We start from the raw sequence: 57,671 nt of genomic DNA on the forward strand, positions 1-57,671 counted from the left end.
TTTTTGATTTTGTTTATAATTCATGTATGTCCTCCTTGGTTTTAGTTAAGGGTCCGTTTTATCGCTGATTAGCTTTCCGGACACCTCGTATCATACCAAGGGGACTTTTTTTGTACAAACCTCATTTTGCTTTATTACAGGAATGCTTTCTTAACGTATAAAAAAAGAATCGACTCATTATGAGTCGATTCCTTTAAGGTTTAATTAAGATCTTATCTACGGCGATTTCTATTTCGTAGAAACGCAGGTATATCGAGAGTATCGTTTTGATCTGATTGTTGAGAAGAGTTTGCAGAACGATTCGTCTCTTGCTGTCTTGGTTCTTCGCGATTATATTTTGGTTGTGCAGGTTGACTCTGTTGATTACTAACGGTAGGCTTTGGACGTTGCTGCTGTGGTTTTGGATGTCCTTGAACACTATCAAAACCTGTGGCAATCACAGTAACAAGAATTTCATCTTTCAACTCTTCATTAATAACAGATCCGAAAATCATATTTACATCTTCATCTGAAGCTGAAGAAACAATATCTGCCGCTTCGTTTACTTCATAAAGGCTTAAGTTCGAACCTCCAGTAATATTCATTAGAACACCTTTTGCACCATCAATTGATGTTTCAAGAAGCGGACTGGACACAGCCTTTTTTGCAGCTTCTGTCGCTCGATTTTCACCTGTTGCAACACCAATTCCCATTAGTGCTGAACCTTTAGATGTCATAATTGTTTTTACATCAGCAAAGTCAAGGTTGATTAAACCAGGTGTTGCTATTAAATCTGAAATACCTTGCACACCTTGACGTAATACGTTATCGGCTTCTCTAAAAGCTTCCAACATAGGTGTGTTTTTATCAACAATTTCCAATAGTCGATCGTTTGGAATGACAATTAATGTATCTACTTTTTCTTTAAGAGTTTCAATTCCCCCAACTGCATGGGTAGAACGTTTTCGACCTTCAAACGTAAATGGTCGAGTAACGACCCCAACGGTTAATGCTCCAATTTCTTTTGCAATTTCCGCAATGACGGGAGCGGCCCCAGTTCCAGTTCCACCACCCATACCAGCCGTAACAAAGACCATATCTGCTCCATGAAGGGCTTCTTCGATTTGCTCTTTACTTTCTTCTGCTGCTTTTTTCCCGATATCAGGGTTTGCACCTGCACCGAGACCTCGTGTTAATTTAGAACCGATTTGCATCTTCACTTCTGCTCTTGATAGGTTAAGTGCTTGTGCATCGGTATTTACAGCAATAAATTCGACACCCTGTACGTTATTTTCAATCATTCGGTTGACTGCATTACTTCCTCCGCCGCCTACACCGATCACTTTAATTTTTGCCAGTCCATCCATATTCATATCAAACTCTAGCATATGTGATCCTCCTAATCTACGATTTCTATTTTTGAGGGTTATTCAAAGAAGGTCCCAAACCAATCCTTCATACGGTTTTTTACACCTGGCTTGTTTTTATCCTTTTCTACCCTTTGTTCTGTGTTACGTCGTTTTTTAACTGGTTCTTGCTCTTCCGAAGGATGATCCTCGGAGATTGAAGCGGCTACTTCCTTTCCTTGTACCTTCACATTTTTAAAGGTGAATTGGATTAGACCTACGCCTGTTGTGTATTGCGACTCACGCACGCCGATGTAATCCGGCAATGCTACTCGAACATTGTGATCAAGTATTTCTCTAGCCAATTCCAGCACCCCAGGCATAGAGGCAACGCCACCTGTCAAAACAAATCCTCCAGGCAACTCGTGGTATCCATTTCGCCTTAATTCTTCTAGTATAAGGTCGAAAATTTCTGCCATTCGCGGCTCTATAATGTGGGACAATTCATACTGGTTAAATTCTTGTTCATCAGAAGAACCGATCCGCGCTACGTTAAAACTTTCTTCTTCTGAGGCCATATCAATAAAAGCATGTCCATTCTTTACTTTAACATGTTCGGCATCATCTGTCGTAGTACGAAGCCCAATTGAAATATCTTTTGTTACAAAATCTCCACCGATAGGCAAAGCCTTTGTAAAATGGATGGAGCCTTGATCAAATATGGTCAAGGTCGTTGAACCAGCGCCCATATCGACAAGAGCAACTCCTAAGTTCCGTTCATCCCTATTTAATGCGACAGTTCCTGCAGCTAGTGGCTGTAAACAAATATCAGCAACTTCCAGACCCGCACGTTCAACACATCTGAGTACATTATGTAATATCGTTTTCGCCCCAGTAATCAAAATCCCTTCCATTTCAAGACGAACACCGATCATACCCCGTGGATCATTGATTTCACCAAGACCATCAACTATGAACTCTCTAGGTATTACATCTATAATCTCTCTTTCAGGAGGAATTGACATTACTTGAGCTGCATCGATGACACGTGTTATGTCCTCATCACGAATTTCCCTGTCGTCACTTGAAACAGCAACAACTCCATGACATGGCTGAAGCTGTATATGGTTTCCTGTAATTCCTACAATTACAGAATTTATTTGTAGTCCTACCATTCTTTCAGCCTGTTCCACAGCCTTTTTAATAGAACGAACAGTTTCATCAATGTCTACGATAGACCCTTTTTTTATCCCTTCAGATTTAGCATTCCCAACTCCAATAACATTAAAGTTATCATCTGACATTTCACCTATGATTACTTTAATATTGGATGTACCGATGTCTAAGCTAATAAATATCTCGCTGCTGTTCATTCTTTGGCACCTCCTTCAAAATATCAACTATTGGTCGATTTCATTATTGTTTTCTTTTTTATACGTTAAGAAAGTATAAAAGTTTGCGGCATGGATGTAATGTCCAGCTTCAGCGCCCAACCACTTGGATCACTTCAGGCCTCCTGCGGCGGCAAAAGCCTCCTCGTCGGTCTTCCAGTGACCTTCGTGGCTAAGCAGGGCGCTTCCGCTTTTCTTAATACACATACTTCTTTAACAATCTCTTGGAATTGTTCACTTTTTTAAGGAAACAACTTAAGGAAAGTATTCAACACTTACAAGGCATTCCCTTTATTTTTTCAAAGTTTTTTGTGCTAATTCTTCTCTGTTTGTTGTGTGTTTGTTCGTTTTGTCAGTAATACCCTACGAATGACCGCAATATTATTGAACAAACGTACTCCAAACGCGAAGATTGCTGCTAAGTATAAGTCTACACCAAGATGTACACCTAGAAAAGCCAAACCTGCAGCTAGTAAGATATTAAAGAAAAAACCGGAGATAAAAACCTTATCATCAAATGTCTTTTGTAACTGAGCACGTATTCCGCCAAATAGCGTATCGAGTGCTGCCAAGACTGCGATAGATAAATAATTTGAATACTCTTCAGGTACCCGCAGGTCTGACATAAGACCGAGAAGGAGGCCGATCATTAAACCCAACACAGGAAGCCACATGTTATGTTTCCTCCTTCTGTTCCATATATTTCACTCGTATTTGATGCTCATATGGAGGCAACGTCACAATGCTTTCAATCCTAGAACTGAGCCGCAAACCTTCCCGAGCAAACTCTTCACCTGACTGAGACGTCATCATTTCAGCATGTAACTTCTTTGCATCCAAGGTTATCACTTTAATTTCAATCGGGATTCCCGAAAGTGGTTCATCATTAATATATGTTTTATCGTTCACTTCTCGGATTGGTGAGGTGTTGACAATTCTTTCACCATCAATTGAAATTTCCTGTGCCCCATAAGTATTTAATTCATTTATTAATCGACGGATAAGTTCGGGTTGAATTCTAAAAGCAGAATGCCCTACTAAATCTTCGTCATTTAATAAAGGTTCGATAGTCAAAACAATTCCTTGTCCGCTTATCTCAGTAATACCTGCTTCTTTTTTCAATTCTTTTAATGTTTCCTTCAAAGTATCGATTTGTCCCTCTTCACCTGTACCTGAATATTCTTCTATCAATTGTTCATATTTATATATTTCACTATTCAACTCTTGCTGGACTTTCTTAACCTTTTCTACATCCTGCCTTAGTTCCCAAATATCTCGTGTATCTCTAGCCTTCGGTTCTTGGGTTGAGTGAAATTGGATAGCCACCATAAAGCCAATGATAACAGTTGTGATCAAAAAAATTAAACGTTTCCGCATCGGTACTAACTTCATCCTTCCCGCTCAATAAACGGTGGCATTTGAATTGTTGCCTTCTTGTCCATTCGAACCTCTACCCCATCGTTTACAAGTTGGTCGGTTATATTTCCGGATAAATTAAGTGAATTCCAGAAAACATCAGGATCACCTATTGCAGAAATCACAAACGGTGCGGGGTGTTTAACACCATCGACATTTATAACAGGTCCAACGCAATTGATGTTTGAAATATGTGAAATACGCTGACCATTTATTGCAACAGCTTCTGCACCGGTTACGTAAAGTTCATGAATAACCATTCGAACATGCTCTTCGTGGACGATATAATCATTTGTATCTTTTGACTCGGGTATATAGGAACTGTCTTCAAGGGATACAACAATTCCTTTTCCTTCAACTGGTACTTGTCCGACCACTTTTCTTAATTTCTTAACCTCTTCGACCAAATTGAATGTCAACTTTTCTTGCTCAGCAATCTTTTCCTCTTCTTTGTTAACCAGTTGGTGTTTTTCTTGTAATTCATTTAATAATTTCTTGTTTTCTTTTTGTATAGACAGGATTTGTGAACGTAATTGATCTTCTCTTTTCCATTCATCATTCGATTGGACTCGGTCTTCTTGATTTGTATACTGATAAGAAAAGGAGAGCATAAATCCTGTTACGAGTAGAATGAGTGAGTAGATGACATGCTTGCCTCTAATCTTCATGTTGTACTTCTCCTTTTTCTTTCACATAAGGCTCAAACCAGGAGGATTCTGTTAAGTGAATAATACCTTTCTTATCCGTATCGAGTGCTTGTACAATAGCTGGGTAATGCTCCATGTATTCTGTGAAGCCTGGAATTCTAGTTTCTACTTCATATCCGTCATTCATATATAATTTAATTCGCTTAGAATCATTCTCAGTTGGTGAAAAATGAATCTCTGATATCCGAACTCTAATACCTTCTGGCAAACCTTTAAGCTCAGTTGCCATCATTTGCATGGCTTCTTCATTTTTCCAATTGATAAGAATCGGTGCAGTAGTCGGTACAGTAGCGTTAGACGCTGCTGGCATCGTTTCTCCATTTTGAAGCAATGGATAATATTTCCCCTCTCTGACGACGAATGCGACCTTGGTATATTCCGTCACATTAATTCGGATCGTACTGGGGAAATGTCTCTCCACCTCAGCCTGATTCACCTGTACGAGCTTCTCGATATTGGCGGCCACCGCCTGAGGCTCAACGGACCAGATGTTTGTATCTGAATTTATATTACTCTTTTTAATAATTTGATCTTCCGTTACAAGTTCATTCCCTTTTATTACTATGTTTCGAACATGACTTAATGGTGATTGGAAATAGACGATCACCAAAATAAGAATGAAGAAAAATGAAATATAATAAATCATTCTTCTATTCGCTTTCTGTTTTCGTTGTTGTTTTAGTTTCGGGATTCTGTCTTCAAGAGTCGTTACCTTTTCGTTGTCCATAAGGATGCCTCCATTTGATGAGGGCTAATCGATCGTAAATTTTTGCTACTTTCTTAACGTGTAAAAGTGAAATCGATAAAACGGCATAAATTAGATATGCCGTTTTACTTAATTCTACACATCTATTTAATTGTATTATAGCATAATAAATTGCCACATTAATCCATCAATTGTATCTTATTTGGATTTTTTTCTTTCGTCATTAAAGTGTCACATCAATTTATGAAATTTACTAGTGAACGACGAAGTACGACCAACATTCCTATTAGCTCGCTGACTTTTGACGAACATTCCTCTCAAGGACGACCAATCATCTCAACCTCAGTCTCGATGACAACATTGTCCTTCTTGTGAATCGTTGATTTTACAAGATCGATCAGGTCTAGGACATTTTTGGCTGTCGCATTTCCTGTGTTTACAATGAAATTCGCATGCATCTCTGAGATCTGAGCACCACCTATCATTCGGCCTTTTAGGCCCGCATCCTCGATTAATTGTCCTGCATAATTCGGTAGCGGGTTACGGAAAACACTGCCACAGCATGGGTGGTTCCATGGTTGGGTTTCTTTGCGATAATCTTTATTTCTTTGCATCTTTTCTACGATCTTTTCACGATCGCCCTCTTTAAGCTGTAAGACAGCCTCTAAACAAATACCTGGATTTTGCTGAAGAATTGATGTGCGGTAAGAGAAATCCATTTGTTCTACTGACAACCATTTCATCGATCCATCTTCAAATAAAATATGTGCTTTCTTAAGAATTGCAGCGATATCTGATCCATGTGCCCCTGCATTCATATAGACAGCACCACCTACAGAACCTGGTATACCACTTGCAAACTCAAGGCCCGACATTCCTTTTCTGCTCATGATTGTAGATAATTTAACAAGTGAATAGCCGCCACCCACTTTAATTTCATCACTAGATTCTTCAAGGTGATCAAGACCTTTTCCAAGCTTGATTACAATACCTTCAATACCACCATCCGAAACGAGTAGGTTCGACCCTCTACCAATCGCTCTCCACGGTACATCACTTTCTTTAACTATTTGAATCGCTTTCTGTAGTCCTTCTATAGACGAAGGCTCTATAAGTATATCGGCTGGTCCACCAATTTTTAAAGTCGTATGTTTGGATAATGGCTCGTTTTCTAAGACATTCCCTACGTTAACTTCTTTCAATTTTTCAATTAATTCTTTCACGATCAATCCACCACCTTATCAACTCATCATTATAATATGCGATCCTACTTTATTGATATGCAAAAAGAAAACTTGGCAAATTGCCAAGTTGGTAATTTAAGTACGTGTTCAAAGAGGAGGATAAAAAGAGCCGAATTTTATGAAGTTCAACTAAATTCGTCACGTCCTGTGACAACGTTGAACTGACTCACATCGTGTGAGCCCGAGGCGTGAAAATCTCGAGGACCAGAACGACGAGCGGTACTTGCATAAACACTACGAGTTGTACCGAGGAAGCTTACATCCAAGAATACGCTTGTAGACGCAGGTACATATGGAACTTCGACTAACTACTTCACGTCCTGTGAAAACGTCGAAGTCAGCACGTCCGTGTGCAAGTCAGGTGAGATCGAACAACGAAGAAATTCGACAGCTATTTTTACCGGACTTTTTGAACAGCCTCTTTAAGTGTAATAGAAGCAAATAAAATTGTCTACAGTCAGTAACGGGCATACCTGCTTACATTCAGAATCACACCGAGTGCCATTAGCATTAATGTAAGAGAAGAGCCTCCATAGCTCAAAAACGGGAGTGTTATTCCTGTTACCGGCATAAGACCTGTCACGACGCCTATGTTAATCATGACTTGGATTGCGACCATACCGATAATCCCAACAGCTAGTAAGCTACCGAATAAATCAGGTGCGCCTAAAGCAATCCTAATGCCCCTCCACAACAATAGACCGAACAAGAGTAACACGAGTGATCCTCCGATGAAACCTAGTTCCTCAGCAAGAATGGCGAAAATAAAGTCCGTTTGAGGCTCTGGTAAATACCCGTACTTTTGTCTACTGTTTCCTAGACCTAGACCTAATAGACCACCAGGGCCAATCGCATAGAGAGATTGGATTATTTGAAAACCACTTCCAAGTGGATCACTCCAAGGATCAAGAAATGAAGTAATCCTCTTCATGCGATAGGGTGCTGAGATGATTAATATAACAAACCCTATCAAACCGAGAACTCCTAGTCCTACAAAATGGCTGACACGCGCCCCAGCAACATAAATCATTACGACACAGGTACCAACAAGAACGGCTCCAGTGCCAAGGTCTGGCTGTAGCATGATCATCCCGAATGCTAATAATACGACCCCTAGTGATGGGACAAGACCCTTTTTAAAGGAGGTGATTCTTTTCTGATGCAGCGATAAATACCTTGCTAAGAACGCAATCATTGCGAGTTTGGTGAATTCAGAAGGTTGTATGGAAAACGAACCTACACCAATCCAACTCCTAGCCCCGCCTCGGACCATTCCGATACCTGGTATTATGACAGCAATTAAAAGAATAAAACATAAGATTAGCAGGATCTTGGACCAGGTACCCCATGTCCAATAATCAACCTGCATAATTAGAAACATAGCAATAATCCCTAGTGTGGCGAACAGAAGCTGCCTCTTCGCGAAAAAAAATGCATCACCGAAATGGATCTCCGCCGATTGGGCACTCGCACTATAAACCGTTATGATACCAATGGCAAGCAATGTTAACGTTACGATAACCAACACAAAATCTGGCGGTTTTTTAGCTTTAGGCAATAGAGACACCTCTAATCTTTCAGGTTTAACAACGAGTGGTTCCTGCATATTGTACGAATTGTACTGAAGAAGCTAACATCATAGAGTACAGTTGTAGATGCAGGTACACAAGGTCTTAGTTCCTGTTGAACAACCTTTATTACCTAAGTTTATGCACAGCTTCGATAAACATGTCCCCTCTTTCTTCAAAAGAAGGATATTGGTCCCAACTTGCACAGGCTGGGGAGAGTAACACAGTATCACCTATTTGAGCATGCTGAAAAGCAACAGGAACGGCTTTTTCAACATTATCAACATGTTGAATGATCTTTAACCCTGCTTCTTTTGCAATTCGAATTAATTTCGGTGCAGTTTCACCAAAAGTAATCAGTGCTTTTACATGTCCAAGATTGGGAATTAGCTCATCGAACTCATTTCCTCGATCAAGGCCACCAGCTAGTAGAATAATCGGGCTTTGAAACGAAGAAATTGCTTTTTGTGTGGCAAGTATGTTTGTTGCTTTCGAATCGTTGTAGAATTTCACACCGTTAACCGTTTCAGTATATTGCAATCGATGTTTCACACCCGAGAATGTTTTTAACACGTTCTTGATCTGAGCGTTTGTTGCCCCTAATAATTTCGCAGCAGCGACTGATGCTAATATATTTTCAAGGCTATGTTTACCAGGTAACAAAATCTCATCGACCAAAAGGATTGCTTCACCTTGAAACATGACATAGTCATTTTCAATATAGGCTCCATTCAACAAAGTCCTCTTTGTGCTAAACGGAATTTTCTTGCTTTTTACATTTTCAATTAACAAGCGAACATCTTCATCATCTTCGTTATATACACAATAATCATCAGCGGTTTGGTTCATAAATAATTTTGATTTAGCTTGTCCATAAGCCTCGCGAGTCCCATGGTAATCAAGATGGGCATCAAACAAGTTTAAGAATACTGAAACATGAGGCTTAAATGAGTCAATCCCCATCAATTGGAAACTTGATAATTCTGCAACGATAATATCCTTTTTCGTCGTTTGATCGGCAACCTCGGAGAGTACGTTACCGATATTCCCTGCTACAACGGGATTTTTATCCGTTCCCTCGAGCATCATACCGATAAGGGTTGTTGTTGTCGTTTTACCGTTAGAGCCTGTAATTCCAATCAATTCTGCATCCGTAAGAAAGCTTGCCAACTCGACTTCTGTATAAATTGGAATATCCTTTTCTTCGGCAACCTTAATCAATGGATTTGTATAGGGTATGCCGGGATTTTTAACAATAAAATCAATTTGCCTGTCTAATAAAGAAAGCGGATGGCTGCCGCATATAACCTCAATGCCCATCTGTTGTAGTTCATTCGCTTCTGGATTATTCTCAAAATCTTTCATATCATTCACTACAATAGAGGCACCATATTTTAGTAAAAGTTTAGCCGCAGCAAAACCACTTTTTGCAAGGCCTATGACGAGTACTTGTTTTCCGGAAAGTTCATTTCTACGATTCAATTTAGTTCAACACCTCGATATAGATTCCTAACCCAGCGAGCAATAGCCCAACGATCCAAAAAGTTACGACGATTCTCCATTCACTCCAACCAGATAGTTCGTAGTGGTGATGTAAAGGACTCATTTTAAATACCCGTTTTCCTGTCGTTTTAAATGAAACGACTTGAATCATAACAGATAATGTTTCCATAACAAAAACGCCACCAATAACGACTAGGAGAAGTTCCATTTTAGTTAAAATCGCAACAGCCCCGATTGCACCGCCTAAAGCGAGAGAGCCTGTATCACCCATGAAAACCTTAGCAGGATGTGCATTAAAGACTAGAAATCCTAACAAAGCACCGACTACAGCGATACAGAACAAAGCAATATCCAAATCATACATAGATGTTGCTAAGACAGCAAATGCACCAAAGGCTATTGTAGCTGTTCCTGCAAGCAGACCATCAAGTCCATCCGTTAAATTAACCGCGTTCGATGCACCTACAAGCATCACAATGATAAAAATGAAATAGAACCAGCCAAGTTCAATGGTCCAATCCGTTCCTGGAAACGAAAGAGTCGTAGAAATATCTGCTTGCTTCATGCCGAAATAAAAAATAATTGCGATAATAAGTTGACCAAGCAATTTCTGTTTACTCGTTAAGCCAAGGTTACGCTTCATAACTACTTTTATGAAGTCATCAATAAAACCGATAATTCCATAACCAAGTGTTACAAATAATAAAATAGCAGTTTCAATGCTAAACAAGTTAAAATACATGGATAGGATAATTGTTGTTACCATTAGCGCCACAATAATTACAATCCCACCCATGGTTGGTGTTCCTGATTTCTTCTGATGTGATTTTGGCCCTTCGTCACGTATGCTTTGGCCGAATTTTAAACGCTTCAAAAACGGAATAAAGATCGGCGAAAGGATGACAGCTACAAAAAATGACGCCAGAAGGGTGATTAATAATGCATTTTCCATACCTTCTATACCCCTCCATGTTTGTTAGTATCGTTTTATTAGATGAGGATGTTCACACGCACTAGATGAATACTTAGACCGCATTATAAATCAGTTTCCTTCTTTATTTACAATGGCATTACTCGCCACAATCCGGTCATCAAAATCGATTGTATCCTCCCCTATGATCTGGTACGTCTCGTGTCCTTTTCCTGCGATAACAATAATGTCATCTTCAGCAGCCTTTTGGATCACATATTCAATTGCTTCTTTTCGGTCAATAATCGATTCATAGGAATTTCCTGAAATACCGTTTTCCATATCGTAAATGATTTGTTGTGGATCTTCAGTTCGAGGATTATCTGAAGTGAAAATCGCTTGATCAGAATAATCAACCGCAATCTGTGCCATTTGAGGACGTTTGGATCGATCTCTATCCCCTCCACAGCCAACTACAACATAGATTTTACCGATTGCAAATTCTTGAACAGTCTGCAACACATTTTTCAGACTATCAGGTGTATGGGCATAATCAACGATAACGGTGTATGGTTGTCCTTCATGAACCACCTCAAAACGACCTGGAACTCCTTCTAATTGTTCGATCGTTTCAATCATCTTCTGTTCCTCAAGCCCTGATGCAATACCAGCAGCAATCGAAGCTAGCACATTATAAACACTAAACTTACCAATTAACTTCATTTTCACCTGATAGGTGCCTTTAAGCGTTTGTAATTCAAATTCAGTACCTTGGCCTGTTATGTTGATATTGTTTGCACGAATATCACTGGGCTTATCAATGCTATAGGTTAACACTTGAGCAGCTGTCATTTTTTTGAATTTCTCTGAAGCTGGATCATCATGATTTAAGATGGCTAATTTTACACTCTCATTATCATATGTATTGCCTAGTTGGGAAAAAAGAAGACCTTTTGCTTGCAGGTATTCTTCCATAGTTTCGTGATAGTCAAGATGATCTTGACTTAAGTTCGTAAAAACGGCTGTGTTATAATCACAGCCTCTCACTCGTCCCATATGCAAAGCATGTGAGGATACTTCCATTACAGCAGTCTCAACCTTTTCCTCCACCATTCTGGCAAATGCTTTTTGCAAGACTGGCGATTCAGGTGTCGTGTTGGAAACAGGGTATGGTACATTGTTAATCCTCATTTCAATCGTCCCGATAATCCCTGTACGTCTATGCTGATCTTGAAGCATCCTATCAATAATATGAGAAGTTGTAGTCTTACCATTCGTTCCCGTTATCCCAATTAACTGTAACTGGCGGGTTGGACTCTTAAAAAATCGATCCGACAATACAGAAAGAACTCTTCTTGTATCTTTAACAAGAATAACAGGAACAGATGTCTTTATTTCTCTTTCTGCAACAATGGCGACTGCCCCACGCTTAACGACATCGTCAACAAAAAGGTGTCCATCAAACCGTTCACCTTTTACACAAACAAATAGGTTCCCTTCCTCGACCTTTCTAGAATCCATCTCAATACCTGAAATGGATGGGTTAGAATCATTAAATAATTTGTATCCGACAAGCTGACTAATTAAATTGTTTAATTTCATTTTGCTACTTACCTACCTTTATTTAATACTGCATAGCTACTATTTTAATCATCCGAGGCCGATTTGTCACCCATATATAAACGGATTGTTGATCCAGCTTTAAGTTTAACCCCAGGATCAGGAGCTTGCTCGATGACCACATCTCCCGATCCATTTGTTTCTACTTTTAAGTCATAGTGGGCTGAACGGATATCCTTTTTCGTTTCCCCTATAAAATCTGGTACTTTTATTAATGGTTCATCAAGCCATGTCGCTTCTTTTTCAATTTGATCTTTCCTTTTAGGTACATCCATCGCCATTAAACTATCCTCAATGATCGCTCCTACTATTGGTGCCGCTACAACCCCACCAAACTGCAACGTGTTTTTCGGGTTATCAACTGCAACGTACACGACAATCTGCGGATTATCGGCAGGAGCAAATCCGATAAACGAAACAATGTAGTTGTCTTTAAGGTACTTTCCATCAACAGCTTTCTGGGCTGTCCCTGTTTTTCCACCAACTCTATACCCTTCCACGAAAGCACCTTTCCCAGTTCCTTTTGCAACGACTGATTCGAGAGCATGTCGTACTGTCTTTGATGTTTCTTCTGAAATGACCTGACGCCGCATATCAGGACTGGTTCTTGACACTGTTTCACCTGTCCTAGGATCTACCCATTCTTTTGCAACGTATGGTGTATAAAGGTAGCCGCCATTTACTGCAGCTGCCACTGCGGTTACTTGTTGGATTGGTGTAACAGAGACACCTTGACCAAATGCGGTAGTCGCAAGTTCTAAAGGACCAACATTTTTGAGGTTGAAAAGAATACCTGTTCCTTCCCCCTGAAGGTCGATCCCTGTCTTCTTCCCAAACCCGAAATCCTTTATATAAGAAAATAAGCTTTCTTTTCCAAGCCTTTGACCAAGAACAACAAAACCTGGGTTACAGGAGTTTTGAACAACCTCCAAAAACGTCTCACTACCATGACCGCCTTTTTTCCAACACCTTAGCTTTTTACCGGCAACCTCAATATAACCAGGATCATAAAACGTATCTTTTTGTAAATTTACCTTATTTTCTTCAAGTGCTGCAGCAAGCGTAATAATTTTAAATGTTGATCCAGGCTCGTATGTGCTCCACACCGGTTTGTTTTGGTTATATACCTCCTGTGGTACGTCACGGTAGTTCTCTGGATTAAAGTCTGGACGACTAGCCATTCCAAGAACCTCACCAGTATTAGGATCCATTGCGATCGCAATTGCTCCATCTGGATTATATGTGGCGACAGCGTTATCCAGTTCACGTTCTATGATCGACTGCACCTTTGCATCGATCGTCAGTTGTAAATCAAGCCCATCCAAAGGTGGTTCATATTCATCAGAAAGCCCAGGCATACGATTCCCTCTCGTATCAGAAAAGAAAGAGACATGACCTTGTTCACCATTTAATTTATCATCGTATTGGAGTTCAAGACCTGTCAGACCTTGGTTGTCTATACCTACAAATCCTAAGACATGGGATAAATAACTCCCAAACGGATAATGGCGTTTGCTATCCTCTGCGACAAAAACACCTGGCAAGTCATACGACCGGATTTCATTCGCCTTTTCATTACTAATTTTCCGACCACCGGGATAAATATTAACAATAGACTTCTTTTTTGTAATTGATTTGTACACTTCTTTTTCATTCAAATTAAGTGCTGCTGCTAGCTTTTCAGCAGTTTTCGCAGGATTTTTCACCTGTCTAGGAACAACATATACAGTAGGGGCACTAATATTCTTCGCAATAGGAATTCCGTTTCGGTCGAAAATCTCGCCACGCTTAGGTTCAAAAGGAACATTTCGACTCCACGAATCAAGGGCAAGCCCTGTTAGCCAGTCCCCTTTGACGATTTGTACATACCCAAGCCTGCCGGTAATAATAATCAAAAATAATAATCCAGCTACCAACACAAAAATAAGCCGTTTCCGTACAGTCACATTTGAAACGCGCACATGTCCAACCTCCTAAACATGATAAGCTCGTTTCATGTATATGCTTGTACAGAAACAGCTAGAACAATTAGTCTGTCACCTGTTCCTCTTCTTTTTCTTCTTTACCTTTTTCTTTCTTATCTTTCTCTTTGTCATCCTGTTGCGCTTCTGCAATTTCTTGCGGTGATTTTAGCTCCACTACGAGGGAGGATCCTTCTTTAACAACGGCGTTAGGTGCAATACTTTGCAATACGGCATAACCGTTACCAACAAATTCTGGCGTTTTTAGCTTTAATATTCTTGCAACCTGCATGACCTCTGAACGTGACCACCCTGCTAAGTCATGCATTTTTACCTTTCCATCGGTCCTTACAATAACCTTTTCACCCTTTAACACGGTAGTATCCGGAAACGGCGCTTGTGCAACCACGTTATCGCCTTCTCCAAGAACAAGAACATCGAGCCCTTTTTCCTTTAATCCCTTTTGTACTTCTTCTGAAGACTGCCCTTCATAATCAGCTAGTGGAATTCCACTTTGTTCACTTTTTTCCTTTTCGTTTGAATTACTTTCTTCAGGGACAATGTTTAAATATTGCAAACTGTTTTTCATTACAAAGTTAAACACTTGTGAAACTGGTTCAGAACCAGATTCATAACTTTCAAGATCTAAATCAGGTCGATCAACTGCAACATAAACTAATAGTTTCGGATCATCCTTTGGTGCCATCCCTAAGAAGGAAAAGATGTAATTATCCCAACCAGTTAAATAGCCACCTTTTGGATCGGGAATTTGTGCAGTCCCTGTCTTACCCGAAACCTCATATCCTTCAATATTATAAGGCTTACCCGTTCCGTCTGTTACGACAGTACGTAATAAATCTCGTACCTTTTGGGATGTTTCTTTTGAAATCGGATTACCGACCACATCAGGTTCATGGTTTTGAATAACCTTATCATTTTCCGGATTAACAATCTTTTCGATGACATAAGGCTTCATCATTTTCCCTCCGTTGGCAATCGCCGTTGCCGCTTGGATCTGTTGAATCGGTGTGATTGCCGTCCCTTGTCCAAATGCAGTTGTCAGCTTTTCAGTCTCATATTCGAACTGGATCCTTGAGTCAGCTTCGCCCGGTAGATCGATCCCTGTTTTTTGATCAAATTCAAACTTCTTCGTTAAATACTCATACAACTTCCCAAAGCCGAGCTGTTCCTTAGCAATTCTCATAAAAGCTACATTGGAAGATTTACGGACCCCTTCATCATACGTAATCGTACCCCAGCCTTTTCCACCGTTATGGTCATTAATCTTTTCACCATAAGATGTGGTATACGATCCGGATTTATAGGTTGCATCTCCGTTGTATACTCCCTCCTCAATCGCAGCAGCGAGTGTAAATACTTTCATCGTTGAACCAGGCTCGAATCGTGCCCCAATTGCGTAATTGGTGTAATTATCAATATCACGCTCATTCGGATTGAAACTTGGTCGGTTCGACATCGCTAATATTTTGCCTGTCTTAGGATCGGCTACAATTCCAATCATACGTTTCGGATCATATTCTTCATCAACCTTACTCATTGCTTGTTCTAAATACAATTGTATGTTTTCATCAATCGTCAAATGGACATTGTGACCATTTTTTGGTTCGACCATTACTTCGTTCGGGTCTGGAAGTTTATAGCCCTTTCGATCGCTTTGATAGATTAATTTACCGTCTTCTTCACGTAAATATTCATCAAGGGTTCGTTCAAGGCCCATTGCACCTTCTCTTTTGCCATTCTCGTTGTAAGTGGTAAATCCGGTAATATGAGAAGCGAACGTTTGGTTAGGATAGTACCGCTTTGTTTTCCGGATAAAGTCAATTCCTGAAATGTCCAAAGCCTTGATTTTTTTCATTTTTGAATGGCTGATCTTATCTCCACCAGGTCCCAATTCCACTTGATATGCCTCTTTTTTACTCATTAAATCTACGAGTCTACTTTCTGACATATCTAAAAGAGGGGCGAGCTTTGCAGCCGCCTTTTCAGGATCCTTCACACGATCCGTGTGATTTTTGTCCAGTATTGCTATTACCGTGTAGGCAGGAATATCCTCAGCAATGACTTCACCATGACGATCATAGAAGGTTCCTCGCTTTGCATCAAGCGGCTTTTCACGAGTCCATTTTTCCTCCGCTACATCATGAAGGTCGACCCCTTCAGCTTCACCTGTCCACCCAAGGTAGAAGTACCTTCCAGTTACAACAAAAAAGAGCAGGATGAAGATCAAAGATAAGATCACTGCTCCTTTGTTAATATTCGGATTCTTTTTTGTATTCACGGAACCACACCCTACGTTAGTTGTTGATTACTTTCACATTCTTTTCGTTAAATGCCATACCGAGCTTTTCTCTTGCGTATTCCTTTATTCGTTGTGGTGTACTAAGCTCAGACTTTTGTAGTGTAAGGTCACTTACCTGTTTACCATGTTGTTCAATTTTAGTTTCAGTTACCTGAATATCTTTATTAACGGAATAGATTGTCGCATAGTTCGTGATTAAAAAAATCGAAGCTGCCACTAACAGAACTGCAGAAATCGTCCAAATGAACTTCTCTCCTCTTGTAATGGTGGTACGCGTCCGTTTTTCGATCTGCCGTTCTGGTTGAACCTGTTCAGTATAATGGTTCTTTCTTTGTACTTTATGCGCAAGATTACTCAAATCCCTTTCCCCTTTCTACATTTTCTCTGCAATTCTTAGTTTCGATGATCTTGACCTTCTGTTTTGCTCTTGCTCTTCAGAACCAGGTACGATCGGTTTTCTTGTGATCATTTTCAGGTTTGGTTGATATTCCTCAGGAATAGCAGGCATTCCAGGAGGCAGTTCTGGTTCACTGCTCTCGTTTTTAAATATTCGTTTACACAACCGATCCTCCAATGAGTGAAAGGTAATTACGCATATTCTCCCCCCGGGATTCAACAACTCTATTCCATCCCGTAACGCTTCTTCAAATGCATTCAATTCATCATTTACTGCAATTCTGATTGCTTGAAATGTACGTTTAGCAGGATGTCCACCTTTCCTCCGTGCTCGTGCCGGTATTGCAGTTTTTATGATTTCAACTAATTCACCTGTTGTTTCGATTGATTTCTGATCCCGATAGGCTTCAATTTTACGGGCAATTGATTTAGCGAACTTTTCTTCACCATATTTAAAAAGTATTGAAACAAGCTGTTCGTATGGCCACTCGTTTACTACATAATGAGCAGTTAATTCATTCGTCTGGTCCATCCTCATGTCCAGTGGTGCATCCTGGTGGTAACTAAACCCACGTTCAGCTTCATCAAGCTGCGGTGATGAGACTCCCAAGTCAAAAAGGATACCATCTACACCATCGATGCCTACTTCTAATAGTGACTTCTTCAAATGTCTAAAGTTAGACTGAATGATACGAAACTTTCCCTCGTAGTTCTGTAGTTTTCTTTCGGCATATTCTATTGCTTGCAGATCTTGGTCAAATGCATAAACTTGTCCACTACTGATTTGTTTTACAATTTCCTCAGTATGACCTGCTCCACCAAGTGTGCAATCCACATAAATGCCATTCTCTTTAACCTGCAGACCTACAATTGCTTCTTGCTTTAATACCGTTTCATGCTCAAACATTATGTTCCCTCATTTTCTCTAAAACCGCTCCACGCTTTAATGATGCTCAACTAATCATAAAGGTTAAAGATCGAAATCCATTAAACTTTCAGCAATCTCTCCAAATGAATCTTCAGACTGCGAGAAGTAATCTTCCCAAGTTTGCTTGTTCCAGATTTCAATCCTATTGCTAACCCCGATAACCACACAATCCTTGTCTAGCTTTGCGTATTGTCTCAAAGTCGAGGCGACATTCACACGGCCTTGCTTATCTAGTTGACATTCTGCCGCACCGGAAAAGAAGAACCGTGTAAATGCTCTAGCATCTTTCTTTGTAAACGGGAGTGCTTTCAACTTTTCTTCTAGTTGTTTCCATTCATCTAGAGGGTAACCAAAAACACATTGGTCTAATCCTCTTGTCAGTACGAATGTGGAGCCTAATTCTTCACGAAACTTTGAAGGGATGATCATTCTTCCTTTGTCGTCAATGGTATGTAGATGCTCTCCCATGAACATGATCTGGTCCCTCCCCCACAAACTACCCTAAGTCTACCACAACTCCCCACTTTCCACCACATGTTTTAATATTCGTCCAAACACAAAAAAATCCTGCTGTTGAAAGCAGGATTTTTTAAAAAGTTTTATGAAAATGATTGGAATTTTACGTATAGATCACCTTTGGATTTCCATTCCATTCATATTGTAAAGAGGTAAGCTCAGTGATGAAGCTGAATCCATATCGATTTAAATAATAAACGACATTGTACACGCGTTCCTGAGGTTTTCCATCTGGCTTAATGTTTAGCTCAATCTCGTGAAACTTCCTTAATTCATGCTCATACTTTAACTGGATTGACTTTTCTAGCTTTGTTTTGAAAAAATCGAGTTGCTCTTGGAGTATCTGCCCGTTTTTTTCGGCAAGAGGCATTAATCCATTGTCAATATCGATCGTCATGCCACGCAACACCTTATGAGTCTTATCAATTTGTTCCTTTGCATTTGTAAATTCGTTATTAAGATCCCATTCGGTCCTTTGATCTAACCAGATTTGCTTGGCATTAGCTACACCACCATAAATGGTATTTCTCAAATCAAGCTCCTTTTCATTCATCATTTTCTTGATGTGTGGCTCTAATATCGTTAACGACAAACGCGGCATTACCGGGGGCATTTTGAATCCAAACTCATGGAATATCGATTTCAACACACCCCAATAAGCTATTTCGCCTGGACCAGCAACAAAAGCAAGTGTCGGTAGTAGATTTTCTTGCATTAATGGACGAGTTACGACATTATTGCTAAGACGCTCCGGTTGTTCAGTAGCTATAGCGGCTAATTCATTTCTCGTGTACATACATTCATTTTTCTTCCCTCTAAATGCGTCTCCATCACGCTGTAACAATACACGATTTCCATGCACCTCGACAAAGAGATGTGCTTGATTTGACTCCGTCTCAACAGGTACTGAAAACCCTTTTTGCTTTAACATTTTAATCTCTTTTTGAAATGTATCATCTATTTTCTCGTTATCCTCAACCAACTCATTAAAGAAAGTGGACTCGATTTCACGTAACTTATTATGATTGGAGTCGAGCATTACAATCCCTTCTTCTGCAAAAAGAACGAGCATAATATAAGCAAAAAAGTCTGTGATCGTTTCCGTATCTTGTATCGCATCACGAATTAGATCTTTAACTTCCTGTGTATGAACTGTTTCACCTAATGAACGAACAATTTCTTCTGCCCAATGTGAAAGCTTCTCCTTTGGTAATGGAATCCTTGATACCGATCGATTGCCTTCAAGCAAATCCAGTTTTTTCTTATTCGTACGTCCTGTAGCAGGGATATAAATATGATTAATTTCATCAAAATCGTGATCTTCACCCGCAATCCAAAATATGGGTATAACAGGAGTTCCTAAGTTCCGTTCTTGTTCTTTAGCAAGGCGAATCGCTGAGATGCACTTATGTATCGTATACAACGGCCCTGCCAGCAAACCTGCTTGTTGACCTGTGACAACCACGGTTGAATCGGAATCTTTCAATTTATCAATATTTGTACGTGTATGTATTGAAGTGGGAAACTTTTGATGATACGTAATCAAATGTTCATGGAGAGATTCCCTCGGAAAAGAGCGTTCCTGAATTTCCTTCCACCGTTCCTGATAACTCTTTTGTTCAAATGGATTATAATCGAACTGTTCACGAACATCAGGTCTGCCATCCAGATAAGCACTATAAAAGTCGTTATTATGTTGAAAAGGTATCTCTCTAGATTTCATACATTTTTCTTCCTCTCTAAGAATCAACGACATTCCGATTATGAGTATAGCAGATTCACGGGGGCTTCCCAAACGAATATGCTTACGATCAGACCGAAATAATTCTAGTGATTAATCCGTATGCACATAAAAGTAAATAACACATAAAAAACAGTAAGAAATTGAACCGCCATGCTGTTTTTATAATTTTGATCAATTCGATATCCTTATCCTGCTTCCAATAAAGCCATGTAATACAACTGAATATGAGTAACAGCAACACCATAATTGGCCACAGTAAAGAATGGTTCCAGATCGTATGGGCTATCGACAGTACTGAGGCTATTAGAAAAAAGGTCGTTATATCTGATGCGAAATGAAATGACTTTTTCTTTTTATGTGTCAGTTTCTTCATCGATCCGTATATAATAAACCAAACCAGCAGCGGAGCAGTAACGAGCGTTGCTAAAGAACCTGCGAGAATATCGACCACCATTTAGTCCTCCCCGTTCAATTATGGTCTTCCATCCCTTTAATCGCTTGATAAATAAATTGATTATAAGGTATTGGTATTCCTTTTTGTTCAGCCACCATTAACACATATCCTGTAATCGCATCGATTTCCGTTCTATGACCGTTTTCAATATCACGGAGCATCGAAGACTTATTACTTGAAGTATTCTCACAAACGTTGATCAATTCTTTCCACGAGGTTTCGATTTCACTTACATCCATCACCCTACACGTTTCCTGAAATAAACGTTCCATCATTTGTAGCCAATTCGATTGTTCGAGCAGGTCGCCATTTTTCACTCTAAGTAATGCAGTTAAGGGGTTGATTACAGTATTAATCATTAATTTCTTACATAGCATATTGTACCAATCCGCTTCTTGTTGAAATGGAAATACATCGATGGAAAGCTTATCCCAATTCAGACCTGATCGACCATCTAAATAAGGTGCCACTTTCGTTCGACCAACCCCTGTATGAAGAACCTCAGTATCCGATTCTCTTAACGCACCGTGCTCCACTGAACCAAGATATACAGAAAACATCGTCAAATCGGAAATCCACCTTGTATGTAACATCCCATTTTGCAGTAATAATAGCGATCGTGAATGGTTAAAGCCATTTGCGAGGATTGGTAACACGAGTTCAAGATCATATGACTTAACTGCAACGATAACCAAATCATAGGATTCTTGAGGTGACGTATCGAGAATTCTCACTTTCGGATGAGTCGTAAACTCAGTCTTCAATGAATGTACAACTAAACCAGACTGTTGTAGATTGGTTTGCTGTTCCTTCCTTCTAACATATAATGTAACCTCGTGTCTGTTCTTTTGAAGATAGGCAGCAAAGAGTAGGCCTACCGAGCCCCCACCAATAATTGCTACTCGCATTCAGGTTCCCAACTTTCGTACTAGTATTTTTCTTAATAGTAGCACAATGATGAAAATGTATAAATCATTCAATTACCATTTAAGCCATGTTTTTTACAAGTTAAAGAGCATGAAAAAAGTGCCAGACAGCCTGACGTGCAACATTTAATCCTAAATGTTACATGAAAAGCGGAGTCTGGCACTTCACTAACTCTTAACCAATCCTATAGTATTCCCCTAAACATTATACAATAACTAGACTGGATATACTGGATGCTTACGCTCACTGAATACCATTTCCTTAGATTCATATCCAGCATATCTATCAATCAACTCATCTCGCAATTGATCAGCGGAGACGATATCATCTACGATCATTTCTGAAGCGAGCTTGTAAATATCGATATGTTCTTTATATTCTTTATGCTTTTCTTGTACATATTGAATTCGTTCTTTCGGATCTTCAATCTCGTTGATTTTATTGGAATAGACGGCATTTACAGCAGCTTCTGGTCCCATTACAGCAATTTGAGCAGTAGGCAGTGCAATGCAACAATCCGGCTCAAAAGCAGGTCCTGCCATTGCATATAGACCAGCACCATAAGCTTTCCTAACAATAACTGAAATCTTTGGAACCGTTACATCACTCATTGCTGCAATTAATTTTGCTCCGTGACGGATAATTCCAGCTCGTTCAACCTTTGTTCCAATCATGAAACCTGGCACATCCGCAAGGAATAAGAGTGGGATTGAGAAGGCATCGCAAAGTGTAATAAACTTTGCAGCTTTATCGGCTGAATCAACGAAAAGAACACCGCCTTTCACTTTCGGCTGATTTGCAATAATTCCAACAGGTGCTCCATTCAAGCGAGCAAATCCTGTAATCATCTCAGGAGCAAAAAGCTTTTTCATTTCGTAAAAACTTCCATCATCAATCAAACCATTAATAAAATCATACATATCAAACGGAACATTTTGATTTTCAGGGACGATCTCTGAAAGGTTCTTATCAATCTTAGGTGCTTTCACTTTAACTTTTGCCGGCTTACTTTCATAATTCCCAGGGAAGTAAGATAAGTAGTGGCGTGCTGAATCAATTGCTTCTTCTTCAGATTCAGCAAGAACATCCCCACATCCACTTATACTGCAGTGCATTCGTGCTCCACCCATTTCTTCTAGTGTCACCTTTTCACCAATTACTTTTTCAGCCATACGCGGTGATCCAAGATACATTGATGCGTTCTTATCAACCATAATAACGATGTCACAGAATGCCGGAATGTAAGCTCCACCTGCGGCTGATGGCCCGAATAGGACACAGACCTGAGGGATCATTCCTGACATTTTAACTTGATTATAAAAAATCTTTCCCGCTCCACGTCGGTTCGGGAACATCTCGATTTGATCGGTTATTCGTGCTCCAGCAGAATCGACAAGATAATACATCGGCACCTTTAACCGCATTGCTGTTTCTTGAATACGAATAATTTTCTCAACGGTACGTGCTCCCCACGATCCTGCTTTTACAGTTGAATCGTTTGCCATTACGCAAACCGTTTTGCCTCCGACTTTACCGATTGCAGTTACAACACCATCAGCAGGTAACCCTTCTGCTTTATTATTCGCAAACTTACCGTCTTCAATCTTGTATGAACCATCATCGAATAATAATTCAAGGCGTTTTCTGGCAAATAATTTATTTTGCGAATCCAGCTTCTTATGGTACTTCTCTGCACCACCGCTTTCAATTCGTTCAGTTGTTGTTTGCAATGTTTCATTTAATGTTTTCGACATCAAATTCCTCCTTCATAACTGCATACAGAACGAGCGCTCATTCATTTCTAAGTATCAAGAGGCATCCTGTCTTTTCACTCACGCTCATTATTTTAGGACAACAAGTGCGTCCCCTTCATTAACGAAATCCCCAACGTTAAAGTTGACAGTACTTACTTCTCCCGCTTCTGTTGCTTCAATTGGGATTTCCATTTTCATCGACTCTAACATCATTACAGTTTGTCCTGCCGATACTGACTCACCTTCTGATACTAATACATTCAATACTGTTCCTGCCATTGATGCTGTTATTTCCTTCATGTTGACCACTCCTAATTATTTACTTTTGTTGAACGTTGATTTAAAAACTGTGTAGTATAGTTACCTTTTTGAAATTGTTCATCCTTTAAAAGGCTTTCAAAAAGTGGACCATTGTGTTTAATGCCCTTTAGCTTCCATTGTGTAAAAAAGGCTAATGATTTTTCAATTGCGGTAGTTCGATCTCTTCCATGTATGATTACCTTTGCAACCATTGGATCATAGAAGGGCGTAACCTGTGAATTAGCATCATACCCCGTATCTACACGAACACCTTCTTGTTCGGGATATACGAAATCAGTAATCGATCCCGGAGAAGGTAAAAAAGTGTTCGGATCTTCTGCGTATATTCGATACTCAATACTGTGACCTTTTCTTGTGATTTCATCCTGAGATTTCGGTAGTAGCTTGCCATCTGCCACATCAAGTTGCCATTCTACCAAATCTAACCCTGTTACCATCTCTGTTACAGGATGTTCCACCTGTAACCTCGTATTCATTTCAAGGAAATAGAAGTTCTCCTCTTCGTCAACGATAAATTCAACCGTTCCTGCGTTCGTATATTTAACATGTTTAGCGGCTTGTACAGCAGCAGTACAAATCTGGGTACGCACTTCCTCCGACAAAAACGGTGATGGTGTTTCCTCAACGACCTTCTGATGCCTTCTCTGAATCGAGCAATCTCGTTCAAACAGATGGACGATATTCCCTTCATCATCTCCAAAGATTTGCACTTCGATATGACGACTGTTCGAAATAAATTTTTCCATAAACATTTCGTCATTTCCGAAATAAGCTTTTGCACGGTTTTGGCTTGATACAAACGCAGCACGTAAGGTTTTCTCATCATCACAACGTTGCATTCCGATTCCACCACCACCGGCACTTGCTTTAATCATTACAGGATAACCAATCTTATTTGCTAATCCAACAGCTTGTTCGACATCATCTATTGGACCGTCACTTCCGGGAACTACGGGCACCCCTGCATCCTTCATTGTATCACGCGCGCGAACCTTATCCCCCATTGCTTCAACAACATCTGCACGAGGCCCGATAAACGTAATGTTAGCGTTTTCAACTTTTCGAACAAAATCAGCATTCTCTGATAAGAAACCATACCCTGGATGTATCGCATCTACTTTTTCGGTCTGTGCGATCTCAAGAATCCGGTCACCACGTAAATATGACTTCACGACTGGTGGTTCACCAATCTCATAGGCTACTTTAGCATTCTTCACGTATGGAAGATCACTGTCAGCTTGTGAATACAAAATAACCGTCTCAATCCCAAGCTTTTCACATGTCTTAACAATTCTAGCTGCTATCTCTCCTCGGTTTGCGATAAGGACTTTTCTCAAACCATCTCCTCCTTTATCTCTCTGTTTCAGTTAACTAATTTCAACATGGATTGTAGGAAATCCTGTTTTTATGTAGAATTCTGCATGATTTTTTCATTAAAGCAGAATTTTTCGTTACTTTATTATATAATAAAAGTAGAAGTGTGTGTTCAAAACTAACGGACTTTTTGAACAACCTCTAGAAAGAATGGGAAATGAATCGAAGGGGGATATCTCAACATGTATAAAGTACAACGACTTCTTATCAATTTTAAGACCCTTGAAGAATTTAAGAAATTTAAAGAATACGGGATTCAAGAGCTTTCTATGCTTGAAGATCTTCAAGAGAATATTATCGAAAACGATAGTGAGTCTCCGTTTTATGGAATCTATTACGGTAACATGCTTGTCGCTAGAATGAGTCTGTATCAAATTGATGGGGATTATGATCGTTATTTTGATCCACCACAGGACTACTTGGAACTATGGAAGTTAGAAGTTTTACGAAATTACCATGGGCAAGGTTTTGGAAGCGCTCTTGTGAATTTTGCTAAATCATTTAATCTCCCAGTAAAGACCAACGCTAGACATTACTCCAGTGAATTTTGGGAGAAGATGGGGTTTGAATCTGTCACATACAATCCTGGTCGGGATCGAGGAGAAAACCCTTATGTTTGGTACCCTCACGGGGTTGCAGAGCAAGAGCCTACTGAAAAGGATAGCCCTGTTAAAAATACTGATGTTTCATAACTTCACTTGTTATATACCGAAGGGGATGACCCAAAAGCTAAGAATCAAGCAACTCTACCTAAGAGTAGCTAGACACTTGCGGGTCATCCCCTTTACTTTTCTACTTTTTGAAGGTTTCCATTATATTCCATCTGAAACTTCACTTGATTGGCTTGCGAATCATCTGTTACAGCTAATTTCCGAGCACGTTCCATAAAATTCAGCATCGTTCGATAATCTTCATTTACATTTTCAAAGTTCTTCTGTAGTTGGTCAAAATCGACCTTTAATCGATCATTTTGTTTTTTAAATTCTTCGATCATTTCATGTAATTTTTTATTTTCCATTTCAAGTGTGTTTTGATGAAGTTTATCTTGCTGCATGGTTTGTAAATAACGAATAACATCTTCTAAACTAAATGATGGCAAAGAATGTTCTGTCCTGTTAACCGTCTCAATCCGTTCTGGGTAGTTCTGAGATTGCTCCTGTTGAAGTTGTTTCTTTTTGGACTTTTCTTTTGCAGATCGCTCGCTCATTGTTTGTTTCCGCTGGCTTTTCGCAATCGTTATCGCCGCTTCATATTGTTTTCGTATGAGTGAATTCCACCTAAATCCACATGCAGCTGATGTTCGTGATAACTTCTTTCCTACCTCTTCAAATGCGGCAAGCTGTGTACCGCCTTCCCTTACATGACGGAGAACAACTTCGGCTAGTAATAGATCTTCATCATTGTTCCAGGCATCCTGGCGTGTTGTACCCACCTGCATCCCTCCAAACATTCTACTTTAGTACCAACATATGCAGTTACTAGAGAAGATAGACTTCTGATCCACGTCTTATTAACGATTTAAAAACTTTTTTACCGCTTCATGGTGCTCATCCGTTTCCCAAAGCCTTGCACACTCTCTAATCTCTCTATCAACGCGCACCTTTAGCCCGGTTATATCTGTACCATCTAAAATTCTTTTTTTATAAGCCTTTAATACACTAGAAGAAAGCTTTATCATCGGGAAGATCCATTCATTAAATTGTTGTATGGCCCTCTCCTTTTTTACTACCTTCTGGAAAAAGCGATATCCAAGACCTTGTTCAGCTAGATAAGTTTGTAATGAAAGCAAGATTTCAAGAGCAGTAGCCCGATCAAGGCGCTCCAACAAATAGGTGCCGCCTCCCCAACCAGTAGTAATACCTAGTTTGCCTTGTATAAATCCAAATTTCACATGAGAGCAGGCAATACGAAAATCACATGCAGTAGCGATTTCACATCCGCCACCAATCGCTGTGCCATTTAATAAAGCAATCGTAGGTTTTGGAAATGTGAATAATTGAAATAAGACAGCACTCATTTTGGAAAGCATTTGATAGGCTTGTTCTTCAGTATGTAGATTATGAAACACTGAGAGATCTCCACCCGAACAAAAAGCTTCAGATCCCTCTCCGGTAATTGCTAACAATTTTACATTTGGATCATTTTCTAGATCAGTAAGGGTAGTTTAAGAAGACCAATCATCTCAAGATCAATCGCATTACGTCTAGAAGGCTGGTTTAAGATGACCCAACCAATGCCATCCTTCACTTCCTTTTTAATTTTCATAAGTACTCCTCCATGCTATTACGATTTTCCCCCGTAAAAAATAAACGGGGTTGACCCAATTAAATGGAATCAACCCCGTTTTAAATAATTATTTTGAAACTACTTCTTTTCCTTTGTATGTTCCACATTCAGGGCATACACGGTGAGAAAGCTTGTATTCGCCACACTCCGGGCATTTTACCATTCCAGGTACTTTCAGCTTGTAATGTGTACGTCGCTTGTTTTTACGAGTGGTAGAGGTTCTTCTAAAAGGTACTGCCATGGGTTTCCACCTCCTTAACGAAATTGTTCAGTTAGAGAAGGTCAAGCTAGTTGACTTTTCTTCACTTTTTTTCATCGTTTTTATTAAAAAACTTAGCCAAATCAGCCATTCTTGGATCAATTTTTTCGCTTTGATCCGTTTCTTCAACAATATCCCATCCTTTACCTGATGGAGGAGCAGGCGGGTTATCGGTTGGTTCAGTACTGATGACTTTTAAAGGTTTTTCCAGGAGAATGTTTTCACGGATATATGGTATTAAATCAACCGTATTCCCTTCCAAAACATGAATATCCTCCTCGTCGGCATCCACATCATATTGTGGGTCAAACAGAAAGATTTCATTTGAATGGACGGTAAACGGATGATGTACATCCACAAGTGTTTTTGCACAAGGTAAAGTCATTTCCCCTGTTAAAGTAAGTTGAAAAATGGCTCGATTTTGATTAATTTCACCGTATCCCTTCACATGTACTGGTGTTAGATTACGGATTTCAGAATCAAAATCTTGGATCTCATTCAACTCAATTGTTTCATCAATTTCAAGTCCTTGGTGCTGAAAACTTCTCAGCTGCTGTATGGACCATTTCATATGTCATCACCTCAAGGCAACAGTAGTAATTATAGCTTTCAACAAAAAAAATGTCAACATTTTTTCTTTACACATTACTCCTGTTTTATTTGACTTACAAGAATCTGATACAATAGGATATAGTATACATTTTGAATATCCTTTAAAGATATGGAGTTGAACAGTGTGAAAGCGCTAGGGCTAATCGTTGAATATAATCCTTTTCATAATGGTCATTTCTATCATTTACAAGAATCTAAAAAAAAATCAAATACTGATTTAACCATAGCTGTCATGAGCGGAAACTTCCTTCAACGTGGAGAGCCGGCTATGGTGTCGAAGTGGTTGCGCTCCGAGATGGCGCTTAGTGCTGGAATTGACCTTGTTATTGAACTGCCTTATGCATATGCCACACAAAAGGCGGATTGTTTTGCATTCGGGGCCGTTTCAATTTTAGATGCATTACATTGCGAACAAATCATTTTCGGAAGTGAATCTGGTGAGATCTCCCCTTTTTTAAACACAGTCCAGTTTATTGCTGAGAATGAACAGAACTATAACACAAGAATACGTAATCAGGTTCAGTCTGGTATCAGCTTCCCTGCTGCTGCGTCTAATGCATTTTTGGAAATGTCAGATCGTCCTAAACATAGTGTCGACTTATCTAAACCAAATAATATACTAGGATTCCATTACATAAATGCTCTTCGACAAATGAAATCGACCATCCGTGTTGACACGATCCAAAGGATTGGTGCAGGCTATCATGAAACCGGATATTCCTTAAATGGTGTTGCCAGTGCAACAGGTATACGGAGAGAGTTAATTAAAGAACAACAACCCCTGTCTGCTATAAAGAACCTCGTTCCCTCGACGACGTTTGAAGGGTTATCCAAACACTCCCAAGCTTATCAACAATTCCAAAATTGGGAAAAGTACTTTTCTTTACTAAAGTACCGATTGTTCACTTCAAGTCCAGAAGAACTATCACAAATTTATGAGTGTGTTGAAGGGTTGGAGAATCGTTTACTTGGTCTAATATATAAATCTGAAACCTTCCATGATTTTATTAATAAAGTAAAGACAAAGCGCTATACCTGGACAAGGTTACAACGGCTCTGTACTCATATTCTAACAAATACTCACAAATCCATAATGGAAAACGCAACGAGAAAACCTCCATCTTACATACGCTTATTGGGCATGAGTTCAACAGGTCAGCAATATCTAAATCAGATCAAGAAAAAGGTTGATATCCCTATTGTCAGTACGGTCTCCAAATTGGAGGATCCCATGCTTGATCTTGATCTAAAGGTGGCAAAGGCTTATATCCTAGGCTTCCCTTCCAAATTTCATTCTACACTTTGGAAACAGGAGTACTCAACTCCCCCGCTTCGATTTGTAAAAAAATAAGGTGTCTTACTTGGGTTGTAATCCTTCCAAATAATCCAATGCATCTTGAAAATTGTTTACAGGTACAATTTTCATGTTCGTATTTATATCCTCTGCAGCTTTCTTCGCATCATCGTAGTTTGATGCTGGCACGGGTGCGAAGAAGATTTCTGCCTCCGCGTTATCTGCGGCTACCACTTTTTGTTTTATGCCCCCGATTGGCCCAATTTCCCCTTCAGTGTTCATTGTTCCGGTACCAGCTATACGATATCCCTTCGTCCAGTCGGTATCTGTAAGTTGGTTGTATATTTCAAGTGTAAACATGAATCCAGCTGATGGTCCGCCAATTTGTTTTGTATCAATCTTAACATCAATCTCAGTATCTACCTCAGTAAAGGTTACCGGATAAGTAATTCCTATACCGAATTGTTCTTCTTCACTTGGCACGGCAAACTTTTCCGGAAATGGCTTTAATGCAATCTTCACATTCTCTTTATGGTCTGATTTCTTAACGGTTAACATAATCTCTTCGTTTTTTTCGAATTTTTTTAGCCGATCTATAAGTTGCTTAGCCGTTTGAATTTCCTTACCATTCAGCGCAATAATTAAATCTCCGACCGCGAGTTTCTTTTCTGCGGGCATGCCAGAAATGACTCCTGTCACAAGAACTCCTTTGTTAATGATCTCAATCTCTTTCTCCGCTGCACGAAACGCAACAATTGTAGCGGCATCCTGAGAGCTCTGCATGAGCTGGAGTTGGCGTGCCTCATACTCTTCGTCGGTTTCATCTGTTCCTCTTATTTGGTCTTCAGGGAACACCTCACGATACTCACTTACCTTTGCCCATATGTATTCAGCTGCATTCGCTTTCCCAACCAAAACGGTCGTTAACATAAAGGTACCTTTTGCTTTGTGTGCATCTTCTACATCAATAATCGGATCTAATACCTTTGCATCCCCCGGTTGAGTGAAATAATAGGGTAAAGGAAAAAATACCGCCAAGATCACGATTAAAACAAGAACCCATAGCCATTGACCCTTTAAATTAAATGAGCGTTTACGTTTGTTCTCCATTTTGTTTCCTCCAATTACGAAGTGCAGACTTAATATCTTTGATTTTACTTTTCGTTTCTTCCTCACCGATCGCGATCATTTCGTCGATTTGCGTGAAAGCAGATGAGCTGAATTTTTGAACTTTCGGACGGATCAATACATCCGAGGATATTTCACTTGTCTTAACCAATTCTTTTTGCATAATATCTATGCTTTGTAAAATCACATCAAAAATTGTATTCATTTCAGGATTTTCCTTTATATGAGAAATATCGACAGCGATTACTATATCAGCACCCATTTCTTGCAGGACAGATACGGGTACTCTGTCAATAACACTTCCATCGACCAATAATTTTTCGCCGATTTGGTGTGGTACAAATATGCCCGGAACGGCGATGCTTGCACGAACTGCATCTGAGACAGGCCCTTCTTTTAATACTACTTTTTCTCCTTTTAGCAAATCTGTCGCAATGATCGATAGTGGGATGTCCAGCTCTTCAATCCGTTTTCCATGAGTTAATGCATGCATAAGTTGTTTTACTTTATGACCGGAAACAAACCCCATCCTAGGAACTGTATAGTCTATGTAATACTTCCGGCGGAACATCTTTGCCATTTTAATCATTTCGTCCGGTTTATGGCCAATACAATATAATGAGCCAACCAACGCCCCCATACTGCTTCCGGCAATTAAATGGATAGGTATCCGAGCTTCATGAAGTGCTTTAAGAACTCCAATATGAGCAAACCCACGTGCCCCACCAGAGCCGAGTGCTAAACCAACTTTTGGTTGCATCATTTGAATAAAACCCCCTACTAGGTAAAAATGACTCTCTTGGTCTAATTTTATGCACAGTACGTATACATAAATGAGGACAACTTGTAAAAGTCTTTTCCAGCTTGTGTTAAACATACTTTCTGATTAATCAAAGATAGGGGAGGCTTCAGATTGTTTCATTCTCGAATCAAAAATATTTCGTACGCAGCAATCGCTTCCTTATTTGCTTTTTCTTTAATGGTATACCCTAAAGCCGCTTTTGAATCATCATTAAAAGGGTTAACTACGTGGTGGGACATTGTTTTCCCATCATTATTGCCTTTCTTTATCATAAGTGAGTTGCTTATTAGCTTCGGTGTTGTCAGGTTAGTCGGCATCTTACTTGAGCCGTTAATGAGACCCCTGTTTAATGTACCCGGGGTAGGAGGATTTGTTTGGGCGATGGGCATTTCTTCTGGATTTCCGGCAGGTGCCAAGTTCACTGCACGTCTAAGACAGGAAAACGAGCTCACACAGATCGAAGCAGAGCGGCTCGTTTCATTCACGAATTGTTCAAATCCATTATTTATTCTTGTTGCTGTGAGCGTCGGTTTTTTTAATAACACCAATCTTGGTCTAGTATTAGTTGCTGCCCATTATTTAGGAAATATCGTAGTTGGATTATTGATGCGCTTTTACGGTACTAATCATCGATATTATTCCCAAAGTCGAGCTAGGGTTATTCCGAAACATCGTCTTAAATATGCCCTAAATCACATGGATGAAGTCAAACAACGTGATCAAAGGCCGCTTGGAAAGGTCTTAGGTGACGCTGTACAACATTCAATCCAGACCTTACTGATGATAGGTGGATTCATTCTCTTATTTTCCGTATTGAATCGTATGCTTGCTGAATTCCACATTATTGCATTTATAGGTTCTGTTCTCTCGGCCTTTCTAGGAACTATAGGTTTCTCCCAAAATCTAAGTATTCCCTTCATAACAGGTCTATTTGAAATAACGATAGGCAGTCAACAAGTTAGTGAAGTATCAACAACTTTAATGCATCAAGCGGTTGTTGTGAGTTTTATTTTAGCGTTTAATGGATTTTCAGTGCATGCACAAGTTGCTAGTATATTGGCAGAAACAGATATCCGTTTCAAACCATTTTTTATCGCTAGAATTTTTCATGGGTTTACTGCTTCTATATTAACTGTATTACTTTGGAAGCCATTTTATTTATCACAAACATCCGGCGAGTCTATAGTCACTGCATTTGCATCTCACCCATCAATTAATTGGGCACAGTACGTCTGGAATCATCTGTTAACTGTTGGTGCTACTGTTACATTTATTAGTCTTCTCTTTTATATCTTTATGTATTGGCGTTTACTGAACAAATCCTCACGACACATTTAAACAAATTCTCTATTAGCCTGGTTATTTTTTGAACAACTTTTTAATTTGACTTTTTACTTTGAGAATTTTTCTTTCAACGCAGCCTCTACAACAGGAGGTACAAGGTCTGATACAGGCGAGTGATATTTCGCTACTTCCTTTACAATACTTGAGCTTAGGAAAGAATACTGATTGTTTGTCATTACGAAAAATGTTTCAACAGATTCATCTAATTTACGATTGATCGAAGTTATTTGCATTTCATACTCGAAATCGGATACAGCTCTTAGCCCTCTTAGGATTACCTTTGCCCCTGTTGTACGTACATAGTCGATAAGTAGACCATTACATGCATCAATTTTAACATTAGGGATATCCTTTGTTGCCTTGCTAATCAAATCCATACGTTCTTTTACAGTAAAAAGAGAATCCTTGCTTTCATTGTTGGCTACGACAATAATGACCTCATCAAATACATTTGCTCCCCTAGAAATAATGTCCATATGACCAAACGTAATTGGATCAAAACTTCCCGGGCATATTGCTTGTTTCTTACTCATCAGCTTTCCTCCTGGTTGGATTCAGAAATATATATGGACACAGCAGTCGTATTATTATATTTTTCTGCTTTGATTTTTTTACATGTTCCAATGTGATCAGATAACCCTACCTTTGCATCGTGTTCGACAATAATTAGAGCATTGTCTTCGAGCAGGTCAGCTTTGGATAGCCATTCAATTTCAGCTTCAATCTTTTGCTTTTTGTAAGGGGGATCTAAATACACATATCGGAATGAAATATCTCTCTTTTGTAGTGCTTTCAATGCACGTTTTGCATCGTTACGGTAGACCTCCACGTCGTCCATCAGCTTGCACAGTCGAAGATTTTCCTTAATGGTTTCGATTGCCTTAGGATCCATATCAACGATAACCGCCTGCTTTATCCCTCTACTCAATCCCTCAATTGTCAGTGCTCCACTACCACCGTATAAATCAAGTGACATGCCACCGTCAAAATAGGGACCCACCATGTTAAAGATGGACTCGCGAATTTTATCTGTGGTTGGTCTTGTTCCGGTACCCGGAACCGCTTTCAACCGTCTTCCTTTTTGATTACCAGAAATAACTCTCATCGCACTTACCTCATTATCATTTTCTTTTTCCTCACTATCCTACCACAAAAAAAGAGAAATCTTAAATACAGGTATAGAATTGCAGCGAACTGTTCAATAATAAGATTAGGGGTTGACTTAAACAGTCAATCCTCGTTGAACCACGGAGTAAGCTTATTTCCCCATAGGCTTTGCTCCGGTTTCTCCTCTCCCATTGTTTCATCCCTTACGGTCAATAAACATTTTTCACAATGTTTCTAACATGTTTGGGTATGAAACAGGGACTGACCCACCAGGTACGGCTTGCTCCAGTATGGAGGCGCCAGAGACCTGGGTTGAGTCAGTCCCTTTTTTTATGAGTAAAGAAAGTATAAAAGTTTGCGGCATGGATGTAATGTCCAGCTTCAGCGCCCAACCACTTGGATCACTTCAGGCCTCCTGCGGCGGCAACAGCCTCCTCGTCGGTCTTCCAGTGACCTTCGTGGCTAAGCAGGGCGCTTGCGCTTTTCTTATAGTCCGATTTTATAATCATACTCCTTCGCCTTATCAGGACGAGCATTCTGATATTCGGTCTTGATAAATGCTTTATAAGACAAATCAACCTTTTTAACAAAATGTAATCCTTCTAGCTTTTGAATAATAAAATCTTTATCATTAGAATCACAATAGAGAACTGCATACTTCATACGTTTTGAAACGTAATGAATATTACCAAATTTCCGAAGCTGTTTTATGTATTTTAAAGAGTGGAGCCAGATGGCCAACCCAGTACGATTCTTTATCATGAACACGTACTCCTTTTTCCAGTTTTTATTCAGTCTAGCATGATTGGCAATTGTGCGCAATCACTGGACAATGCGGGGTGATTGATAATTATGGATCTTGAGATAATATCAGAAAGGTTCATGGAGAATTTAAAAGCTACTTTATTATTTACCCAATTAAGAAGGGTGAAAATAGCCGGAACTCCTTTTCTGTACTTATCACCAACGAACCCGATTGACACCAAAACACTTAATAGAGCCATTGAAAAAGCGGCTGTTATAGCAATGAAAGGGAAAAGATTGCATTATGAACTTGTCTTTGTACGTCAAGATGAAAATGTTCTGGTGTTTCGGAGCAGATTTTATGTACCTCAAGAAAAAATGTTTTGTTGTGGTAACCTTTGTCATAATTGTATTCGTTTCAGACTATGATGGAAGGATTAAACAATATACCCATCTCAATGAAGATAAAGAAAACTTGGCAAAGCCAAGCCTTTGGCGCCGGCTGAGCCTTAGTTGCGCTTATACTATAGAAAGTATTTTTATACTTTCTTAACGTGTCAAAAAAGAGGAGACCCATTCGGTTTTACTCCCAAAGGGGCACATTTCCGAATCAGTTTCCTCTTCAAGGCGACTAGCTCATAAATAATTTATCCACAACCACATGACCCGCCTGAGCCACATCCGCCTCCACAGCTAAGGTTATCAAAGAATGGATTACCAGTAGGGACCTTTATATTACTGGATACCTTCCCTGCAATGACTCCACTTATTTCATTCAATAAGTTCTCAAGTTCCTTTTCGGATTGCTTGTATGCTGAAACCGTGTCGTTTAAATCCAGCTCTCTCTTCAACACCCGGATCTCAGTTGAAACTGTTTTATAATCAGGATGGTATTTACCAAACCGCTGAACTTCCTCGAAAAGTTCTTTTAACCGTGTAAATTCGCGAATCATTTTTTGAGCTTCTGTATCTACCGTCAAATTGTATTTTGCTTGTTTATATTGGATGGCAACATCAGAATGTGCCAATATCACTGCTAATTGTTCTGCCTCTTCTAAGATTTCCACACCTTCTAACGTGGCAATCATATGAAACACCTCCACCCCTTCCTAGGTTATATATCTAGTATGCCACAACTCTCCCCCTATCCGCCAATCTTTACACATCCGAATGAGAAGATCCAGCTCTGGTTTATGAAAGCCCAAGCTTTATTTTACATTTACAAAGAATTGTTTTTCCATTCCTTTTAATGCTGATCTATCTTTACCTACAAGCTTGACCTTTATATGATGTTTGCCTGGGGAGAGATCTTTTACTACAAAAGCGGCTTTATATACTGGATAAGGCTTTTGGTGATCTACAGAAACGACAAGATGCCCCTCATTTTCGTCAGCTGCCTCTTTTTCAAAATCAAAATCCGGTACATAGCATTCAACGAATACATTACCATTAGCTACCATATGGCGAACCGTCATTGAATAAGTAGTTTTAGGGTTAGTGACCTCTATTACATTAAACACATCTGGATTTGTATCAATTTGCACTGGAGTCATATCATCTTGCTTAGCGACCTGACATCCAGATACGATACTTATAAGTAAAACAATAAACAGACTTCGATAACAAAACATCATCACACATACCTCCCTCATCCGATAGGTTACTCTGGAATATAAGAAAATATCCGAATTTATCTCATGAGGGATAATACTAAAATTGCTTTGTATGACAAAAAAAAGAAAGTAACCCTCAATGGCTGAATATACGGGTCACTCTCTCTTTAGTTTATTATTTTCCAAACAACTGAACGAGTTTCGAAAACGTATCAATTTGCTCATGTAAACGATCTACCTTTTGCCCAAATGTCTTTCCATAAAAATATTTGGATTCCTTTTCAAGCTCCTGTATTGCTAACGGGTCTCTAGAAAGTTTTCGATACCATTGAGGTTGTTCGCGGATGATGTATTTAAGGTCTGGTCGCTGTTCTAAATAATCGATAATTTCCTTTCGCATCGCTTCATCTTCCCTTTATCAATCTTTAAAATACTGGTTAAACGGATGATTTGGAGCAGGAGGTCTTCCAGGATGCTTAGACGATTGAAATTGTTGCAGCAACTCTTGTATGCCGCTTATAGCAGTACTAAATTGTGAAACATATTCACGTACCTCGTTTATATCCATGTTCTTGATCATTGATAACACTTCACCTACTGAAAGATCGGTCACGTTATTGCTTTTCTTTTTTTGCTGTGTTGAAGATTTTGAAGAAATACCTATCTTTCGCTCTCGCTCTTTATATGAATTCCATTGCTCATGTTCTTCTCCAAGTAAATTCCATTCAGTAAAAACATCCTGCCAGGTTTGATTCCCACTCTTAACATGATCGATTAATCCAGGGTGTGAGCGAACAAACATCTTGAATTCTTCGACCCTTTTGTTTTGTTTCGCTTGCTTACTCACGATACTTCCTCCCATTACGTTCAACCTATACCTACAGTATATAGTACAACGCAAACCAGTAGAAGGTTCGCCTATTTTCTTGTTGCACAAATTAAATTTAAATTGTTACACTTAATTAGGGTTTAAAAAAAGAGAGGAATTAATAAATGATGGATTTGAATGATAAGTTATTAGATGATTTTAAGCAACTTATTACAAACGCGACAGAGGAGGAATCACTTGTATTAGCACAAGTAGTTCAAGGGATTCGGCAAAAGCGTGAAGGAAAATACCGTACTTATATTATGAGCTTTATGCAATCAACGACAAAGCATGAGGGTGATGAATTGCTCATGACGATCCCTTTGCACCCTATCTTACATAATTCCGTAGAGATTGTTCACGGAGGGCTTAGCGCTACTCTTGCAGATACCGCAATGGGGACTTTAGTGAATGAACGAATTCTTGACACACAAGTTGCCGTAACCTCCGAAATAAAGATGAATTATACCGCTCCTGGAGTTGGTAATTTCTTAACATGCAGTGCATCCATCTTACACCTTGGCAGCAAGACATCTGTAACAGAAGCGAAAATTTATAATGACGAAGGAGTCCTTGTTGCTGTTGCAACAGGAAGCTTTTTTATTATCAAGCGCCCGAAAAGAACGTAAAAAGAATGGCTTATTTAAAAGCCATTCCTTTTACTCACCAAGGTACAAGAAAGTTCTGTGTATAGTATTTCTCATAGACACCAACACCCAGATGTGTATATTCATCGCTTAACATTGTTTTTCTATGTCCTTCACTATTCAACCAACCCATAACAGCAGCGATGCCATCAATATAATTGGCTGCTATGTTTTCTCCTGCTTTTACATATTTAATTTCTCTCGATTTCAAACGATCTGACAACTGTCCTGAAACCGGTGAGGTGTGTGAAAAGTAATCTTCCACTTTCATTTCTTTACTATGCTGATAGGCTACTTCTGCTGTTTCATCGTGCCACTCAACTGGGGCTACACCATATCGTTCACGGATAACATTGGTTATCTCAAAAATCTGCAGCTCCTCAGCTGATTCAATTTCCTCCCATTCTTCACGAGGTAATTCTGGTTGTTGCATGAGTTTACCACGATATTCAATCGAATATGGTCTTTGAAGTAGAAGTGTCTCAGGATTCAAGTACCGAATCGCTACCAGAGTCCCGGTGAATTTATCCAAATATAATTGTGCCCACAAATCATTTATCTTCACAAGAGGCCGGGTTTTCATTTCCTCAGTCGAAAGTTGAAATCGATATTCGTTACCATTTATCTTCAGTGGTAATGATTTTTCTATTGATATTTCTTCCATAACCTTTTCTTGGCTTTGACCAATCTTAAAAGGAGAAACGTTTATATTTTTCCCGAGGACAAAGGCAGTTACAACTTTACCTTTTTCAATTCCAAATTGGATATATTGATCACTGTTATCACCATAAATCCACCAATCAAAACTATACTGACTAGGGTCAATTCGAGTGGGTTCACCAAGCTGTGCAAGAAGCTCTTCTTGACTCATTTCAAAGTAACGGGATATCCCTTCTTCTACCAATGGAGTGGATGAATCACCCTTGTTTTCTTCTTCATATTTCATTGGTTTCTGTTCTGTTTCTGTGTATTGAGGGAGCTTAATGAGATCGCCGTAAACGAGGCTTACACCTAACAATAGCAAAACAAAAAAAACGACCAATCCTAGGCTTTTCATTGAACTCCCCCTTACTGACTTTTTTACCGGATTTTTTGAACAACCTTTATAGTGCGTGTTCAAAAAGGAGGATAAAAAGAGCCGAGAAGTTCGAGGCGCGAAAAGTCTCGAGGACCGGAACGTATGCTATTAATACGTGAGGACCGAAGAGACCGAGCAACGAAGAAATTCGACAGCTATTTTTACCGGACTTTTTGAACAACCTTTATCGTGCGTGTTCAAAAAGGAGGATAAAAAGAGCCGAGAAGTTCGAGGCGCGAAAAGTCTCGAGGACCGGAACGTATGCTATTAATACGTGAGGACCGAAGAGACCGAGCAACGAAGAAATTCGACAGCTATTTTTACCGGACTTTTTGAACAACCTTTATATATATTTATATTAACTTTACAGGAACACTAGGCACTTGTCCATTAAGGCCTTGTATAAAGAACCTTATAATAGTGTATTAAACTATTTTATCCCTAATGCATTTATGTTCCATTAACAAAGGATGTTTATTCGTCGTTTAGTCTGACCATTTTGGTACATTTGTTGTAGAATCACAACTTTTTATCCTTTTCAAACTGTGAAAGATTGCATCTTGTCCGAATTAATACTATTATAATGAAGGAAAGAACATAAGAACGATGTGGAGGGTTTTACCATGAAATTTGAAGAAATTAAATTATCAGGCAAAGTTCTAAATTTTGAGTTTTTAGAACATCTAATGGACGAAGTAGGCTTAATCCGAGCTGGACAGTGGGATTATGACCGGATTACATATGATTATAAATTCGAAAATATGGATAATGGAGAGATTTATTACCTACGTGTGCCCTGCTATGCTGTGGAAGGTGAAGTGGAAACACCCCATGCACTCATTAAAATTATGGAACCATACTTAGGAAAACACTATTATCCCCATGGTGTTGAATACGATGAAGAATTTCCTAAAAGCATCGTAAATACATGTAAAAAGATCCTTAACCAATTAAAAGAAAACATTGAAAAACATCAATCTGCTTAAAAACATGGAAATAGCATAAAAAGCGCTTGGATACTTTATCCAAGCGCTTTTTACACATTATGAAGGTTCTGCTATTCATTCAACGATAATCTAGTTCTCGCTTCTTGAATTATTTTCTCTTCTTCTTCCTTGTCTTTCGTACGCTCTTTTCGGACCCACCGAATAAGAATATAAAGAAGAATCCCTCCATAGATGATTTCCTGAGCAATTTTCATGATGACCCCACCAGCTTGTTGGTCATCCAATGGTGCCAAAAATTCAAATATCCTTGGAGCATTCATGTATGTTTCATAAATGATCGTGTCAGCAAAAATAATCAATGCACATGCTGGGGTTAAGAGCACTCCATCAGCAAAGATGTACCCTACCTTCTGTAAATCTGACAGTCGTTCCTCTTCTGATAATGGTGCAATAACGGGCCACCACATAAATACAGAACTTACTAGGAGGACTACATGATATACCTCGTGTAACAACATTTGCTCCATCATTGTATCAAAAATGAAAGGTAAGTGATAAAACGAGATTAACCCATTAAATAGAACCAATGCAATCAGAGGATGTGTAAAAAAATGAAACGGTCGTTTAACAAATTTGATGCTAAGTATCTTCCGAAATAGATCTTTAGGCAGACCAATCAATAATAATGGTGGCATTATAAAGTATAAAAGACTCATCTGTATCATATGAGCAGTGAATGAATAATGATGACCTACTATGGCTAAAGGGCTCCCTTTAGCAAAAAAGAAACAGAGTACCGCAACCGTAAACCATATTTTTTGTAATTTGGTGACCTGTTCTTTAACTGGACCATTCGTTGTGTAAAAGAAATATATGCCAAGAATCGCGACTGAGAGTATAAGTACAAATGGATTCCAAAGTGTTGTTAACCCTAAGTCACTTAAAGTTCCAACTTCATGATGACCGTGCATATACAACCCTCCCTTTCCTAGATTTTGACCTCGTCTTATATACTACCAAAAAAGTAAAGTTGTATAAGGTACAAGTCCAACAAAATTGTGAAAATGGATTTAAAAGACTGACTTGAAAGGAGTAAAGCACCCTCTAATAAGAGTGCTTTACCTTTTCAGTCAGTCCATGTTTCTTGCTTACCAGATAAGCCCTATTAATGTTCCTACCGTTAATGCCGCGATAAATAATCCGCTGGCAATGCCCCACATTGGAAACTCATGTCCTTTGTGTCCAAGGTGCATCCAGATATATAACTGGAAAAATACCTGTACACACGCAAGTACGATAATGAAAAGAATTGCAACAGTATCTGATATCGCATCACTCATAATCGAAGCAAATGATAGTATCGTTAGCAAAATCATCATTACGAAGGATACATTATGTTGTCTGCGTTCTTGTTTTAACTTAATTTTTTTCTGTAAGGATGAGTGGCGATGGACAGAGTTTGTGTGCTCGTTTCCAGCCATCTGTTACCCCACCTTTCCTAATAAGTATACGACAGTAAAGATAAATACCCACACTACATCTACAAAGTGCCAATAAAGTGCAAAGAGATAATACTTCGGTGAATTGTATAGAGTCAAGCCACGGCCACTATTTCTAATTAGGAGTGTAGAAAGCCATAAACAACCGAATAGTACGTGTCCCCCGTGAAATCCAACCAACGTATAGAAGGCGGATCCAAATGCACCGGATGTAAACGTATGCCCTTCATGGACATAATGGATAAACTCATAAATTTCTAACCCAAGGAAAGAGAGACCAAGTAATAAAGTTACAAACAGCCATCCCCGCATTGCTTTTACACGGTTTTCCTTTAAGGCTAATACAGCATAGACACTCGTTAAACTACTTGTTAATAGGATAATCGTTGCAGCAAAAACCATTGGCAACTGGAAGATTTCAGATGCTTCTGGTCCTTTTCCAAACGAGTTACGTAGTCCGAGATAAGTTCCAAACAATGTTGCAAATAGTACGGTTTCACCGCCTAAAAACAGCCAGAACCCTAAAAACTTATTCTTACCTTCTAGAGTTGCTTTCTCAGGGGATTCAGGGAAGTTTTGGTCGGTTAAGCGTTCGCCTACATTCATTATAGGTCAGCCCCCTTATCCTCTTTTGGTAGATCCTTTTTATGAATATGATAACCATGGTCATCAATCCAAGAACGAAGGAACATACAAACAAGTCCAATTCCAAGTCCAACAATAATGGCGACTAATGCAAGTGCCCCACCTTTGTTGAAGTAAATAAATCCAAATCCTGCAATAAAGAACCCCAGTGACATGATAAACGGAAGAATCGAGTTGTTTGGCATATGAATGTCACCGACAGGCTCTGCTGGTGTCATCTTTTTGTTTCCAGCCATTTTCTCAATCCATAGTGCATCTAATCCACGAACAAGTGGCGTTTGTAAGAAATTATAGTGAGGAGTTGGGTTTGGAATCGCCCACTCAAGTGTACGTCCATCCCAAGGGTCTCCACTCACCATCTTACCCTTTGCATGAGTGATAATTATGTTATACACAAACAGAATCGTACCAATTGTCATAAAAAATGCACCGATTGTACTGATAAAGTTCATTGATCCCAGTCCGAATCCTTCAGGGTACGTGAAGTAACGACGAGGCATTCCCATAAGGCCAAGGAAATGCTGCGGGAAAAACGTTAAATGGAAACCAATAAAGAATGTCCAGAAGTTCCATTTTCCAATCGTTTCGTTAAGCATCTTTCCGAACATTCGAGGGTACCAGTAATAAAGTCCAGCAAATAACCCAAGTACTAAACCACCTACAATGACATAGTGGAAGTGAGCAACAACGAAATAGCTGTCATGATATTGATAGTCAGCAGGAGCTGCAGCGAGCATAACTCCCGTTACTCCCCCCATAACGAATGTTGGAATAAACCCAACTGCGAATAAGTTAGCAGTTGTGAAACGTATCTGACCGCCCCACAATGTAAATACCCAGTTAAAGATCTTAACACCAGTAGGTATTGCAATCGCCATTGTTGCAACCGCAAAAATTGAGTTCGCAACAGGTCCTAGTCCAACTGTAAACATGTGGTGAGCCCACACCATAAATCCAAGGAATCCGATTAACACAGTTGCAAAGACCATTGCGCTGTATCCAAATAAACGCTTCTTTGAAAAAGTAGACACAACCTCCGAAATGATACCGAAAGCTGGCAAAATAAGAATGTATACTTCAGGGTGACCGAAAATCCAGAAAATATGTTCCCAAATGATAGGATTTCCTCCCATACTTGCATCAAAGAAATTCGCCTCAAATACTCGGTCAAACATCAATAAGAAAAATCCGATTGTCAGGGCTGGGAATGCAAACAGGATCAGTCCAGATGTAATGAATGCTGTCCAAGTAAATAATGGCATACGCATAAAGGTCATACCAGGAGCTCTCATATTTATGATCGTGACTAGGAAGTTAATACCACCTATTAACGTCCCGGCACCCGCTATTTGAAGTCCTAATACGTAAAAATCCAGACCGCTTCCACTTGATGTTGTAGAAAGTGGCGCATATGCTGTCCAACCAGCATCTGGTGCTCCACCGAGGAACCAGCTTAAGTTCAGTAGAACCCCGCCAAAGAAGAACAACCAAAATCCAAGGGAGTTCAAAAATGGAAACGCTACGTCCCGGGCACCAATTTGTAATGGTACAACTGCATTCATAAATGCAAATATAATTGGCATTGCTGCCAGAAAGATCATGGTTGTCCCATGCATCGTCAAGACCTGGTTGTATAAGTCACCAGTTAAAAACGTGTTTTCAGGTTTCATTAATTGAATACGAATTAAAAGTGCCTCTAATCCACCGATCAAAAAGAAAAATCCGCCGGATATGAGGTATAAAATCCCAATTTTCTTATGGTCGACTGTGGTTAGCCAATCCCATAGCGAGCTTTTATTCGCTGCATGTGCGTTACTCACGGTAGTACCTCCTTTTTAAAGCGATTGGAACCACGCTTACTTAGCGGTCTCGAGCCCCAATAGATAGTCTGAAAGTGCATCTAATTGTGCATCATCAAAGTTGAAATCCGGCATATTGTTACCAGGCTTAACATCGTGTGGATTGTTAATCCATTTCATGATGTTCTCTTTGTTGTGATCAAGTATTCCTGCAACCTTTTCATTGTCTCCAAAACCGGTTAAAGCAGGTCCAACTTTCCCACCTTTATCACCTACTGCGTGACATTGTAAACAGTTGTTTTCGAAAATCTTCTGTCCTTCAGAAACATCAGAAGATGCATCGGCAAACTTAACCGTTTTCATACTTTCGACCCATGCATCAAATTTTTCTTGTGAAACGACCTTTACTTGAAAGTACATTAATGCGTGTGCATCGCCACAAAGTTCAGCACAAGCGCCTTGGAACGTTCCAATTTCTTCTGGATGTAACCACATTTTATTTACAAGCTTATCTCCAGGATTTGTATCCATTTTTCCTGAAATGGATGGAATCCAGAATGAGTGGATGACATCAGCAGAACTTAATTCGACGTTCGTTCGTGTATCAACAGGCAAGTACAATTCCTGTGCCGTCACAACACCAAGTTCCGGATATTCGAACTCCCACCAAAACTGGTGCGCAGTAACCTTCACCGTCATAGGGGCATCTTTCTTAGCTTCCTCCCCTTCTTCACCAGAAGCAGCCTTTTCAGTGACTGCAAGATCAAATGTTGTCATTACAGTCGGAACTGCAAGAATAATAAGCAACACAATCGGAATCCCAGTCCAAAGTAATTCTAGCATGTGATTTCCTTCAACCTGTTCGGGAATCGAGTCATCACCCTTACGCTTTCTAAACTTAATCAAGACATACGTGAAAAGTAAAAAGACAATTACGAGTACAACAACCATTACTACCAGACTTAGGATCATTAGGTCATATGCTGCCTCTGCTCCTTTACCCTGTGGTTGCAGTGCGGACATCTGTGGGTTTCCGCAGCCCATTAAACCAAGCAACATTAGTCCGAAAATCGGAACAATGCGCCCGAGTCGTAGCCATCGTTTCATGAGTAAATCAAACCTCACTTTCTCTGTTGTGATAATAAACAAATAGAACAAATAGAACAAAAAATACTATGTAACCGGTAACTCATATTAAGATCATAACCTATGTGTCAGGAGTCCCACCACAGTTGGTGAACGTTCCTGACACTTATAGATTAATCTATATAAGTCAACCCCGATTGACGATGATCATCACGATAAACATGATAGTCAAGTAATTCAGAGAGTAAACAAACATTAGACGAGCCCATTTGATATCATTTTTCATAAAGAATCCTGCGATACCAAGTGCAAGCCATCCTAACCCAAGAATTGCAGCGACTACTAAGTATACCATACCAAAATGATATAAATATAAACTTACCGGAAGCAATGCTGCTACATAAATGACCATTTGTCGCTTTGTCATTTCAAAGCCTGATACAACCGGAAGCATTGGAATACCGGCTTTTCGGTACTCTTCGCATCGTTTCATAGCTAATGCCAAAAAGTGAGGCGGCTGCCATAAAAACATTATCAAGAACAAGTGCCATGCAGTGATATGCAAATCTGGATCAATAGCTGCCCAGCCGATTAACGGAGGGATTGCTCCAGAAATTCCACCAATGACTGTGTTTATGGAGTGTGTGCGTTTTAACCATAATGTATACACTACTACATAAACGAAGAGTCCTATTACACCAAGCAATGCGGCCATTAAGGAGGCGAACATTAATAGTAATGTTCCCAGCGCAGATACAATGATTCCGACCCATAAGACCTGGTTCGAGTCAATCTTACCAGTTACTGTTGGACGTTCATTCGTTCTTTCCATCAAATGATCAATATCCCGATCGATGTAGTTGTTTAAACAGCATCCTCCAGCAATCACTAGAGCTGAGCCCAGCAATGTGAATAGTGCTGTTGGTATATTGGATAACAGACTTTGGTTTGAAAATTGAAGTGCAATCCAGAATCCAGCAAACACTGTAATCAAATTGGACATCACGATCCCCATCTTAGCAAGGGTTAGAAAGTCCTTCCAAGTACCAGAAGGGTTTGATTCGGACAACGGTCCAGGTTCCATCACTCTGCTTGATGCTTCATAAGTTGTCGTATTCGTTTTGCTCATGCTTCCACCTCCTTTTGCTTAGTGCTAGTTTTCATATCAGTTCTGTTACAAAATAGTGAACAGGAAACCATACTCTTTTAATTTATCAGCAAAAGTGCTCTGTGGAAATAACTTTTGCTAAATTGTCTTTCCTTGTTCACAATTAGAAATAAATCTTGAATGAACATATGATACGATATTGACGAATTGAAAATGTCCTTTAATATTATAAACGAATTAATTAGTTTTGTATACTCGACTTAAATCGTCTTGAACCAAGATCAACTCACAATATATTTTGGACTTATCCAGAAATCAAATGTGACGAATTCTTGAATTAATTACAGGAATCAAATTAACAATAGAAAGAACCTTTTAATGCGTGTTCAATAAGGAGGACAAAAAGAGCCGAGAAGTTTGAGGCACGAAAATCTCGAGGACCGGAACGTATGCTATTAATACGTGAGGACCGTAGAGATCGAGTAACGAAGAAATTCGATAGCTATTTTTACCGGACTTTTTGAACAACCTCTTTTAATATGAAGAAGGTGTAAATGTGAACAAACTATTAAAAATATTCTCTATACTTACAAGCTTTGGTATGTTACTTGTCCTTTTAATGGGCGCAATCGTCACAACTACCGGATCAGGTGAGGGCTGTGGAAATTCTTGGCCTCTCTGTTATGGAGAGGTACTACCAACACAGCCTGAACTCGAAACGATAATAGAATATAGTCATAGAATCGTTTCCGCTGCTTTAGGGTTTATGGTCATCATCCTTGCTGTTTGGTCCTGGATTAAAGTGAAGCACATAAAAGAAACAAAATGGCTTGCATTCTTATCTGTTTTCTTTATCGTATTTCAAGGGTTGCTAGGTGCGGCAGCTGTAGTTTGGGGACAATCAGCTTTTGTACTAGCGATGCATTTTGGCTTTTCATTAATTTCCTTTGCAAGTGTCCTATTACTTACAATCGTAATATTTGAAAACGATAAAGGTCGAGTTATTCTTAATGCAGACAAGGGGATTCGCTGGAATGCTTACCTTCTATTTATGTATCTTTATGGGCTTGTTTATTCAGGTGCTCTTGTAAGACATACAAAAGCTAGCTTAGCATGTTCCGACTGGCCACTATGCAATGGATCCATCCTTCCGCCTACGAATGAGTTAGAACTCATACATTATGCTCACAGAGCTCTAGCAGGGTTATTCTTCATATGGATCGTATTAAGCTTTTTTCAAGTCCGTAAATATCATCAAGATAAAAAAGTACTATATCGTAGTTATTTCATATTGTTCCTTCTCGTATCCTTACAAGTAACAACTGGCGCACTTATTATCGTTACAAAACTGAATTTATTCATTGGCTTGGCACACGGATTGTTCATTTCAATCTTGTTTGCTACATTAAGTTATCTTGTTATGGTCCTACTTAGAAAAGGTCAATAACTATTCCTCCACACAACTAAAGGATTGACTCCATTAAAGAGTCAATCCTTTTTTGTATCTTCTTATTTTAACTCTACAAGCAGGTCTCCTGGTTGAATTGTATCACCATTTGAAACAAAAAGGTCGTTCACTTCTGCATCGAACGGCGCTTGTATGGTTGTTTCCATTTTCATTGCTTCAGTAATCATTAGGTGGTCGCCCTTCTTAACTGCCTCCCCTTTTTCAATGAGTACTCTGACAACTGTTCCCGGCATCGATGCTCCGATATGATTCGGGTCATTTTTATTCGCTTTAGCTTTCTCAATTATATCTGTTTTTACATTTTCATCTTTCACAACCACTTCACGAGGCTGCCCGTTTAATTCAAAATAGACGGTTCGAGTTCCATCAATCTGAGGTTCACCAATTGATACAAGTTTTACGATTAATGTTTTCCCTTGCTCAATCTCTACTTCTACTTCTTCACCAAGCCTCATCCCATATAAAAACGTCGGTGTATCTAGTACACTTACATCTCCAAATTGGTCATGCACATGTTCTCGATCCAAATATACCTTCGGATACAGCGCATATGAAATAAGATCGTGACTTGTTACTTGTCGATTGAGCTTTCGATAGAGTAATTCTTTAAGGTCTTGAAAGTCTACAGGGTCTAAAAGCTCACCTGGTCGTACATTGATAGGCTCTCTTCCCTTAAGTATAATTTGTTGTAAATCTCTTGGGAACCCTTGATACGCTTGTCCTAAATGTCCCTGGAACAGCTCAACAACAGAGTCTGGAAAGTCTAGTTTTTCCCCTCTTTCAAATATATCATCTTCAGTTAGATCGTTTTGAACCATGTACAATGCCATATCTCCTACGACCTTTGATGATGGGGTTACCTTGACCATGTCGCCGAATAGATCATTTACACGTCTGTACATCCTCTTAACTTCAGCCCAACGAGGGGCTAGACCTACTGCTTTTGCTTGCTGTTGGAGGTTGCTGTATTGACCTCCTGGCATTTCATGCTCGTACACTTCTGTATGCGGAGCGTTCATGCCACTCTCAAATCCTTGATAAAACTTACGAGTGTCTTCCCAGTAGTGCGATAGTTCCTCCAGGTGATTTATTGAAACTTTGGGCTGTCGCCTATTCCCCTCTAATGCATAATAAAGGGAGTTGGCACTTGGCTGAGACGTTAAACCGGACATTGAACTAATTGCAACATCCACGATATCCACTCCTGCTTCAACCGCTTTGGAATAAGTCATAATCCCGTTTCCGCTTGTATCATGGGTGTGGAGATGTATAGGCAAGTCTACCGCTTCTTTTAATGATGAAATCAATTCATATGCCGCCTGTGGCTTTAAGAGTCCTGCCATATCTTTAATTCCGAGTATATGTGCCCCTGCAGATTCAAGTTCCTTAGCCATCGCTACATAATAATTGAGATCATATTTGCTACGACTGCTATCGAGAATATCCCCTGTATAACAAACTGCAGCCTCTGCTACCTTTCCGGAATCTCTAACGGACTCGATTGCAACTGTCATTCCCCTAATCCAATTCAGACTATCAAAGATACGGAACACATCAATTCCAGCATCAGCAGACTTTTGTACAAACTCACGGATTACATTGTCGGGGTAATTCTTATAACCTACCGCATTTGATGCTCTGAGTAACATTTGGAATAGAACGTTTGGTGCTTGCTTTCTTAATTTGATTAACCGTTCCCATGGATCCTCATTTAAGAATCGATACGCAACATCGAATGTTGCTCCTCCCCACATTTCAAGTGAAAAGAATTCCGGCATAAGCCGTGCAGTCGGTTCTGCTATTTGTGACAAATCATGTGTTCTAACCCGAGTTGCGAGAAGGGATTGGTGAGCATCCCTAAAGGTAGTATCGGTTAATAGTACATTCTCCTGAGACTTAATCCAATTTACTAATCCATCAACACCGTGTTGATCCAATATCTGCTTCGTACCATCAGTAATCGGCTTGGTATAATTCACATATGGCATCCGCTGTTTGTTAACAGCTGGTTTCTTTTGCAAACCTAGTCCCGGAAATCCATTTACAGTAACGTTGGCGATATAGGTAAGCATTTTCGTTCCACGGTCTTTTTTCTTTGGAAATACAAAAAGCTCAGGTGTTGTATCGAGAAAAGCCGTATTATACTCTCCAGAAATAAACTGCTCATGTCGGACAACGTTCTCAAGAAACGAAATGTTTGTCTTGATCCCACGAATTCTAAATTCTCTCAGGTTACGTGTCATTTTAGACGCGGCTTGGTCAAAAGTTAGCGCCCAGCTTGAGAGCTTCACTAGCAATGAATCGTAATGAGGTGTTATTACTGCCCCTTGATACCCATTACCCGCATCTAAACGAACACCAAAACCTCCACCTGTTCGATATGCCATTATCTTACCAGTGTCTGGCATAAAATTGTTTGCAGGGTCTTCTGTCGTTACTCGACACTGTATCGCATATCCATGGCAATGAATACGCTCCTGTGCAGGAATAGCGAGAGCTTTATCATGCAGCGTATGTCCCTCTGCTATAAGAATTTGAGACTGTACAATATCAATACCTGTTACCATCTCAGTTATCGTATGTTCCACCTGAACGCGTGGGTTCACTTCAATAAAATAAAAGTTACCGTCTTCTGAAACTAGAAATTCAACGGTCCCCGCATTTACATATCCAACATTATTCATCAGTTGAACAGCGGAGGCACATATATCCATCCTTAGTTCCTCGGCTATTGAAACACTTGGAGCTACTTCAACTACCTTTTGATGACGTCTTTGTACAGAGCAATCTCTCTCATAGAGATGCACAAGGTTTCCATCGGTATCACCTAGGATTTGTACCTCGATGTGTTTAGGGTTTTCTATAAACTTTTCTACATAGATTTCGTCTCTACCGAAGGCTGCCTTGGCTTCTGATTTCGCACGATCATATGCATCCTCTAGAGAGTCCATATTACGTACGATTCGCATACCGCGTCCACCACCGCCTAAAGCAGCTTTAATAATGATCGGAAATCCATTGTTCTCAGCGAAGGCACGGACATCTTCTACCATTTCAACAGGACCGTCACTACCAGGAATGATTGGAATATCAGCCTTAATCGCTTCTTCCCTTGCCTGAACCTTATCCCCGAATATCCTTAAATGTTCGGTTGTAGGTCCGATAAAAATGATTCCTTCTTCAGCACATCTTTTAGCAAAATGAGTATTTTCTGAAAGGAAACCATATCCTGGATGAATGGCATCAATTTCATAACGTTTTGCAATCTCGATAATTCCTTCGATGTCCAAATAAGCATCGATCGGTTTCTTACCTTCCCCGACCAAATATGCTTCATCAGCTTTATATCGATGAAAAGAACCAGAATCCTCCTTAGAATAAACAGCTACTGTTCGAATGTTTAGTTCCGTACATGCACGGAAAATTCTGATTGCGATTTCTCCACGATTCGCTACTAATACTTTACTGATTCTCTTCATTAAATTTCCTCCTAGTCTAGTGCGTTGCTCGTTGTTGAGATACGACTCGTAATTTAGTCCGTTTGTTTGTTTCCACCTCTGCTTCATCTGCTGGCGGAGTCTGTTGCTTTCGATAACGGACAAACATTGAAACATTCACTAAAATACCTGTACTGATCATAAGTAATATTAATGATGATCCCCCATAACTAATAAACGGAAGTGTAACGCCAGTTATCGGAAGTAAACCAGAAGCTGCACCTAAATTCACTATGGTTTGTATACCGATCATTCCTGCAATACCAATGGATAGTAGACTTCCAAATGCATCTTTACAGTGTAGCCCGGTATATATACCTTTAAATACAATGAAAAACAAGAGTAGAATAATTACAAATACCCCAGCAAAACCTAATTCTTCAGCAATAATGGTGATAATGAAATCTGTATGTGGCTCAGGAATAAATCCATACTTTTGAATACTCTGTCCAAGTCCTTTACCAAACAAACCTCCTGTACCGAGAGCTAGGTATCCATTTATTAACTGATACCCTGTCCCACCTGAGTCTGAAAAAGGATCGTAGGCAGCTGTGAACCTTGATAGCTGTTCAGGGCTAAGAAGAAAATTATATACGATTAACCCTAGAGCACCCATAGAGCCAATCATCACCAATAAGTGCCTCCATAACATACCAGAACAAAAAATAATCACTGCTGCAGTCATTGCGATAATCATCATACTACCGAGGTCTGGTTGGAGGAGGATCAAAAAACAAACTAAAGCTAGTACAGTTAACGGGGGAACGACTCCCGTTTTAAAATCGGATATGTAGTGTTGTTTTTTCGAAAACACAGAAGCAAGATACATGATAACCCCAATTTTGGCGTACTCTGCTGGCTGTATCGATACTGGCCCAACCTCAAACCAAGAAATCGCACCATTTACTTCCTCACCAATGATCCGTACTAGAACAAGTGAAGCTAACATTAAAAACGTTAGTGGAATTATAAGCTTCTGATATGCCTTATAAGGCAGTAACGTAAAACCAATGAAAATGAAGCTACCGAGAATTACCCAAACTAAATGCTTCTTAAAAAAGAACATACTTTCTTGTTCATAAATTGTAACCGCTACAATCATACTTGAGCTATAGACCATCACAAGACCAATTGCACACAGAGCAAAAACCGCTGCAATAAGTGTATAATCATAATTTTTCAGCATCTTTTTAAGCATAATGGTCAACCCTCACATAACCGTTATAAACAAAACTATTCGCGTAAAACATCTTATTTCCTTCCCTACTTTAAGTGTTTGTTCAAAAAATTGACGAATGCAATTCTCTTTCCTTTTGTATAGTCCAAGATCATTTCAAAAGCGATATACCCATCCGACTTTTTGCTGCCAAGCTTATAAGGTATAAGATTACCGATTGCAATCCATGTGTTGATCATTGTAAATAAAAACAAGAGGTTTTCAATGTTTGAACCAGTTAATACACGATTTAAGTACAACCAGCCATAACAACCAACCACTGCATTAACGAGGGGCCCATTTACTGATATAAGCGCCTTTTGATTATTAGACAGTTGATTGGATTCCGTATTTGTAAAACCACCAATAAAGTAAAGGGTTCGCACCTCAAGTTTGATAAATCGGTTAGAAATCCGAAATAAAGGAGGGCCTATACCCAATATGATTCGAACTTGTTTGATATGTAATGACCGCGCTGTTATGTAATGCCCTAGCTCATGCAGAAGAGTTGCTAGAGGAAATAATAGAAAGACAATCCAAACAAAAGCCATCAAATCCCCCTCACTGTTACTATGTTATCGTATCATATGATAGGTAAACGGCTCATCATACTTTTGTGAGGTTTCTTTGAAAGATTAATGTATAAAAAAACTCAAACCATCAATTTCCAGACAGTTTGAGTCCTGTTTCCATTATAAAAACAAATTATCAGAACAGGGGTCATGCTTATCTCGACCAGGCATCATGCAATGCTGTCAGTTGTCGTTCTAGTGATTCTAATAGGGCTTTCCCTTGGTCTGCTTCTATTAAATTTAAACGAACTGCAAAATCAATCTCTCTAGAAAGGCCGAACATTTGCGTGTCCAGTACTTCCTCATAAAGAGGGCATTGCGGCATCGTTAAATTTTCCATTTGAACTTCGATCAACTTGAGGATTTTTTCCGCATCAGCTTTTAGCAATGCGTATGCTTTTTCACGATGACCGGTTACCATCTCAGTCGACAAATCGAATCCCTCCGTTCCAATTGCCTCTCTTTTACTAATACTATCGTTTTACCTATAAAAATGCAAGAAATATCCGCCTTAAACCAGCCTAATAATCCAACCTATTCAAATGCTAACCACTAAATACCTTTATGCTTTATTGATTCTTTAAAAGATGCTTAATTGATAACGTTGTGATAGCATTTCTAGGAGCTTCACCCCTGCAATACTATTCCCTTTCTCATTAAGTGAAGGGCCATAAACACCAACCCCAATATTAGGAGGAACGAGACCAATTATCCCTCCAGAAACACCACTTTTTGCAGGAATACCAACGCGAATCGCAAATTCTCCGGATGCATTATACATCCCACATGTTACCATAAACGTTTTTACAATGGTTGCTATCCCTTCAGGGAGAATCAACCTATTTGATAACGGATCCCTCCCCTTGTTCGCTAACACCATCCCAATTCGAGCAAGGTCAATACATGTGACCTGGATCGCACACTGTCTAGTGTACAAATCAATTAATTCTTCAACTTCACCAGTGATCACTCCATGCTGCTTCATATAATAGCAGAGAGACCGATTTAAATGAGCGGTTTCATATTCAGACTTGGCAACTCCATGATCAACATCAATCTTAGAGTTGTTCGTTAAATCATGAATCAGTGTTAGTAGTCGTCCAAGTTTTTCGTGAGTAGAGCGACCCTCTATCATATTTGTCACGACCAAAGCACCTGCGTTAATCATTGGGTTAAGTGGTTTCGCAGGAATTTGCGTCTCCAATTTCGCAATTGAATTAAACGGATCACCAGTCGGCTCCATTCCAACCTTGCGGAACACCTCTTCTTCCCCTTGGTCCATAATAGCCAAAGCAAGGGTGAGGACCTTTGAGACACTTTGAAGGGTAAACTTTTTCTCTACATCCCCTGCTTTTACACAATGCCCATCTTTATAATATAGAGCGATCGCTAAATCACTTTGTTCAGCTCGCCCAAGCGCAGGAATATAATTTGCAACTTTTCCATATTCGGTATATTTTCGTGCTCTATTTACTAGTTCACATAAATCTTCATCAGTTTCACAGTACATGAATTCCACCTCCGAATAAAACGCATTCATTTCCTATCTATACTATGCCCTAATGTGACAAAATAAAGAGGAACCTGTATACTTAGGTTGAAATTTTTCCATCATTCAATAAGGATAACTACGGTTTACTAGATGAGCAATAAACAGGACTTCATTACAATTGAAGAACAACTATTTAAGGAGTGTGCATAATGGAATCAATCGTTTTCATCGATGGTAAGGTTCGGTTTCCAATTACCTTGGATCCTGGAGTTTGGATATTCGACGATCGTAAATTAAATCTGGATACATACTTTGAGGAAGGTACAGAAGATGAATCAGATACGTATACAAAAGATGTGTCAGAGCACTGGGATCGCGAGCGTACAGAGGGAGCGGAAATACCCTCTCAAACAAATGATAATAAAATCAAGTATGATAAATCAGAGCTTTTTTCTAGGTCATATGGAATCCAACTAAACCATTTTTTAATAAATGCTGAGCCGGATAAAAATGCTACCCAAGTACTTATTCAGACTACCGACGGACAAGAATTTTCCATTTCCATAACAGAAGCTTTTAATGGAGTTATTGGCTTTTCTACAAACGGAAAACCAGTGAATAATGGTCCAGTTCACTTCTATTACGGTGATGGTTCAAATCGTAATGAGCCGATTTGTTCTATCAAACGATTCACACTAAATTAAACAATGCTTCTAGTTGGTTGAAACCGTTAACGATTTAGATATTTGTTCTTATCCTCATTCTGTATAATGCAAGGTTTTTTTACGAAGAATAACCGTAAATGGATGTAAAGTGGCTGTTAAAAGCCCTTAAGGAAAGGATGAACCATTTTGCGGAAAGTACGTATATTCGTATTACCCTTGCTCTTTATAACCTTGCTTGGATGTCAGAACAATCAAGATGAAGCAGAATTAGGAACAGAGAATTCCAAGCGAATCGAAGTAAAACAAAGCGTGGAATATAATAAACAGGAACGTAAAAGTTCAGCACAAATTTCAAAACGTCTCGTTGAACTTTCTACAGGTGTAAAAGGTGTCAAGGAAGCGAGTGCGGTTGTTTTAGGAAAATATGCGGTTGTTGGTATCGATGTAGAGGACGATCTAGATCGTTCACGTGTCAGCTCGATTAAATATAGTGTTGCAGAGGCCTTACAACATGACCCCTATGGTGCAAATGCTGTCGTAACAGCAGATCCAGACATTTACGAACGGTTAGGCGAAATGGGAAGACAGATCCGGAATGGACAACCTATTGGTGGTATTCTTGAGGAACTTGCAGCAATTACAGGACGCTTGATGCCTGAAATCCCTGGTCAGATTAACAAAAAAGAACCTGATCCAACCCGTAAAAATGACAAAGATATTTCTGAACAAAAAGAAAATAAGTTACGTGACCAACAACAAAAGCAGGGTAAAACGACACCAGCCGACCCAAATCGGATTAAAGAACAGGATTAAGCTTCGTACATGTTGTAAAGGGAGTGACTACTCAGAGTCACTCCCTGTTTTATTAGATTTTGTTCTTTTTCAATGCTGCCATCACTTGTTTATCAAGCTTTGCAGCTGCCTGGGGATCATATGTTTTTTCGTAAACTGGCGGTTGAGAAATTTTTGCTCCATAAAACATTCCATCTCTAACCTCCGTTACTTTTACTGAAATTAAAGACAGCTTAATCGGTACCTCATCAAGGTTTTCACGATGAACAGTCGCATTTCCGTTTATAATAGACGTTGTTTCATCAGCAAACAGGGTAATTGCTATTTGCTTGTTATCCTTTATATTTTGCACGGCTTTTGATTTGGTATCAACGGCAAAAAGGATTGTCTCTACATCAGGGGCATAGACCCAAGAAATTGCATTAACATAGGGAGTATTTTCATTCGGATCTGAGGTACTTACAATCACGAAACACTCTTTTTGCAACAATTTGAAAAGTGAGTCATTTAACAATGTCACAGTCTTTTTTACCACCAAGATCAACTCCTCTTAAAACTTACTTTTTATTTCCTCTTAATAGGATTCGATAATAAAGTATCAAACCCTCCCCCTCACAAGGAAACCTGTCCCAATTCATGATATACTATACTATGGATATGTAATTTTGATTATCAATTAATGAGATTGAGGTGAGTAGCATGAGGGTTAAATGTGTGTTATGTGACAAGCTTGAAAAAATAGAAGATGGTAGCCCGCTCGCTAAACGACTTCGAAATAGACCAATCCATACGTATATGTGCGCTGATTGCAACAAGAGAATCGCAGATCGAACAGAAGAAAGAAAGGCTTCAGGGAATTTTTCAACATTTCGTCAAGCAGTTCAAGAAGACACATGGTAAGCTGAGCTAGTTGTATTTTGGCTCAGCTTTAATTGATTCATAAAGAGCATCGATTAAGTCGATTGGATACTTCTTTGTCAACCATTCGTCATTTACGGTATATACCACAATATAAAAAGGGTCCTCTGTCAATACTTCTAGGTTCTGAACAGAGTGATCATCTTCTAAAATCTCCTCAAAAAACTCTCTTGTATCTCTTGCCGCCTGATCATTAGGCCGTTCCTCGGTAACCCTTCGTATACTCAACCAATTGTATAATGCATCCTGTAAATTCATTTGTTCGCCCCCTAAAAAAGGATGACCTATACAGGGGCTGAGCGGTTAATCCCCTTCTCAATTCCTTTGTATGAAGTCATCCTCATTTGCACAAGTAGCTTTATTTAACCTTGCTGTTCTTCTTTCTTCGATTGATACAAGCGGATTTTGTATACGATTAGGATGATAGCTGCAATTACCAGCCCCTCTGTAATCGGTAAAAATACAGCGAAGAAGGAGAGCACTGTACACCCTAATGCAAGAAAAATATATACGACTGCAGCTTTTAACAGTGGGAGTCGTCTTGAAAAGCCTAGCTTAAAAACAACAATCGAAAGAGCGAGTACAGTTAGGTATAATAACCACATTCCCACTTCTGGATTTTGATCCACGTTGTATAACTTTGCAAAGAACTGAAGACGTTCGTTAACATTTGCATTCAATCATACCGTCTCCTCTTCTTAAATAGAGGAAGTTCATTTGAACATACTCTCTAGTTTTTCATATTACTTTGCTAATTTATTTTTCTTTTCAAGTCGTTCTCGTTCACTTTTGTTTAGAATTTTTTTACGTAAACGGATCGATTGTGGCGTTATTTCACAATATTCATCGTCATTTAAATATTCAAGTGCTTCTTCAAGTGTTAGGATTCTTGGTTTCTTAATTGTAACTGTTTGGTCTTTAGTTGCTGAACGGACATTCGTTTGTTGTTTCACTTTTGTCAGGTTCACGGTGATGTCATTGTCACGGTTATGCTCTCCAACAATCATGCCTTCATAGACCTCGGTACCAGATGCTACAAAAATCGTCCCACGATCCTCTACGTTCATAATACCATATTGTGAAGCCTTCCCAGATTCCAT

At 39.4% G+C, this 57,671-nt stretch carries 60 protein-coding genes and 1 pseudogene (1 of these 61 running past the window's edge); 10 read left to right on the plus strand and 51 right to left on the minus strand.

Features of this window, described 5'->3' with window-relative positions; genetic code table 11:
- Nucleotides 1–212: 212 nt before the first annotated feature.
- The 22 genes from ftsZ to NON16_RS16715 all read right to left on the minus strand — a co-directional run bounded on the left by ftsZ (nucleotide 213) and on the right by NON16_RS16715 (nucleotide 25,048).
- Nucleotides 213–1,367 carry a cell division protein FtsZ gene (ftsZ, locus tag NON16_RS16610; protein ID WP_257350546.1) on the minus strand — a complete coding sequence of 385 codons (1,155 nt, stop codon included), beginning with the start codon at nucleotides 1,365–1,367 and terminating at the stop codon, nucleotides 213–215.
- A 38-nt stretch (nucleotides 1,368–1,405) separates the two neighbouring features.
- Nucleotides 1,406–2,698 (minus strand): cell division protein FtsA, encoded by a 1,293-nt coding sequence (ftsA, locus tag NON16_RS16615; protein WP_257350547.1) that lies wholly within the window; start codon nucleotides 2,696–2,698, stop codon nucleotides 1,406–1,408.
- A 332-nt stretch (nucleotides 2,699–3,030) separates the two neighbouring features.
- Entirely contained in the window at nucleotides 3,031–3,390 is a 360-nt protein-coding gene (locus tag NON16_RS16620; protein WP_257350548.1) for a small basic family protein, read from the minus strand.
- A gap of 1 nt (nucleotide 3,391) precedes the next feature.
- Nucleotides 3,392–4,093, minus strand: coding sequence for a DUF881 domain-containing protein (locus NON16_RS16625; RefSeq protein WP_257350549.1), 702 nt, complete (start codon nucleotides 4,091–4,093; stop codon nucleotides 3,392–3,394).
- An 11-nt stretch (nucleotides 4,094–4,104) separates the two neighbouring features.
- A complete protein-coding gene (locus NON16_RS16630) occupies nucleotides 4,105–4,800 on the minus strand; it encodes a DUF881 domain-containing protein (protein WP_257350550.1) in 696 nt (231 codons plus the stop codon).
- Nucleotides 4,790–5,566 carry a cell division protein FtsQ/DivIB gene (locus NON16_RS16635; protein WP_257350551.1) on the minus strand — a complete coding sequence of 259 codons (777 nt, stop codon included), beginning with the start codon at nucleotides 5,564–5,566 and terminating at the stop codon, nucleotides 4,790–4,792. Before NON16_RS16635 ends, NON16_RS16630 begins: the two co-directional genes overlap by 11 nt.
- A gap of 296 nt (nucleotides 5,567–5,862) precedes the next feature.
- The gene (murB, locus tag NON16_RS16640) at nucleotides 5,863–6,768 is read right to left on the minus strand and encodes a UDP-N-acetylmuramate dehydrogenase (protein WP_257350552.1); all 906 of its coding nucleotides are present in this window, start codon (nucleotides 6,766–6,768) and stop codon (nucleotides 5,863–5,865) included.
- Between the two features lie 478 nt (nucleotides 6,769–7,246).
- Nucleotides 7,247–8,347, minus strand: a complete 1,101-nt coding sequence (gene spoVE, locus NON16_RS16645) for a stage V sporulation protein E (RefSeq protein WP_257350553.1) — start codon at nucleotides 8,345–8,347, stop codon at nucleotides 7,247–7,249.
- A 139-nt stretch (nucleotides 8,348–8,486) separates the two neighbouring features.
- Nucleotides 8,487–9,839, minus strand: coding sequence for a UDP-N-acetylmuramoyl-L-alanine--D-glutamate ligase (gene murD, locus NON16_RS16650; protein WP_257350554.1), 1,353 nt, complete (start codon nucleotides 9,837–9,839; stop codon nucleotides 8,487–8,489).
- A 1-nt stretch (nucleotide 9,840) separates the two neighbouring features.
- The gene (mraY, locus tag NON16_RS16655) at nucleotides 9,841–10,812 is read right to left on the minus strand and encodes a phospho-N-acetylmuramoyl-pentapeptide-transferase (protein WP_257350555.1); all 972 of its coding nucleotides are present in this window, start codon (nucleotides 10,810–10,812) and stop codon (nucleotides 9,841–9,843) included.
- Nucleotides 10,813–10,902: 90 nt separating this feature from the next.
- Entirely contained in the window at nucleotides 10,903–12,372 is a 1,470-nt protein-coding gene (locus NON16_RS16660; RefSeq protein ID WP_257350556.1) for a UDP-N-acetylmuramoyl-L-alanyl-D-glutamate--2,6-diaminopimelate ligase, read from the minus strand.
- Between the two features lie 44 nt (nucleotides 12,373–12,416).
- Nucleotides 12,417–14,351 (minus strand): stage V sporulation protein D, encoded by a 1,935-nt coding sequence (locus NON16_RS16665; protein ID WP_257350558.1) that lies wholly within the window; start codon nucleotides 14,349–14,351, stop codon nucleotides 12,417–12,419.
- 67 nt (nucleotides 14,352–14,418) lie between these two features.
- Entirely contained in the window at nucleotides 14,419–16,650 is a 2,232-nt protein-coding gene (locus NON16_RS16670) for a penicillin-binding protein (RefSeq protein ID WP_257350559.1), read from the minus strand.
- Nucleotides 16,651–16,666: 16 nt separating this feature from the next.
- The gene (ftsL, locus tag NON16_RS16675; RefSeq protein ID WP_257350560.1) at nucleotides 16,667–17,029 is read right to left on the minus strand and encodes a cell division protein FtsL; all 363 of its coding nucleotides are present in this window, start codon (nucleotides 17,027–17,029) and stop codon (nucleotides 16,667–16,669) included.
- A 15-nt stretch (nucleotides 17,030–17,044) separates the two neighbouring features.
- Nucleotides 17,045–17,974: a 16S rRNA (cytosine(1402)-N(4))-methyltransferase RsmH gene (gene rsmH, locus NON16_RS16680; protein WP_257350561.1), complete on the minus strand. Its 930-nt coding sequence runs from the start codon at nucleotides 17,972–17,974 to the stop codon at nucleotides 17,045–17,047.
- Between the two features lie 63 nt (nucleotides 17,975–18,037).
- On the minus strand, nucleotides 18,038–18,469 hold the full coding sequence (gene mraZ, locus NON16_RS16685; RefSeq protein ID WP_257350562.1) for a division/cell wall cluster transcriptional repressor MraZ: 432 nt from the start codon (nucleotides 18,467–18,469) through the stop codon (nucleotides 18,038–18,040).
- 145 nt (nucleotides 18,470–18,614) lie between these two features.
- A complete protein-coding gene (bshC, locus tag NON16_RS16690; RefSeq protein ID WP_257350563.1) occupies nucleotides 18,615–20,234 on the minus strand; it encodes a bacillithiol biosynthesis cysteine-adding enzyme BshC in 1,620 nt (539 codons plus the stop codon).
- Between the two features lie 88 nt (nucleotides 20,235–20,322).
- Entirely contained in the window at nucleotides 20,323–20,709 is a 387-nt protein-coding gene (locus NON16_RS16695; protein WP_257350564.1) for a DUF3397 domain-containing protein, read from the minus strand.
- A 14-nt stretch (nucleotides 20,710–20,723) separates the two neighbouring features.
- Nucleotides 20,724–21,617, minus strand: a complete 894-nt coding sequence (locus tag NON16_RS16700; RefSeq protein ID WP_257350565.1) for a 2-dehydropantoate 2-reductase — start codon at nucleotides 21,615–21,617, stop codon at nucleotides 20,724–20,726.
- A gap of 234 nt (nucleotides 21,618–21,851) precedes the next feature.
- On the minus strand, nucleotides 21,852–23,390 hold the full coding sequence (locus NON16_RS16705) for an acyl-CoA carboxylase subunit beta (RefSeq protein WP_257350566.1): 1,539 nt from the start codon (nucleotides 23,388–23,390) through the stop codon (nucleotides 21,852–21,854).
- Nucleotides 23,391–23,477: 87 nt separating this feature from the next.
- Nucleotides 23,478–23,690: an acyl-CoA carboxylase biotin carboxyl carrier protein subunit gene (locus tag NON16_RS16710; RefSeq protein ID WP_257350567.1), complete on the minus strand. Its 213-nt coding sequence runs from the start codon at nucleotides 23,688–23,690 to the stop codon at nucleotides 23,478–23,480.
- An 11-nt stretch (nucleotides 23,691–23,701) separates the two neighbouring features.
- A complete protein-coding gene (locus tag NON16_RS16715) occupies nucleotides 23,702–25,048 on the minus strand; it encodes an acetyl-CoA carboxylase biotin carboxylase subunit (RefSeq protein WP_257350568.1) in 1,347 nt (448 codons plus the stop codon).
- Nucleotides 25,049–25,267: 219 nt separating this feature from the next.
- Here NON16_RS16715 and NON16_RS16720 point away from each other — a divergent pair, with 219 nt between their 5' ends.
- Nucleotides 25,268–25,777 (plus strand): N-acetyltransferase, encoded by a 510-nt coding sequence (locus tag NON16_RS16720; RefSeq protein ID WP_257350569.1) that lies wholly within the window; start codon nucleotides 25,268–25,270, stop codon nucleotides 25,775–25,777.
- A gap of 92 nt (nucleotides 25,778–25,869) precedes the next feature.
- On the opposite strand, the gene NON16_RS16725 is transcribed toward NON16_RS16720, so the two are convergent.
- From NON16_RS16725 to NON16_RS16740, 4 genes are all read right to left on the minus strand, one after another.
- Nucleotides 25,870–26,517 (minus strand): RsfA family transcriptional regulator, encoded by a 648-nt coding sequence (locus NON16_RS16725; RefSeq protein WP_257350570.1) that lies wholly within the window; start codon nucleotides 26,515–26,517, stop codon nucleotides 25,870–25,872.
- Nucleotides 26,518–26,595: 78 nt separating this feature from the next.
- Nucleotides 26,596–27,210 carry an enoyl-CoA hydratase/isomerase family protein gene (locus NON16_RS16730; protein ID WP_257350571.1) on the minus strand — a complete coding sequence of 205 codons (615 nt, stop codon included), beginning with the start codon at nucleotides 27,208–27,210 and terminating at the stop codon, nucleotides 26,596–26,598.
- A 228-nt stretch (nucleotides 27,211–27,438) separates the two neighbouring features.
- Nucleotides 27,439–27,612 carry a 50S ribosomal protein L32 gene (gene rpmF / locus NON16_RS16735; RefSeq protein ID WP_257350572.1) on the minus strand — a complete coding sequence of 58 codons (174 nt, stop codon included), beginning with the start codon at nucleotides 27,610–27,612 and terminating at the stop codon, nucleotides 27,439–27,441.
- 61 nt (nucleotides 27,613–27,673) lie between these two features.
- Nucleotides 27,674–28,201 carry a YceD family protein gene (locus tag NON16_RS16740; protein WP_257350573.1) on the minus strand — a complete coding sequence of 176 codons (528 nt, stop codon included), beginning with the start codon at nucleotides 28,199–28,201 and terminating at the stop codon, nucleotides 27,674–27,676.
- Nucleotides 28,202–28,366: 165 nt separating this feature from the next.
- Here NON16_RS16740 and NON16_RS16745 point away from each other — a divergent pair, with 165 nt between their 5' ends.
- On the plus strand, nucleotides 28,367–29,593 hold the full coding sequence (locus tag NON16_RS16745; protein ID WP_257350574.1) for a nucleotidyltransferase: 1,227 nt from the start codon (nucleotides 28,367–28,369) through the stop codon (nucleotides 29,591–29,593).
- Nucleotides 29,594–29,599: 6 nt separating this feature from the next.
- Here NON16_RS16745 and NON16_RS16750 read toward each other — a convergent pair whose 3' ends face one another.
- Nucleotides 29,600–30,646, minus strand: coding sequence for a SepM family pheromone-processing serine protease (locus NON16_RS16750; RefSeq protein WP_257350575.1), 1,047 nt, complete (start codon nucleotides 30,644–30,646; stop codon nucleotides 29,600–29,602).
- Nucleotides 30,630–31,427, minus strand: a complete 798-nt coding sequence (locus tag NON16_RS16755) for a patatin-like phospholipase family protein (RefSeq protein WP_257350576.1) — start codon at nucleotides 31,425–31,427, stop codon at nucleotides 30,630–30,632. Before NON16_RS16755 ends, NON16_RS16750 begins: the two co-directional genes overlap by 17 nt.
- 150 nt (nucleotides 31,428–31,577) lie before the next feature.
- Between NON16_RS16755 and ylbJ the strand changes: the two genes are divergently transcribed.
- A complete protein-coding gene (gene ylbJ / locus NON16_RS16760) occupies nucleotides 31,578–32,804 on the plus strand; it encodes a sporulation integral membrane protein YlbJ (RefSeq protein WP_308216622.1) in 1,227 nt (408 codons plus the stop codon).
- 53 nt (nucleotides 32,805–32,857) lie between these two features.
- Here the strand turns inward: ylbJ and coaD are convergent, their stop codons facing one another.
- The 3 genes and pseudogenes from coaD to NON16_RS16775 form a co-directional block, all read right to left on the minus strand.
- The gene (coaD, locus tag NON16_RS16765) at nucleotides 32,858–33,343 is read right to left on the minus strand and encodes a pantetheine-phosphate adenylyltransferase (protein WP_257350577.1); all 486 of its coding nucleotides are present in this window, start codon (nucleotides 33,341–33,343) and stop codon (nucleotides 32,858–32,860) included.
- Nucleotides 33,343–33,924, minus strand: a pseudogene (gene rsmD, locus NON16_RS16770) (16S rRNA (guanine(966)-N(2))-methyltransferase RsmD); the annotation flags it as partial. The pseudogene rsmD and the gene coaD, both read right to left, overlap by 1 nt.
- A 479-nt stretch (nucleotides 33,925–34,403) precedes the next feature.
- Nucleotides 34,404–34,679 (minus strand): YlbG family protein, encoded by a 276-nt coding sequence (locus NON16_RS16775; protein WP_257350578.1) that lies wholly within the window; start codon nucleotides 34,677–34,679, stop codon nucleotides 34,404–34,406.
- Between the two features lie 90 nt (nucleotides 34,680–34,769).
- On the opposite strand from NON16_RS16775, the gene NON16_RS16780 reads away from it, so the two are divergent.
- Nucleotides 34,770–35,090, plus strand: a complete 321-nt coding sequence (locus tag NON16_RS16780) for a hypothetical protein (protein WP_257350579.1) — start codon at nucleotides 34,770–34,772, stop codon at nucleotides 35,088–35,090.
- A gap of 218 nt (nucleotides 35,091–35,308) precedes the next feature.
- On the opposite strand, the gene NON16_RS16785 is transcribed toward NON16_RS16780, so the two are convergent.
- From NON16_RS16785 to ylbD, 4 genes are all read right to left on the minus strand, one after another.
- Nucleotides 35,309–35,749: a YlbF/YmcA family competence regulator gene (locus NON16_RS16785; protein WP_257350580.1), complete on the minus strand. Its 441-nt coding sequence runs from the start codon at nucleotides 35,747–35,749 to the stop codon at nucleotides 35,309–35,311.
- 120 nt (nucleotides 35,750–35,869) lie between these two features.
- On the minus strand, nucleotides 35,870–36,295 hold the full coding sequence (locus tag NON16_RS16790) for a hypothetical protein (RefSeq protein ID WP_257350581.1): 426 nt from the start codon (nucleotides 36,293–36,295) through the stop codon (nucleotides 35,870–35,872).
- 154 nt (nucleotides 36,296–36,449) lie between these two features.
- Nucleotides 36,450–36,674 carry a YlbE-like family protein gene (locus NON16_RS16795; protein WP_257350582.1) on the minus strand — a complete coding sequence of 75 codons (225 nt, stop codon included), beginning with the start codon at nucleotides 36,672–36,674 and terminating at the stop codon, nucleotides 36,450–36,452.
- 18 nt (nucleotides 36,675–36,692) lie between these two features.
- A complete protein-coding gene (gene ylbD, locus NON16_RS16800; protein WP_257350583.1) occupies nucleotides 36,693–37,121 on the minus strand; it encodes a YlbD family protein in 429 nt (142 codons plus the stop codon).
- A 146-nt stretch (nucleotides 37,122–37,267) separates the two neighbouring features.
- On the opposite strand from ylbD, the gene NON16_RS16805 reads away from it, so the two are divergent.
- Nucleotides 37,268–37,771 (plus strand): PaaI family thioesterase, encoded by a 504-nt coding sequence (locus NON16_RS16805; RefSeq protein ID WP_257350584.1) that lies wholly within the window; start codon nucleotides 37,268–37,270, stop codon nucleotides 37,769–37,771.
- Between the two features lie 34 nt (nucleotides 37,772–37,805).
- Here NON16_RS16805 and NON16_RS16810 read toward each other — a convergent pair whose 3' ends face one another.
- Nucleotides 37,806–38,846, minus strand: a complete 1,041-nt coding sequence (locus NON16_RS16810) for a CAP domain-containing protein (RefSeq protein WP_257350585.1) — start codon at nucleotides 38,844–38,846, stop codon at nucleotides 37,806–37,808.
- Nucleotides 38,847–39,490: 644 nt separating this feature from the next.
- Here NON16_RS16810 and NON16_RS16815 point away from each other — a divergent pair.
- Nucleotides 39,491–39,853: a YugN family protein gene (locus NON16_RS16815; protein ID WP_257350586.1), complete on the plus strand. Its 363-nt coding sequence runs from the start codon at nucleotides 39,491–39,493 to the stop codon at nucleotides 39,851–39,853.
- A gap of 71 nt (nucleotides 39,854–39,924) precedes the next feature.
- Here NON16_RS16815 and NON16_RS16820 read toward each other — a convergent pair whose 3' ends face one another.
- The 6 genes from NON16_RS16820 to cyoE all read right to left on the minus strand — a co-directional run bounded on the left by NON16_RS16820 (nucleotide 39,925) and on the right by cyoE (nucleotide 45,972).
- Nucleotides 39,925–40,785, minus strand: a complete 861-nt coding sequence (locus NON16_RS16820; RefSeq protein ID WP_257350587.1) for a cytochrome c oxidase assembly protein — start codon at nucleotides 40,783–40,785, stop codon at nucleotides 39,925–39,927.
- 177 nt (nucleotides 40,786–40,962) lie between these two features.
- Nucleotides 40,963–41,295 (minus strand): cytochrome C oxidase subunit IV family protein, encoded by a 333-nt coding sequence (locus NON16_RS16825; protein WP_257350588.1) that lies wholly within the window; start codon nucleotides 41,293–41,295, stop codon nucleotides 40,963–40,965.
- A 3-nt stretch (nucleotides 41,296–41,298) separates the two neighbouring features.
- Nucleotides 41,299–41,919, minus strand: coding sequence for a cytochrome (ubi)quinol oxidase subunit III (locus NON16_RS16830; protein WP_257350589.1), 621 nt, complete (start codon nucleotides 41,917–41,919; stop codon nucleotides 41,299–41,301).
- Nucleotides 41,919–43,778, minus strand: coding sequence for a cytochrome c oxidase subunit I (gene ctaD, locus NON16_RS16835; RefSeq protein WP_257350590.1), 1,860 nt, complete (start codon nucleotides 43,776–43,778; stop codon nucleotides 41,919–41,921). Before ctaD ends, NON16_RS16830 begins: the two co-directional genes overlap by 1 nt.
- Nucleotides 43,779–43,814: 36 nt before the next feature.
- Nucleotides 43,815–44,864 carry a cytochrome c oxidase subunit II gene (coxB, locus tag NON16_RS16840; RefSeq protein ID WP_257350591.1) on the minus strand — a complete coding sequence of 350 codons (1,050 nt, stop codon included), beginning with the start codon at nucleotides 44,862–44,864 and terminating at the stop codon, nucleotides 43,815–43,817.
- Nucleotides 44,865–45,030: 166 nt separating this feature from the next.
- Nucleotides 45,031–45,972 (minus strand): heme o synthase, encoded by a 942-nt coding sequence (cyoE, locus tag NON16_RS16845; RefSeq protein ID WP_372508831.1) that lies wholly within the window; start codon nucleotides 45,970–45,972, stop codon nucleotides 45,031–45,033.
- 535 nt (nucleotides 45,973–46,507) lie between these two features.
- On the opposite strand from cyoE, the gene NON16_RS16850 reads away from it, so the two are divergent.
- Complete coding sequence (locus NON16_RS16850; protein ID WP_257350592.1) at nucleotides 46,508–47,398, plus strand: COX15/CtaA family protein; 891 nt, start codon at nucleotides 46,508–46,510, stop codon at nucleotides 47,396–47,398.
- A gap of 62 nt (nucleotides 47,399–47,460) precedes the next feature.
- Here NON16_RS16850 and pyc read toward each other — a convergent pair whose 3' ends face one another.
- From pyc to glsA, 5 genes are all read right to left on the minus strand, one after another.
- A complete protein-coding gene (gene pyc, locus NON16_RS16855) occupies nucleotides 47,461–50,898 on the minus strand; it encodes a pyruvate carboxylase (RefSeq protein ID WP_257350593.1) in 3,438 nt (1,145 codons plus the stop codon).
- Between the two features lie 16 nt (nucleotides 50,899–50,914).
- Entirely contained in the window at nucleotides 50,915–52,114 is a 1,200-nt protein-coding gene (ftsW, locus tag NON16_RS16860) for a putative lipid II flippase FtsW (protein WP_257350594.1), read from the minus strand.
- A gap of 65 nt (nucleotides 52,115–52,179) precedes the next feature.
- The gene (locus NON16_RS16865) at nucleotides 52,180–52,683 is read right to left on the minus strand and encodes a site-2 protease family protein (protein WP_257350595.1); all 504 of its coding nucleotides are present in this window, start codon (nucleotides 52,681–52,683) and stop codon (nucleotides 52,180–52,182) included.
- Nucleotides 52,684–52,858: 175 nt separating this feature from the next.
- Complete coding sequence (locus NON16_RS16870; protein ID WP_372508833.1) at nucleotides 52,859–53,125, minus strand: Fpa/YlaN family protein; 267 nt, start codon at nucleotides 53,123–53,125, stop codon at nucleotides 52,859–52,861.
- Between the two features lie 159 nt (nucleotides 53,126–53,284).
- Nucleotides 53,285–54,214 carry a glutaminase A gene (gene glsA, locus NON16_RS16875; RefSeq protein ID WP_257350597.1) on the minus strand — a complete coding sequence of 310 codons (930 nt, stop codon included), beginning with the start codon at nucleotides 54,212–54,214 and terminating at the stop codon, nucleotides 53,285–53,287.
- Nucleotides 54,215–54,405: 191 nt separating this feature from the next.
- Here glsA and NON16_RS16880 point away from each other — a divergent pair, with 191 nt between their 5' ends.
- Nucleotides 54,406–54,900, plus strand: a complete 495-nt coding sequence (locus NON16_RS16880) for a peptidyl-prolyl cis-trans isomerase (RefSeq protein ID WP_257350598.1) — start codon at nucleotides 54,406–54,408, stop codon at nucleotides 54,898–54,900.
- 147 nt (nucleotides 54,901–55,047) lie between these two features.
- A complete protein-coding gene (locus NON16_RS16885) occupies nucleotides 55,048–55,674 on the plus strand; it encodes a YhcN/YlaJ family sporulation lipoprotein (RefSeq protein ID WP_257350599.1) in 627 nt (208 codons plus the stop codon).
- A 52-nt stretch (nucleotides 55,675–55,726) separates the two neighbouring features.
- On the opposite strand, the gene NON16_RS16890 is transcribed toward NON16_RS16885, so the two are convergent.
- On the minus strand, nucleotides 55,727–56,188 hold the full coding sequence (locus tag NON16_RS16890) for a pyridoxamine 5'-phosphate oxidase family protein (RefSeq protein WP_257350600.1): 462 nt from the start codon (nucleotides 56,186–56,188) through the stop codon (nucleotides 55,727–55,729).
- 164 nt (nucleotides 56,189–56,352) lie between these two features.
- Between NON16_RS16890 and NON16_RS16895 the strand changes: the two genes are divergently transcribed.
- The gene (locus NON16_RS16895; protein ID WP_257350601.1) at nucleotides 56,353–56,553 is read left to right on the plus strand and encodes a YlaI family protein; all 201 of its coding nucleotides are present in this window, start codon (nucleotides 56,353–56,355) and stop codon (nucleotides 56,551–56,553) included.
- Nucleotides 56,554–56,559: 6 nt separating this feature from the next.
- Here the strand turns inward: NON16_RS16895 and NON16_RS16900 are convergent, their stop codons facing one another.
- The 3 genes from NON16_RS16900 to typA form a co-directional block, all read right to left on the minus strand.
- Nucleotides 56,560–56,829, minus strand: a complete 270-nt coding sequence (locus tag NON16_RS16900) for a hypothetical protein (protein WP_257350602.1) — start codon at nucleotides 56,827–56,829, stop codon at nucleotides 56,560–56,562.
- Nucleotides 56,830–56,933: 104 nt separating this feature from the next.
- Nucleotides 56,934–57,251 carry a YlaH-like family protein gene (locus NON16_RS16905; protein WP_257350603.1) on the minus strand — a complete coding sequence of 106 codons (318 nt, stop codon included), beginning with the start codon at nucleotides 57,249–57,251 and terminating at the stop codon, nucleotides 56,934–56,936.
- 63 nt (nucleotides 57,252–57,314) lie between these two features.
- On the minus strand, nucleotides 57,315–57,671 hold the 3' portion of the coding sequence (typA, locus tag NON16_RS16910) for a translational GTPase TypA (RefSeq protein ID WP_257350604.1). Its footprint extends 1,476 nt past the window's final position; 357 of the gene's 1,833 nt are visible here — the last part of the coding sequence; its start codon lies off the right edge, out of view — the gene reads right to left on this strand; its stop codon occupies nucleotides 57,315–57,317.

Origin of the sequence: Pseudalkalibacillus decolorationis (assembly GCF_024609785.1) — a bacterium.
GTDB lineage: Bacteria > Bacillota > Bacilli > Bacillales > Fictibacillaceae > Pseudalkalibacillus > Pseudalkalibacillus decolorationis.

Coding starts and splice junctions, on each gene's coding strand:
- ftsZ (WP_257350546.1), bottom strand. CDS start 1,367: ATGCTAGAGTTTGATATGAATATGGATGGACTGGCAAAAATTAAAGTG.
- ftsA (WP_257350547.1), bottom strand. CDS start 2,698: ATGAACAGCAGCGAGATATTTATTAGCTTAGACATCGGTACATCCAAT.
- NON16_RS16620 (WP_257350548.1), bottom strand. CDS start 3,390: ATGTGGCTTCCTGTGTTGGGTTTAATGATCGGCCTCCTTCTCGGTCTT.
- NON16_RS16625 (WP_257350549.1), bottom strand. CDS start 4,093: ATGCGGAAACGTTTAATTTTTTTGATCACAACTGTTATCATTGGCTTT.
- NON16_RS16630 (WP_257350550.1), bottom strand. CDS start 4,800: ATGAAGATTAGAGGCAAGCATGTCATCTACTCACTCATTCTACTCGTA.
- NON16_RS16635 (WP_257350551.1), bottom strand. CDS start 5,566: ATGGACAACGAAAAGGTAACGACTCTTGAAGACAGAATCCCGAAACTA.
- mraY (WP_257350555.1), bottom strand. CDS start 10,812: ATGGAAAATGCATTATTAATCACCCTTCTGGCGTCATTTTTTGTAGCT.
- NON16_RS16660 (WP_257350556.1), bottom strand. CDS start 12,372: ATGAAATTAAACAATTTAATTAGTCAGCTTGTCGGATACAAATTATTT.
- rsmH (WP_257350561.1), bottom strand. CDS start 17,974: ATGTTTGAGCATGAAACGGTATTAAAGCAAGAAGCAATTGTAGGTCTG.
- mraZ (WP_257350562.1), bottom strand. CDS start 18,469: ATGTTCATGGGAGAGCATCTACATACCATTGACGACAAAGGAAGAATG.
- bshC (WP_257350563.1), bottom strand. CDS start 20,234: ATGAAATCTAGAGAGATACCTTTTCAACATAATAACGACTTTTATAGT.
- NON16_RS16695 (WP_257350564.1), bottom strand. CDS start 20,709: ATGGTGGTCGATATTCTCGCAGGTTCTTTAGCAACGCTCGTTACTGCT.
- NON16_RS16700 (WP_257350565.1), bottom strand. CDS start 21,617: ATGCGAGTAGCAATTATTGGTGGGGGCTCGGTAGGCCTACTCTTTGCT.
- NON16_RS16705 (WP_257350566.1), bottom strand. CDS start 23,390: ATGTCGAAAACATTAAATGAAACATTGCAAACAACAACTGAACGAATT.
- NON16_RS16710 (WP_257350567.1), bottom strand. CDS start 23,690: ATGAAGGAAATAACAGCATCAATGGCAGGAACAGTATTGAATGTATTA.
- NON16_RS16720 (WP_257350569.1), top strand. CDS start 25,268: ATGTATAAAGTACAACGACTTCTTATCAATTTTAAGACCCTTGAAGAA.
- rpmF (WP_257350572.1), bottom strand. CDS start 27,612: ATGGCAGTACCTTTTAGAAGAACCTCTACCACTCGTAAAAACAAGCGA.
- NON16_RS16740 (WP_257350573.1), bottom strand. CDS start 28,201: ATGAAATGGTCCATACAGCAGCTGAGAAGTTTTCAGCACCAAGGACTT.
- NON16_RS16750 (WP_257350575.1), bottom strand. CDS start 30,646: ATGGAGAACAAACGTAAACGCTCATTTAATTTAAAGGGTCAATGGCTA.
- NON16_RS16755 (WP_257350576.1), bottom strand. CDS start 31,427: ATGATGCAACCAAAAGTTGGTTTAGCACTCGGCTCTGGTGGGGCACGT.
- coaD (WP_257350577.1), bottom strand. CDS start 33,343: ATGAGTAAGAAACAAGCAATATGCCCGGGAAGTTTTGATCCAATTACG.
- NON16_RS16775 (WP_257350578.1), bottom strand. CDS start 34,679: ATGATAAAGAATCGTACTGGGTTGGCCATCTGGCTCCACTCTTTAAAA.
- NON16_RS16780 (WP_257350579.1), top strand. CDS start 34,770: ATGGATCTTGAGATAATATCAGAAAGGTTCATGGAGAATTTAAAAGCT.
- NON16_RS16785 (WP_257350580.1), bottom strand. CDS start 35,749: ATGATTGCCACGTTAGAAGGTGTGGAAATCTTAGAAGAGGCAGAACAA.
- NON16_RS16790 (WP_257350581.1), bottom strand. CDS start 36,295: ATGATGTTTTGTTATCGAAGTCTGTTTATTGTTTTACTTATAAGTATC.
- NON16_RS16795 (WP_257350582.1), bottom strand. CDS start 36,674: ATGCGAAAGGAAATTATCGATTATTTAGAACAGCGACCAGACCTTAAA.
- NON16_RS16805 (WP_257350584.1), top strand. CDS start 37,268: ATGATGGATTTGAATGATAAGTTATTAGATGATTTTAAGCAACTTATT.
- NON16_RS16810 (WP_257350585.1), bottom strand. CDS start 38,846: ATGAAAAGCCTAGGATTGGTCGTTTTTTTTGTTTTGCTATTGTTAGGT.
- NON16_RS16815 (WP_257350586.1), top strand. CDS start 39,491: ATGAAATTTGAAGAAATTAAATTATCAGGCAAAGTTCTAAATTTTGAG.
- NON16_RS16820 (WP_257350587.1), bottom strand. CDS start 40,785: ATGCACGGTCATCATGAAGTTGGAACTTTAAGTGACTTAGGGTTAACA.
- NON16_RS16825 (WP_257350588.1), bottom strand. CDS start 41,295: ATGGCTGGAAACGAGCACACAAACTCTGTCCATCGCCACTCATCCTTA.
- NON16_RS16830 (WP_257350589.1), bottom strand. CDS start 41,919: ATGAATGTAGGCGAACGCTTAACCGACCAAAACTTCCCTGAATCCCCT.
- coxB (WP_257350591.1), bottom strand. CDS start 44,864: ATGAAACGATGGCTACGACTCGGGCGCATTGTTCCGATTTTCGGACTA.
- cyoE (WP_372508831.1), bottom strand. CDS start 45,972: ATGAGCAAAACGAATACGACAACTTATGAAGCATCAAGCAGAGTGATG.
- pyc (WP_257350593.1), bottom strand. CDS start 50,898: ATGAAGAGAATCAGTAAAGTATTAGTAGCGAATCGTGGAGAAATCGCA.
- ftsW (WP_257350594.1), bottom strand. CDS start 52,114: ATGCTTAAAAAGATGCTGAAAAATTATGATTATACACTTATTGCAGCG.
- NON16_RS16865 (WP_257350595.1), bottom strand. CDS start 52,683: ATGGCTTTTGTTTGGATTGTCTTTCTATTATTTCCTCTAGCAACTCTT.
- NON16_RS16870 (WP_372508833.1), bottom strand. CDS start 53,125: ATGGTAACCGGTCATCGTGAAAAAGCATACGCATTGCTAAAAGCTGAT.
- glsA (WP_257350597.1), bottom strand. CDS start 54,214: ATGTACTGTGAAACTGATGAAGATTTATGTGAACTAGTAAATAGAGCA.
- NON16_RS16880 (WP_257350598.1), top strand. CDS start 54,406: ATGGAATCAATCGTTTTCATCGATGGTAAGGTTCGGTTTCCAATTACC.
- NON16_RS16895 (WP_257350601.1), top strand. CDS start 56,353: ATGAGGGTTAAATGTGTGTTATGTGACAAGCTTGAAAAAATAGAAGAT.
- NON16_RS16900 (WP_257350602.1), bottom strand. CDS start 56,829: ATGAATTTACAGGATGCATTATACAATTGGTTGAGTATACGAAGGGTT.